The following is a 56,035-nucleotide window of genomic DNA, read 5'->3' as shown; positions in this document are numbered from 1 at the left end:
AGCGGATGTCGAACGCAGCCGGTCGTGCGAGCGAGGGCACCACGTCGGGCATCGATCGAAGCCGGGTCCAGTCCGACGTCAACTCCTCAGGCGACGGTACCTCCGGCATCGAAACCTGATGGCGCAAGCCCGGTTCCGGCATGGCGAAGGAGCAGGCCATCTCCATGATGGCGCGGCCCTGCTGCACCGCGCTGACCCGCCGATGGCTGAAGGATCGACCGTCGCGGGTCATCTCGACGCGGAGCTCGATGGGATGCCCCGGATCGCCGGGCCGCAGGAAGTAAGCGTGCAGCGAGTGGATCGGCCTGTCCGTGGCCACTGTTCGGCACGCCGCGACCGTCGCCTGCGCCGCCACCAGTCCGCCGAAAACGTGGCCGGTCTCGGCGGCACTCGCCGCGTGTCCGGCGATGAACGTGTCGTCGCCGAGCCGATCGATGTCGAGCAGCGCCACCACCTCGTCCAGGATCGAGTCACTCACTCCCTCGGTCCTCCGTGCACGGGCCACAGCCTATAAGTCGGTCCGGCCACGGGCCGCGGGGGCGGTGCCACATCGATGTCGCACCATGGCCTTCGAGCGATTCGGTCGTCTTGCCGGATACGCCGGAGTAGAACGGGAGGGCTCGACGAAAGGAGCGCACGGTGAGTGGACGGTTCATCGGTAAACGGGCGGTTGTGACGGGAGCGGCCGGCGGAGTGGGTCGCGCGACGGTCGAACTGCTCGACGCCGAGGGCGCCTCGGTGATCGGCCTGGACCTGAACCCCGGTGACGGCGACGTGGCCTGCGACGTCGGCGACACAATCTCGGTCGACGCCGCCATGACCACCGCGACGGAGCGCCTCGGCGGGCTCGACATCGTGGTCAACGTCGCCGGAATCGACCAGTTCCGCAAGTTCGGTGACCTCGACGTCGCCACCTGGCAGCGGCACATCGGCGTGAATCTGACCGGTCCCATGTTGATCTGCCGTGCCGCGCTGCCGCACCTGCGCGCCAGCAAGGGCAACATCGTCACCGTCGCCTCCATCGCCGGCCTCCGGGCCCAGCCCTACCAGGCCGCGTACTGCGCTTCGAAGGGCGGTGTCATCCTGCTCATGAAGTCCCTGGCGCTCGAGTTGGCCGCCGACGGCATCCGCGTCAACACCGTCTGCCCCGGCGGTGTCGAGACGGACCTGCCGGTCAAGGCGGCGGCCGAGCATCCGGACACCGACCTCGACTGGGAGTTGCTCATGGAGACCGCCGGTGCCCGATACGGATTCATGCCGCCCAAGGACGTTGCCGACGCCATCGCCTACCTGGCCTCGGACGCGGCGGCGTCAGTCACCGGTGCGGTGCTGTCGGTGGATCGCGGCACCGCCTGCTGACGTCCAGCGGGTTGTCTGCGGGTGTCAGGTGCCGGCACCTCCATCGAGTAGCCAGTGGTGGCGCATGTGCATTGCCCGCTCCATCGCCCCGACTACCGCGCCGATTCCCAATGCGAGGTTGAGCCACAACGGAAGATGCAAGGGCGATTCGAAGGTGCCGAATGTGCTTGCAATGAAGGGAATCTCGGAGATCGGCTCTGCGGCCTGCAGCAGGTTGAGCCCTACGCCGATGAGCAGCAGCAGCACCGAGACCGCACTGATGAATCCACTCGCGAGGGGATGCGCATGTGCGAAACGCATGCGTCGCCCCTCAGCGGACTTCGGATCGGGCACGAGACGCCGCTCGGTGCCGTCGTGGGCAACGAAGTGACAACGTCGTAGTCCTACCTGGCTGGTGCGGACCTCGATATGGCCGTGCGTGACGGGGAATCGAGCGGGCACCTTCGACTGCGCCCTGAGCTGCCCGTCGAGGTAGAGCCCCGCCTTGACGACGCCTGTGTCAACGTCGCCACCGTGCTTCACCTCGATCGTGTGCACGATCTGTCGGCCGTCAACCGGGAGCGCGATCGACATGACCGAACGTCGCGTCAGCTGCCACCAACGGAAGGGCTTCAGCGGGCGCCCGTCACCGGGCTTCACACGCTTGGCGAGCCGACGTTCGTTCCAGCGCGGGCTCACTGCTCGAACCCCGACGCCGGGCAGTCCGCAGGCGTGCGCGCAGGCCCACTCCCGCGAGTCATCCACCACACGGTCGCGGTGATGAGCATCAACGCGGCGCTGGGCACCAGGTTCGCCATCGAGCCGACCGCGTCACCTCGATTCGCCAACTGCGCGCCGATGTCGATGTGCAGGGTCGTGGAGAGCACGAGGAACGCCACGTTGTAGACACCGTGGAGGACGACCGCGACCTCGAGGCCGCCGGTGCGCCAGGTGACGATCGCCATCGACGAGAACAGCACCAGGTACGACGTCAGCAGGAACGGATCGAGCGTGCCGTGTGCGAGCGAGAACAGCACCGTCGTCACGACGATGCCCAGGATCGCACCGGACCGCGCCTCCCGCGTCCAGCTACCGAGTACGCGAAACATGAAGCCGCGGAATCCGTATTCTTCGCCCGCTGCCGCAAGTGGGGTAAGCACCATGCCGATGACGAAGAACGCCACGAGATCCGCAGTCGCCCACGGAACGCTGCCGGTTTCATTTAGAGCAACCAACGCGACCGCGATCAGTACCAGGGGTCCGATCACCAGCAGTGCGATGGCCGCGATGCCACGCAGGATGCCACGACGCGCTTCCGCGTACACGCGGTGATACTCGACGCCGGCCGGGACCGGCGGGGTCGGTGCTGGATCATCGCCCTGCAAGATCCAGCACCGGGTCATGGTGTTCATCGTCTGTTCCTTCGCCAAGATCAGCGCGCGCCGACGGCTCCGTTGATGGCTTCGACGACGTCGTTCGGGTCGTCGACGGTCAGGACCAGTCGGTCGAAGCGTTCGGCGTCATCGAGCGTGATGACGATCGCGCGGTCGTATCCGGAGACGTTCCAGAACTGCTTCCTTCCGGCTGCGTGGAACGTGCCGGCGAGCTTGCCGGGCAATCCGAGGCCGGGACCTCGCCACCCCTTCGGCTCCTCTCGCACGCCGGGGTCGAAGGTTGCTCCTCGCACCCGCTCGAGTGGGAACTGCAGACGCCGTGTCAACGACCAGACCTTGGTGAACCCCGTCGGCTCGACCACGAGGTGGTCTGCGGTCACGGTGACTCGGTTGGCACTCATGCGAAATCTCCTTCGTGCTGCATCCAATACGTTCTAGTACGCTGTACTAGTTCCGAGACTCGAAGGTAGCACAGTGTGCTAGAACGGACGGGGAGGTGGCCAACCGATGAGCGAGCCGACGAAGCACAGCACGCGAGACAAGATCCTGATCGCCGCGGCGACCATGCTCGGCGAGGATCCGACCTCCCGGCTGAGTGTGCGCGCCGTCGCCGCGCGCGCCGGGGTCAGTGCCGGCTCGCTGCGCCACTTCTTCCCGACTCAGCAGGCACTGATCGACACCGTGATCGCCGGACTCTACGACCTCGACATCCCCGACGACCCGATGCAAGACACCTCCAGCGACCCCGGCGACCGTCTCGTGGCCTGCCTGCACTTGCTGCTGTCACAGGTGGGTACGGGCGAGCGGGCACGCGAGCACTGGCGCGCCCTACACGACGCGTACGTCGCATCGCCACCGTCCGCGGATGCCACCCATGCCTTTCTCGCGCTCGAACGCCTTAACGTGGACTACATCGCGCGTTGGCTCGGCACCTTGCGCGACGAGGGAGCGCTCGCGTCCGGCGCTATCGATGTGCAGGCGAGGTTCCTGAACACCGTGGTTAATGGACTCTCATTCGAGCGTGCCCTCCCAGGTGACCGTGAACGGCTTGCCTACGAGGCTCATACGCTCCGCACTGCCGCTGACAGCGTCCTAAAGCGCAGAACGTGAACAGTGGTCATTCCACCACGTGGCCAACGCTTTTCAGAATCCGATACGCAGCATCGACGCGTGCGGCGTTCGGGTAGTTCTTGTTGGCCAGCAGAATCACGGCGAGTCGTTCTCGGGGGAGGTAGGCGACGTAGGAACCGAAACCGTTGGTGGAACCGGTCTTGTCGAACAGCGCCGACGGATCCGACGGGGTCGACTTGCCGAACCTCGTGCACGGGACCGCTGCACCCAGCCGCGACAATCGAGATCATCAGGCACGCGCTCAGCCTGGTTATCAAGGTGCGCAACGTAATCACAACAGCCACTGAGCAAGCGGATGAACGAGGTATCTCAGCGAGAAGGCCTCGTACACCGCTCCCGCGACGAGCAGGACGAGAGCAGACAAGGCGAGCCAGCCGAGTTGTCGCAGTCCTCGAAGGTAGCCCTCCCGTCGATTCCGAGCTCCCATGCTCTGCGGCCATAGCCAGCACCTACCGAGCAGCAACGCACCCAGCAGGAGAAGGATGTAGGCCTGGAACTCGACGATCAGCGTGAGGGAGTGCGGGATCAGAGCCACCCAGCCGATGTCACTCGCAGGGACGAGAGTCAGTCCTGTCGTGAACGCCCAGTATGCGAACAGTGGGATGCCGGCGAAGGGCACGACCATCGACGGCACCACGATCGTCAGTGCGCCCATCTTCACCGTGTTCACCGCGAGAATGGTCAACGCGAAGAGCCAGGGTTCGTTGATCAGCGACTGAACGAGATCAGCCGTGCCGTCCTCGACCAACTGTGTGTGCTGCGTTCGGCTGAGCTGCGGGAACAGCATTCCGACAACGAAACCGGCCAGGAACAGGCCGTAGGCGCCCGCGTTCATCACCACGTAGGCGCGGGCGTTCGCGCGCACCGGGCCTAGTGGCCGCCACGCGGACGGACTCGACGTCGTCTCGGAGGGTGAAGTCACAACTGCTGCGCCTTGTCGTTCGGGGGACTGACGCTAGTACGCTGTACTAGCGAGGAGTCCACACTAGCACGCTGTGATAGAACCGCTCGCGTCTACAGCACTACTCCCACACCACCTCGTCCGGCGACTTATCCGGACGCAGGCCTCGCCAACTCGGCTGCCGCAGTCTGCCGTCGGAGGTGCGTTCGCTGAAGCGCACCTCCCCCACCAGTTCGGGGCGCACGAACGTCACGCCCTTGGCGTCCGGACCGGTCAACCTTGCGGCGAAGGGGGATTCGTCGGTGTGGAGCGGAGCCAGCGTCTTCTTCAGCGCGGCCAGATCCTTCTCGGTGAACCCGGTGCCGACGCGGCCCGCGAAGTCGAGACCGCCGTCCCCTGGCACTCCGACGAGCAGCGCCCCGATCCCGCTGGTGCGCCCGCCCTCCCCAGCGCGCCAGCCGCCGATGACGACTTCCTGTGTGCGCCAGAGCTTGTCCTTGATCCACGAGTGCGAACGCCGGCCGGGCTGATAGGTGGAATCCCACTTCTTGGCGATCACGCCCTCCCACCGCTTCGACTGCGCGTACTCGAGCGCCTCGGGCCCGGTTCCGGGGAGTTGTTCCGGCACGATCGGCACTCCGCCGTCGGACAGCATCTCCAGGATTCGACGTCGGTCCCGATACTTGGCCCGCAGCAGCGAGCGGCCGTCCAGTGCCAGGACGTCGAACGCCCAGAACTCGATGTTGCTGTCGGCGTTGCGGTGCTGGATCGCCTGGAAGCTCGGCACTCCCGAGGAGTCGAGCGCTACCACCTCCCCGTCGAGCACCACGTGGTGATCAGCGAGATCGGCTGCCAGCGATCGCAATTGGGGGAACTCTCGGGTGACGTCACGACCGCTGCGTGACGTCAGCGTCAACTCGCCGTGGTCGGCGTCGACCAGCAGGCGGTAGCCGTCCCACTTGCCCTCGAACGCCCACACCGTCGATGTCAGCTTCTCCACCGAGCCGTGGGTGGCCAGCATCGGCGCCATGTCCTTGGCGTCGAACGTGCGCTGCTCCTTCATCCGGTGCGCCAGCCAGTTCTTGCCGTCGGTCTGGATCAGCGCGTAGCGACCCTCGATCTTCGACCCGTGCAGGGTGACGATCACCTCGCCTTTGCGGCCGTCGATCTTCCTCTCGCCGTCCACCCCTGGATCGCGGAACTTCTCGGTCTCGTATGTGCCCGAATCCCAGACGATCACCTTCCCCCCGCCGTACTCCCCTCGCGGGATGTCGCCCTCGAACGTCGCGTACTCAAGTGGGTGGTCCTCGGTGTGCACGGCGAGGTGGTTCACCGAGGGCGTCTCGGGCAGGTTCTTCGGCACCGCCCACGACACCAGCACACCGTCGCGCTCGAGTCGGAAGTCGTAGTGGAGTCGACGGGCGTGATGCTCCTGGATGACGAACGTGTTGTTGTTGCCCTGCACCGGGGGCGTCGCAGGCACCGGTTCGGGCGTTCTACCGGGGTCCCGCATCCTGCGGTAGGTGGTGAGCTTGTCGGCCACCGGGGCGTCGGTGTCGAGGTCGGCGAGCAGATCCCCTTCGCGCTCAACACGTTCCAGCACCTCGTCGAAGCGCAGGTGGCGCAGTCCCGGATCGGCGATCTCGTCCCAGGTGCGCGGTGCGGCCACCGTCGGCTCGGCACGACCGCGCATCGAGTACGGCGCGATCGTCGTCTTGGCCGCGCTGTTCTGGCTCCAGTCGAGGAACACCTTGCCCGCCCGGAGGCTCTTGGTCATCGTCGCGGTGACCTGCTTCGGCATGGTCTTCTCGAGTTGCTGGGCAATGCGTTTCGCGAGCGTGGACGCTCCGCGCGAGCTGATCGGCGACTCCAGCGGGACGTACAGGTGCAGACCCTTGCTGCCACTGGTCAGCGGGAAGACGGCGAGGCCGATGTCGGTGATGATGTCGCGCACCTCGTTGGCGACCTCGCACAGTTGGCGGAACGTGACGTCGTCGCCGGGATCGAGGTCGAACACGACGCGGGTCGCCGGACCGGGTTCACCTCGATCATCGAAGCGCCACTGCGGCACGTGCACTTCGAGTGCCGCCTGCTGGGCGATCCACGCCAAACCCTCGCGGGTGTCGATGATCGGGTACGTCGTCGATCCGGACTTGTGGTGGACGGTGCCGCGGTGCAGCCAGTCGGGTGCCGATGACGCCAACTGCTTCTCGAAGAACTCCATCTCCCCGATGCCGTTGGGCCACCGCTTCCGCGTCACGGGCCGGCCCGCGATGTGGGGCAGCATCGCCTCGGCGATCGCGACGTAGTACTCGAAGATCTCGGCTTTCGTCGTGCCGGTCGCCGGATAGAGCACTTTGTCGGGATTCGTCAGTCGAACCCTGTCGTAACGCTCCACCCGGCCAGTATCGCGCGCGTATCGTCGGTTCGGTGAGAACCCTGCTGGTCGCGCTGATGACGGGGGCCGCCGTCGCGGTCGCCGCGCCGGCGAGCGCGGACCCGCAGGACCTGGTGCCGTACTGCTCGGGCGATCAGACGCCGATGGACTCCAACTGCAGGACGACTCCGTCGCAGATCGCCACGCACGACGGCATGGGCCTCAGCCCGAACCTCCCGAGCGGCCTGACCCCCGGCGACGAGCCCGCGATCTGACCATCGGCAGGCAACTAAATTGTCGGCCGTGCGATGTAGAATCGCACATATGTTCGATTCTGAGCGCGCACTGATCGCGCGAATGGCCGCGCTCGAGGCGGTGAAATCAGCTGCCGCCGCCGAGCAGGCGGAACTGGCCGTGCAGTTCGAAAAGGAGCGGTGCGAACGCGAGATCGCCGCCGGCATCCCCGCATCCCGGCGCGGCAGGGGAATCGCCGGTGAGATCGCCCTGGCACGTAAGGACTCGCCGAATCGTGGAGGCCGGCACCTCGGCTTCGCCAAAGCCCTCGTGTTCGAAATGCCGCACACCCTGGCCGCTCTCAAGGCCAACGCGCTCTCGGAGTGGCGGGCGACGCTCATCGTGCGCGAGTCCGCCTGTCTGTCCGTCGAGGACCGCGGCGAACTGGACAGGAGGATGTGCGCCGACACCACGGAGTTGGAAGGCCTGGGCGACAAGCGAATCGAAGCCAGGGCCAGGGAAATCGCCTACGAACTCGACCCGCAGGCGTTCGTCGACAGGGCCGTCAAGAAGGAAGCCGAGCGTACCGTCAGCGTCAGGCCGGCACCGGACAACATGGCCTACGTGACCGCGCTGGTGCCCATGCCCAAAGGCGTCGGGATCTTCGCCGCCCTGAAACGACAGGCCGACGTCGCCTGCGACGGTAGGGGCCGCGGGCAGGTCATGGCCGACACGCTCTACGAACGGGTCACCGGCCGCCCTGCCGAAGCGCCGGTCCCGATCGCCGTCGACCTCGTCATCACCGACGAGACGCTGCTCGCAGGAGACACCACGCCCGCGCGGGTTCCCGGCTACGGGCCGATCCCGGCGGCGATCGCGTGCCAACTGACCGGAGACGCGATTCTCGACGAGCGGTCCAAGGCGACGCTGCGGCGGCTGTACCGCCACCCGGCGTCGGGCGCGCTGGTGGCCATGGAATCCCGCGCGCGCCTGTTCCCGAAGGGCCTCGCGCAGCTCATCGCCTTCCGCGACGACACCTGTCGAACGCCCTATTGCGACGCGCCTATTCGGCACACCGATCACGCCCAACCTCACGCCGCCGACGGCCCCACCTCCGAACTCAACGGACTCGGCGCGTGCGAGGCGTGCAACTACACCAAGGAGTCGCCTGGCTGGCGGGTGGTGACCGCACGACAACGCGACGGCACCCACACCGCCGACGTCACCACGCCCACCGGAAATCGCTACCGCTCGAAGGCGCCGCCACTGCCGGGGCGCCGCACGCGCCCCAGCCGCGTCGAGACCGTCTTCGCCGACGATCTCGCCTGGGCCGATGCAGTCATGGACAACGCCGCATAGGCGCCATCGGACCGGCGCGAATTCCGTTAGCGCTTAAAAGCGTCAGTCGTCCTCCGACAGCACGGCGAACGGCTCCGTGGGCACCTCGGCGACCGCCATCTTCGCCGCGGAATCAGTGGGCGCCGCCCCTCGCGTCAGCGCGGCCAGCGCGACGTTGGTCCCGACGTCACGACCGGCCTGCTCGCTGAGCAGCCAACGCACCTCGAGTAGGTCGCAGTAGGCCTGAATCGCGGTGCCCCGGTTGTTCAACGCCGCGTGCGCGACGTGTTCGGTCGGCGTCACCACCTCGATGACCCATAGCCGCGCAGCGGTCTGCTCGTCGACGTCATGGCCCTCCTCCCGGCACAGCTGCGCCTGGTACGCACGCAGGTCGCCGAGCAGGATCCGTGCCTGTCCCTCGCCGACGTCCAGGCCCGTGAGCTCCTGCAGCCGTTGCGCGTGGTAGCGCCGATCCCCCACGGCCACATGCAGTCTCAGCTGACTCGGATCATCCCCGACGGGCTGTAACGACACCTCGTCGACCGCGAACCCGAGGTCGTTCAGCTTGCGCACGGTGCCCTCGACGCGGTATCGGTCGGTGAAGCCGAAGACCGGTTCGGCGTGCAGTGCCTCCCACAGCGTGTCGTAGCGTCGCCGGGCCTGCTCCACCTCCTCGATCAGCACGTCCTCGAGTTCCGATCGGCCGAGCCGTTCGGCGAGATCGACCATGCCCATCGCGACGTTCTCCACCATGATGTCGAGGTCGTGCTCGCGCTGCCCACGGCTCAACACCGGATGCACCTCTGAGGTTTCGGCGTCGACGAGGTACGCCTGCAGCGTCTGTCCGTCGCGGGAGAACAGGGTGTTCGCCAGCGAGCAGTCACCCCAGAACACCCCGTGCCGGTGCAACTCGACCAGCAGTCCGGCCATGCCGTCGAGCAGCCGCGCACGGTGCTTCGGCTGATCGGGCGGTAACCGCATGAACAGCCGCCGGTACTGCCAGGATCCCTCGAGGTAACGCGTCACCAGGATGGCGGTCTCGAACTCCGGTTGCACCACCAGACCTGCGGGACGCACCGCGGGCAGACCCATCTCCTCGAGCCGACGCAGCACGTCGTACTCCTTGGCCGCGACCCGCGGCGGCATGTCCTTCACCGCCCACAGCGCGTCGTCGGCGTCGACGAACTTCACCAGATGCCGACTGGGCCCGACGGCGATGTCGCGCAGTGGAACGTCGGGGACGTTCCACTGCGACAACGGCCTATCCCACGGTAGGGCGAGGAGACCGGGAGTCGGCGCCCGGAGCCTGAACTCAGCCACTCCCCGAGTCGCTTCGCTCCAGCCCGCCGAACGGCGCTTGCACGTCAGTTGAGACGTTCGCCGGTCTTCGGATTGAACAGGTGCACCGCACCCTCGGGGTTCTTGCGCAGCCGCACGGTGTCGGCCAGCTTCGGCGCGGTGCGCGGATTGCACCGCGCCACCAGTTCGACTCCCGAGCCCGCGTGGGTGTACACGTAGGCCTCGCTGCCGAGGTCCTCGACGAGATCTACGACGACCTCGACACCGCCACCGTCGCTTGAGATCTCCAGCTGCTCGGGCCGGATGCCGAACGTGACCTCCGACAGGCCCGCCTCACTGATCTTGGCGACGTCGGCGCGGTCGATCTCCAGCACGGAGTCACCGATCTTCACCCCGTTGTCGGCGACCGGCAGGTCCACCAGGTTCATGGCGGGCGAGCCGATGAAGCCGGCGACGAACGCGTTGGCGGGCCGGTCGTAGAGCTCGTTGGGCGAGGCGAACTGCTGCAGCTTGCCGAACCGCAGTACCGCGACGCGGTCGCCCATCGTCATGGCTTCGACCTGATCGTGCGTGACGTAGACGGTCGTCGTGCCCAATCGCCTTTGCAGAGCGGCGATCTGGGTGCGCGTCTGCACCCGCAGCTTGGCGTCGAGGTTCGACAGCGGCTCGTCCATGCAGAAGACCTGCGGCTCACGGACGATGGCTCGGCCCATGGCCACACGCTGCCGCTGACCACCGGACAGCTTGCCCGGCTTACGATCCAGGAACTCGGTGAGATCCAGGATCTTGGCGGCGTCCTCGACCTTGCGGCGCCGCTCGTCGGCGGGCACGCCGCGCAGTTTCAGCGCGAAGCCCATGTTCTCGGCGACCGTCTTGTTCGGGTAGAGCGCGTAGTTCTGGAACACCATCGCGATGTCGCGGTCCTTCGACGGCACTCCCGTCATGTCCTTGCCGCCGATCTCGATGGCGCCCTCGTCGATGTCCTCGAGGCCGGCCAGCATCCGCAGCGCGGTGCTCTTGCCCGATCCCGACGGGCCGACCAGCACGATGAACTCGCCGTCCTGGATATCGAGGTTGAGTGAGTCGACCGCGAGCTTGTCCGACCCCTCGTAGATGCAGGTCGCGTTCTTGTACGTGATTGCAGCCATTGCTTTCTCCAAATTCTCTGCGTCTGTGTGTGGTGTGGGGGTTACTTGATCGCGCCGAACGAGAGTCCGCGCACCAGCTTGTTCTGAGCGAACCACCCGCAGAGGATCACGGGCAGCGCCGCCATGGTTGCGGCCGCCGACAGCACGGCCCAGTACTGACCCTCACCGGCGATGAAGCCGACCAGGTACACGGGCATGGTCTGAGCGTTGACCGCGGTGAGGTTCACCGCGAGGAAGAACTCGTTCCAGGCGAAGATGACGCAGATCAGTGCGGTCGCCGCGATGCCGGGTGACACCAACGGCAGGATCACCTCGCGCACCGAACGCCAGAGGCTGGCGCCGTCGAGACTTGCCGCCTCGAGCAGTTCGCCCGGCACCTCGAGGAAGAAGGAGCGCATCATCCAGACCGCGATCGGCAGGTTCATCGACGTGTAGAGGACGATCAGAGCCCAGATGTTGTCCAGCAGACCGATGTTGGACACGATGACGTACAGCGGCAGGATCGCCGCGACCACGGGAAGCATCTTGGTGCTCATGAAGAAGAACAGCGCATCCGAGGTCTTGCGGACCGGGCGCAGCGACAGCGCGAACGCCGCGGGTACGCCGAGCAGCAACACCAGGATCGTCGACATGGCGGTGGCGAACACGGAGTTCAACATCGCCGGTCCGATGCCCTGATCGAAGACGGCCGAGTACTGGTCGAGCGTGGGGGTGAAGAACAGCTTCGGCGGATTGGTCGCCGCGTCACCCTCCTGCTTGAACGACGTCAGCACCATCCAGAACACCGGGAAGAAGAAGCCGAGCCCGACGAGCCAGGCCACCACGCCCCAGGGGCTGAACTTCTTCGTCTTCTTCTTACGCACCGGGGCGGAATCGGTTGCCGCCGAGGTTCTTTCGACTGTGGTGGTCATTTCTAGGCCGCCTCTTCCTTGCCGGAGAATGATTTGAAGATCAATCGGAGTGCGAAGCTGGCGATGATCATCGTGAAGATGACGACCACCACGCCCATCGCCGCGGCCTGGCCCATGTCGAAGCCGAGGAAGGCCCGCTGATAGATGTAGAACGGCAGGTTCGCGCTGGCGACGCCGGGGCCGCCCTGCGTCATCATGAAGATCGCGTCGAAGGTGTTGACCAGATAGACCGCGCCGAGCACGACGCCCAACTCGATGAAGCGCCGGAGGTGCGGCAGCGTCAGCTCCCGGAAGAGTTGGATCGCCGTCGCGCCGTCCACCCGGCCCGCCTCGAGTTGGTCACGCGGCATGGACGTCAGGCCCGCGAGGATCAGCAGCATCATGAACGGCGTCCACTGCCAGATCAGTTCGACCATCACCATGGCCAGCGGGAACTGACCGATCCAGTCCACGGGCGGGATGCCGACCAGCGACAGCAGCCAGTTGAGGATGCCGTTGTTGGGGTCGAGGATCGTCGTCTTCCAGATCAGGGCGCCCGCCACGGGAGTGATGAGGAACGGCGTGATCAGCAGGGTCCGGACCACACCTCGGCCCAGGAACGCCCGGTCCAGCAGCAGCGCTATTCCCAGGCCGAGCAGCGCCGAGATCAGCACCACCCCGACGATCAGGATGACGGTGTTACCCGCCACCGACCAGAACTGACTGTCCTGGACGACGGCGATGTAGTTGTTCAACCCGATGAACTGACGCGACCCCGGACGGACCAGGTTCCACGACAGCGTGGAGTAGTACAGCGTGAACAGGAACGGAACCTGTGTCACGGCGATCATGAAGATGAGCGCTGGCAGTAGCGGACCGCGCCGTCGCCACCCCTCGGCGCGGCTCACGCCGACGTCTTGGGACTCCTTGATTCTTCGGACCCGTTCGGCGACGGCCTTCTCCTCGGTGTCGGCCGCAGATCCATCGGTTAGCGAAGTCGTAGTCATCACTTCTCCTGGTAGCTCTTGCCGACGACCTCGGCATACAACTGTGCTTGCTCCAGAGCGGCGTCAACGGACTTCTGCCCGGCGATCGCCGCACTGATCTGCTGGCTCACCCGCGTCCCCAAATCCTGGAACTCGGGAATGCCGACGAACTGCACACCGGTGTACGGAACGGGCTGCACGGTGGGCTGGTCCGGGGTCGCGTTGGTGATCGACTGCAACGTCAGCGGACCATAGGACTTCGAAATCGCCTCGTACTCCGGCAGTTCGGTGTAAGTCGAGGTGCGGCTCCCCGGTGGTACCCGCGCCCAGCCCAGCTTCTCGCCGACCAGCCGCATGTAGTCCTTGCTCGTCATCCAGGAGATGAACTTCCACGCGCCGTCGGGGTTCTTGGCGGCCTTCGGGATGCCGAGCGCCCAGGTGTAGAGCCAGCCCGAGTTGGGCTTCTTGACGATCGGAGCGGGCAGGTACCCGATCTTGCCGACGAGATCCGGGTACGTCTGGGGATCCTCGAGCACCGAGACCGCCGACGTCGCGTCGTACCACATGGCCGTCTGGCCCTGGCCGAACAGGTTGGCGCACTCCTGGAAACCCGTTGAGGAGGCGCCCAACTCACCGGACTCCTTGATCGTGTTCACGTAGAAGTTGACGGCCTCCTTGACCTCGGGGCTGTTCAGCTGCGCGTTCCACTGATCGTCGAACCAGCGGCCGCCGAAGGTGTTGATCACGGTGTCCAGCGGTGCGAGCACCTCACCCCAACCGGGCTTGCCACGCAGGCAGATTCCCGCATCCGAGACCTGCTTGGCCTTGATCGTCCTGGCCCACTCCGCGACTTCCTGCCAGGTGGGTTGGTAGCTCGGGTCCGAGTTGACCGTGATGCCGGCCTGCTCGAACATGTCCTTGCGGTACATCAGGAACGACGACTCGCCGTAGAACGGCACCGAGTACATGTTGCCCTCGTACGACAGGGACTCCCGCAGCGACGGAATGAAGTCGGCCTCGTCGTAACCCGGCGTCTCCTTCGCGTAATCCGAGAGGTTCAGCAGCCAGCCGTCTTTCGCCCACTGCGGCGTCTCGAAGTTGCTGATCATCGCGACGTCGAACTGACTGCCTCCCATGGCCGTCGACATCGTGATCTTGGCGCGAGCCTGGTTCTCCGACAGGGAGATGAACTTCAGCTTGACGCCGGGGTTCTCCTTCTCGAACTCCGACGACAGCTTCTGCGCGTCAGTCATCTGCGAGTTCGACACCAGGGCGATCGTCACCTCGTTGTCGGACGCGCCGAGACTGCCCGCACCGGCGCACCCCGCTGTGAGGGTCAACCCCACCGCGGCGACGCATGCGGATAGCTTCTTGAGCACTCCTTGCCTCACCTTTACCTCCATTATTTGGACTCTAAAAGCCAACGGGCACAGTCGATATCACAGACCAGCATTTTCGCGAGCCGGCCGCGCAGCGCAGCGAGGGTCGCGACGTGCTTGGCCGCGCCGCTGGCGACGAGAATGGTCTTCGCACACGCGCGCACGTCCTCGAGCGGCACCGACACCGAGCGACGGGCCAACTCGGTCACGACCGGCGTGCCGTGTGCGTCGAAGAAGCGACCGCCGATCTCGCCGACGGCGCCGAGGGCGACGAGTTCGTCGAGTATCCGGCCGTCGAGGAAGCTGCCCTCGAAGAGCGTGGTCGAGGTGGAGGCGGCGCCGACGCCGAACAGCATGGTGTCGGCCCGGCGGCCCGCCTCGAGCGTCCGCGAGATCACCGAGTCCGAACTGATCGAGGCGACGGTCGACGGATCCGCGTACAGCGGTGCGGGCAGCCGGATCGCGTTGGCGCGCAGCACGTCGGCGCTGCGGCTCAGGATCAGCTCCATGCCGGTCTGATAGGACGCGGTCGACATGGCGCCGTCCATCTGGACGACGGTCCGGCAGCTCGCGATGCCGGGGGCGAGTGCGGTCGCCACGGCCACCTGCTCGGGACCCCAGGTGAACCCGAGCACGTCGTCGGCGGAGAGCCTGCGCATCAACAGGGCGGCGGCCGCCCTTCCGACGCTCGCGTACACCGCCGGCCTGCCCGGTGCACCGATGTCCATGCCGTGGCCGGCGACGACGACCTCGGTCAGCCCGAACTTCGCCTCGAGCTCGCGCTCCTCGTCGGCGTGCAGGCTGTCCTGAAGCGTCGGCGGGACCACGACCTCGATGCGGACCAGGCCCTTGGCCTTCGCGCGGGCTATCAGCCTGCCGGCCGTCGGGCGGGACACTCCCAGCCGCGCGGCGATCTCCGCCTGCGTCAGTCCGTCGAGGTAGTAGAGGGTCGCCGCGCGCAGCGCGAGCCGGAGATCCTCGGTGCTGCCACCTGCGCCGATCTGCATGCCGTCGGCCACTTGGCCGTTCGACGTCGGTGTCGCCACGTTCCCGCTCCGTCCTTCCTCGCAGGTGAGCAAATGCTCAGGGATGCGAGTAGATGTTCATCACGCTAACATCCAAGTGTGACGTACACAACACCCCCGGTTCCTAAACACCTGCGCTCGCCGGTCTTCAGCGGACCGCCGGGATCGAAACGTGGCGGGGTGGCGGCGAGTAGCGTCGGAGCGGTGGTGAGCGTGCCGTGAAACTCAATGCCGAGACCCTGTCGCGAATCCCGATCGACAAGCCGACCTACGACCGCGGCGCGATCGGCGTTGGCATCGTGCACTTCGGCGTCGGCGGCTTCCACCGCGCGCACCAGGCGATGTACGTCGACCGCCTGCTGAACTCCGGGACCGCGAGTTCGTGGGGAATCTGCGGGGTCGGCGTGCTGCCGTCCGACCGCCGGATGGCCGATGTCATGAACGCGCAGGACGGGCTCTACACCCTGGTCCTGATGAACCCCGACGGCAGCCGCAACGCATCCGTGATCGGCTCGATCGTCGACTACCGGTTCGCGCCCGACGACCGCGAGTCCGTCGTCGAACTGCTCGCCGCGCCGGACACCCGCATCGTGTCGCTGACCATCACCGAGGGCGGCTACCACGTCGACACCGCCGGTCCCGACAGTGTTTTCGGGCTCGTCGCCGATGCGCTGGCCCGCCGCCGCGAGCGCGGCGCGCCGTCGCCGACGATCGTGTCGTGTGACAACATCGAGGGCAACGGCGACGTCGCGCGAGAGGCGTTCACCGCCTACGCCGAACGCGCGCACCCCGGCCTCGCCGACTGGATGGCCGAGCACACCCGCTTCCCCAACTCCATGGTGGATCGCATCACGCCGGTCACCACCCCTGACGTGATCGACGTGCTGGCAAGGGATTTCGGAGTCGACGACCAGTGGCCGGTGGCCGCCGAGCCGTTCACGTCGTGGGTGCTGGAGGACTCGTTCTCCGACGGCAGACCCGCCTTCGAGGACGTCGACGTGTTACTGGTCGAGGACGTCACGCCGTACGAGCTGATGAAGCTCCGACTGCTCAACGCCGGCCATCAAGCGCTCTGCTACTTCGCATATCTAGCCGGCTACCGGCTGGTGGCGGACGCAGCGGGTGACCCGCTGTTCGCGACGTTCCTCCTCGACTACATGGACTCCGAGGCGACACCGACGCTGCAGCCCGTGCCGGGAATCGATCTGCCCGCCTTCAAGCGGACGGCCATCGAGCGCTTCGCCAACCCCGGCGTGCGCGACACGATCGCCCGGCTCTGCTTCGGGTCGTCGGACCGGATTCCCAAGTGGCTGCTGCCCGTCATCCGGGAGAACCTCGAATCGGGTGCGCCCATCGAACTGTCCGCGGCGGTCGTCGCGAGCTGGGCGCGCTACGCGGAGGGCGTCGACGAGCAGGGCGAGCCGATCGACGTGCAGGACCAGCTCGCCGACACCCTCGTGCCGCTGGCGAAGTCGCAACTCGAGCACCCGACCGCGTTCATCGAGAACACCGACGTGTTCGGGGATCTCGCGAACGAGCAGCGCTTCGTCGACGCCTATCTGTGGGCGCTGAACTCGCTGCACGAGCACGGTGCGCGCGCGACGCTCGAGAAGCTGGTCGGGACATGAGCCGCGCTCTGGTCATCGGCGAGGCGCTCATCGACATCGTCGAACGGGGTGGCGTCATCACGGGCGAGCACGTGGGCGGCAGCCCGCTCAACGTCGCGATCGGCCTCGGCCGGTTGGGCCGCGACGTCGACTTCCTCACCCACATCGGCCGCGACGACCGAGGCAAGCGGATCATCGAATACGTCGAAGCCTCAGGCGTGCAACTGGTTTCGGGAAGCACCGACGCGAAGCGCACTCCGACCGCGCTCGCACACCTGGACTCGACCGGTGCGGCGACGTACGAGTTCGACATCGAGTGGTCGCTGTCGGGGACCGCTGAGGTCGGCCCTCCCCTGATCGCGCACACGGGCTCCATCGCCGCGTTCCTCGACCCCGGCTGCCTGGCGACCGCCGCGCTGCTGGACGCCTACCGCCCCTCGGCCACCATCTCCTACGACCCGAATGTCCGGCCCGCCCTCATCGACGATCACGACAACGCCGTGAACCGCATCAGCCGGCTGGTCGAGAAAGCCGACGTGGTGAAGGCCAGCGACGAGGACCTGCGCTGGATCGACCCGGACAGGTCACCGGAACAGGTGGCCGAGACGTGGCTCGCGCTCGGGCCGTCGATCGTCGCGGTGACCAAGGGCGGGCAGGGCTCGTTCGCGGTCTGCGCGGCGGGAACCGTCGTCGTCGAGGCGCAACCGGTCGACGTCGTCGACACCGTCGGCGCCGGCGACTCGTTCATGACGGGACTGATCGACGCACTCTGGTCGCTCGATCTGCTCGGTGCCGAGCGCCGCGGGGCCCTCGCCGCCATCGACGCCGCGACACTCGAGGGCGTGCTCCGCGCCGCGACGCTGGCATCGGCGCTCACGGTCGCCAAGGCGGGCGCCGACCTGCCCGATCGCGCCGCGCTGCAGCGGGGCTTACCGGTTTAAGCCGCAGGCCGTGGGCCATACTGGGTTATGCGTTCCATCTGGAAGGGTTCCGTGTCGTTCGGCCTGGTGAACGTGCCGGTCAAGGTCTACAGCGCGACCGAGGACAACGACATCAAGTTCCACCAGGTGCACGCGAAGGACAACGGGCGCATCCGCTACAAGCGAGTCTGCGAGGTCTGCGGCGAGGTCGTCGAATACCGCGATATCGCGAAGTCGTACGACACCGAGGACGGTCAGACCGTCATCATCACCGACGAGGACATCGCGACGATGCCCGAGGAACGCAGTCGCGAGATCGAGGTGGTGGAGTTCGTCCCCGCCGAGCAGATCGACCCGATGCTCTACGACAAGAGCTACTTCCTGGAACCCGACTCGAAGTCGTCGAAGTCGTACGTGCTGCTGGCGAAGACGCTGTCGGAGACCGACCGCATCGCGATCGTGCACTTCACCCTGCGCAACAAGACGCGGTTGGCGGCGTTGCGCGTCAAGGACTTCAGTAAGCGCGACGTGATGATGATCCACACCCTGCTGTGGCCCGACGAGATCCGCGATCCGGATTTCCCGGTGCTGGACAAGGAAGTCGACATCAAGCCCGCCGAGCTGAAGATGGCCGGCCAGGTGGTCGAGTCGATGACCGACGACTTCAAGCCCGACCAGTTCCACGACACCTATCGCGAGGAGATGCTCGAACTCATCGCCGCGAAGATCGAGGGCGGCGAGGCCTTCCAGGTCGAGGAGCAGGAGCCCGAGGACCTCGACGGCGACACCGACGACGTGTCCGATCTGCTCGCGAAGCTCGAGGCCAGCGTGAAGGGACGCAAGGAGTCGGGGTCATCGGAGTCGAAGCAGGCGACCAAGGCACCCGCCAAGAAGGCCGCCGCGAAGAAGGCCCCTGCGAAGAAGGCCGCAGCCAAGAAGGCTCCCGCGAAGAAGGCCGCGGCCAAGAAGTGACCGACCTGTCGGGGCTCGCCAAGCACCCGGCGACGACCCTCTCACTCGGCGCGGCGGCGACGGCGATCGGCCTCGCGGCGGAGGGGTATCGGGCCTGCGAACGGCTGCCCTTCGTCGGCGATCGACTGCGCGGGGCCCGGTCCGCACTCGAGCGACGCGGCGAGGAGGTGCTCGCGGCCGGACTCGAGCCACTCACGGCGGCCATCACCGCAATCGCGGTGGAACTCGTCGACCGCGTGCTCGATGAACTCGATCTCAACGCGCTGGTCCGCGAGCGCGTCGACCTGATCGGGTTGGCCGACGAGGTCGTCGCGGGAATCAACCTGCCCGCGATCATCCGCGAGTCGACGGGATCGGTCACTTCCGACGTCATGCACGACGTGCGCAGCCAGAGCGAGCGCGCCGACGACGCCGTGGCGGGTATCGTCGATCGGATCCTCCGTCGGGACAAGGGTTTACGTTGACCGACCCCGGTGAGCCGCGGACCGCGGGCATCGTGAGCCGTGGGGTGGCCGCCGTCATCGACCTCGGGGTGGTGCTGGTAGTCATCGGCGTCATCTACGTCGGCCTGATCCTGACGCGCCTCGCGCTGAACCCGTCGGCGTTCCAGTTTCCGAGCCTCAGCGTGCTGTTCTCGACGACCGTGACGTTCGGTGTCGCCGTGGTGTATCTCGCTGGCTGCTGGTCGATTTCGGGCTGCACCGCGGGTGCGGTGGTAATGGGACTACGGGTGACGGGACGCAGAGCCGAACGCCTGTCTGGGCTGCGGGCGCTGGTGCGGGCCGTCGCGTGTGTCGTGTTCCCCATCGGACTCGGCTGGGTGGTGATCGACCGGCAGCGGCGCTCGCTGCAGGACGTGGCCGTCGGTAGCCGGGTGGTATACGTCCGAGGGTGAACCGCGCACCGAATTAGAACGTGTTCCAGAAAGTGGTCACACCGGCGATCCCGCCTTGCTAGCGTGACCCGCGATCAAGGAAATGAGGAACACGTGATTCTCGACAGGTTTCGTCTCGACGATCAGGTAGCGGTGGTCACCGGCGCGGGCCGCGGACTGGGTGCCGCGATGGCGGTGGCATTCGCGGAAGCCGGTGCGGACGTGGTGATCGCCGCGCGCACTCAGTCACAGCTCGAGGAGGTGGCCGAGCAGATTCAGGCGGTCGGACGCCGCGCGCACGTGGTCGTCGCCGACCTCGCCCACTCCGAGGACACCGCGGCCCTCGCCGCCCAGGCAGTCGAGGCGTTCGGCAAACTAGACATCGTCGTCAACAACGTCGGCGGCACCATGCCCAACGCCCTGCTGAACACCTCGACCAAGGATCTGCGCGATGCGTTCGCCTTCAACGTGGCGACCGCGCACGCGCTCACGGTGGCGGCGGTGCCGCTGATGCTCGAGCACTCCGGCGGCGGCAACATCATCAACGTCACGTCGACGATGAGCCGCGTCGCCGGACGCGGGTTCGCCGCCTACGGCACCGCCAAGGCTGCGCTGGCGCACTACACCCGACTGTCCGCACTCGACCTCGCGCCGCGCATCCGGGTGAACGCGATCGCGCCCGGGTCGATCCTCACCTCGGCGCTCGAGATCGTGGCCTCCAACGACGAACTCCGCGACCCGATGGAGAAGGCCACCCCGATGCGCCGACTCGGTGATCCCGTCGACATCGCCGCTGCCGCGGTCTATCTCGCGTCCCCCGCCGCGAGCTACCTGACCGGCAAGACCCTCGAGGTCGACGGCGGCATCACGTTCCCGAACCTCGACCTGCCCATCCCGGATCTGTGAGGACCTCATGACCATCAAAGTCGCCGCCATCGGCACCGGCAACGTCGGCATCCACGCCCTGCGACAGCTCATCACCGACGCGCGATTCGAGTTGACCGCGGTGTGGGTGTCGTCCGATGCGAAGGCGGGCAGGGACGCCGCCGATCTCGCCGGCCTCGATCAGGCCACCGGCGTGCTGGCCACCACCGACCTCGACGCCGTGCTGGCCACCAATCCGGAGTGCGCCGTCTACACCGCGCTCGCGGACAACCGCCTCGTCGAGGCACTCGAGGACTACCGCCGCATCCTCGCCGCGGGCGTCAACGTCGTCGGCAGCAGCGCCGTCTTCCTGCAGTATCCGTGGAACACATTGCCCGAGAACATGATCGCGCCGATCGAGCAGGCGACCGAAGAAGGCGGGTCGAGCCTGTTCGTCGGCGGCATCGACCCCGGTTTCGCGAACGACCTCCTGCCCCTCGCCCTCGCGGGAACCTGTCAGAGCATCGAGCAGATCCGGTGCATGGAGATCATCAACTACGACACCTACGACAGCGCCCCGGTGATGCGCGACGTCATGGGCTTCGGCCGCGACCTCGACGACATCCCGATGCTGTTGCAGCCGGGCGTGCTGAGCCTGGCATGGGGTTCCGTGGTGCGACAGATCGCGGCCGGTATCGGCGTGGAACTCGACGAGGTCACCGAGACCTACCTCCGCGAGCCCGCACCCGAGGACTTCGAGATCGCGTCGGGTCACATCGCCAAGGGCACGGCGGCGGCGCTGCGGTTCGAGGTGCGGGGCGTGAAGGACGGCAAGGTGGCCGTGGTGCTCGAGCACGTCACCCGACTGCGCAACGATCTGCAGCCGGACTGGCCGCAGCCGGCACAGGAGGGCGGGTCGTATCGCATCGAGGTGACCGGCGAACCGTCCTACGCACTGGACCTGTGCCTGTCGAGCCCGAACGGCGACCACAACCACGCCGGCCTCGTTGCCACTGCGGCTCGTGTGGTCAACGCGATCCCTGAGGTCGTGGCCGCGGCGCCGGGGATCCGGACCACGCTCGACTTGCCGTTCATCACTGGGAAAGGGTTGTACGCTGGCTGAGTAATCGGTGGTGTCACGACGATTCCATTAAGGACGTGCTCATGCGGTTGGCTTCTCGCTCACTTCTGCTCATTCCCGCCGCGGTCGGCGCGGCTGTTCTCATGGCACCCGTAGCCGGCGCCGAACCCACGCCCGGACTTCCGCAGTGCGTCGACACCGGTGGCGCGGCGGCCGAAGGCGGCTCGAACACCGAGTGCGCGACCCCCGGCAACGTGGAGATCAACTCCACTCCCGCTGAGGGCGAGTTCACCGGCCCCTGGGGAAACATGTGGGGCGAGCCGGGGTTGTTCTTCCCGTGACGTACATCGTCCGACCCAGGAGGTAGATCATGCGGTCAATGGGCCGTTATCTTGCACCATCCATCGCGGTCCTCGGCTTGTGCGGGATGGCGCTCGCCGCGCCCGCCGCGGCTGAACCGAACTCGACTCTGCCGGACTGCCAGTCGGCGGCCGGCGGTACCTACACCGGCACCGGCATCACGCAGTGCCAGTCGCCCGGCAACGTGCAGATCAACGCGACGGCGCCGGCGCCGGCGTATCCCTACCCCTGGGACGACGAGTTCTACGGGGCACCGCTGATCATCGCTCCCGGCGGCTGGGGTCCGCACGGGGGCGGTGGAGGCGGTGGAGGACATGGCCGCTAGTCGCGGAATACGCGGCGCCGCAGGAGTTCTCGCGGTGGGAGCCGCTCTGCTCTCCGCGCCTCTTGCGTCCGCTGGGCCGCAGTGCACTCAAACCGGCCCGACCACGACGCAGTGCGAGACCAATGGGAGCGCGCAGATCGTCACGTCGCCGCCCAACATCAACAACGGCCCGTACTACCCCTACGGCGGATTCGGTTTCAGCCTCGGAGGGTTCGGCTTCGGCTGGTAGTCGGCCATCAAACCGGCCCCCGTTGCTGGCTGCCCAAGGTTTCGGCTAGCCTAACTTTTCTGTTCGTACGATCGGATAGAAGGGTGGGCGAGTGACCACGGATTCGAAGGCGCCGCAGCGGGCGGGCTTCCTCCTGCTCGGACCGGCGTTCGTCGCCGCGATCGCCTACGTCGACCCCGGCAACGTCGCGGCCAACGTCAGCGCCGGTGCGCAATACGGCTTCCTGCTGGTCTGGGTGATCCTGGTCGCCAACGTCATGGCGGGCCTGGTCCAGTACCTCTCCGCGAAGCTGGGCCTGGTGACCGGCCGTTCGCTGCCGGAGGCGGTGGCGGACCACACCCGAAGGCGCACCCGCCTGGCCTACTGGGTGCAGGCTGAATTGGTCGCCATGGCAACGGATCTCGCCGAGATCGTCGGTGGCGCGATCGCCTTGTATCTGCTTTTCGACCTGCCGCTGCTCCTCGGCGGCGTCATCACCGGGGCCGTCTCGCTGGTGCTGCTGGCGATCCAGAACCGGCGCGGCCAGCAGATGTTCGAGCGGGTCATCACCGGCCTGCTGCTCGTCATCGCCGTCGGCTTCCTCACCAGCCTAGTGGTCGGACCGCCCTCGGCCGCTGACGTGGCCTCGGGCCTGATCCCGCGATTCGACGGCGCCGAGAGCATCCTGCTGGCGACGGCGATGCTCGGTGCGACCGTCATGCCGCACGCCGTCTACCTGCACTCCGGGCTCGCGCGCGATCGGCACGGGCAGCCCGAGGCGGGCGGGCCGCGACGCCGACTGCTGCGCATCACCCGCTACGACGTGGGAATCGCGATGCTGGTGGCCGGCGCGGTGAACCTCGCGATGCTGCTGGTGGCCGCGACCCACCTGCAGGGCATCGAGAACACCGACTCGATCGAGGGCGCCTACACCGCGGTGCAGGGCGCGCTGGGGCACACGGTCGCACTGTTCTTCGCGATCGGACTGCTGGCGTCCGGCCTGGCGTCGACGTCGGTCGGCGCGTACGCGGGGGCGATGATCATGCAGGGTCTGCTCAAGCGGTCCTACCCGCTGCTGCTGCGCAGGCTCGTCACGCTGGTTCCCGCGCTGGTGATCCTCGCGATCGGCGTCGATCCCAGCCGCGCGCTGGTGCTGTCGCAGGTGGTGCTGTCGTTCGGCATCCCGTTCGCACTGATCCCGCTGATCCGGCTGACGGCCGATCGCTCGCTCATGGGCGACGACGTCAACCACCGCGTGACGACGGCGCTGGGGTGGCTGGTGGCGGGCGTGATCAGCGCGCTGAACGTGGTGTTGATCTATCTGACGGTCACCGGCTAGGCGATTTGTGTGGTCGAAACCCGCGCTGGACGCGGGAGACCACACACGAGTCGCTAGATTCGGACGCGATGCACCGGTACTTCGCCTACGGCTCCAACCTCAGCGTGGCGCAGATGGCGCAGCGCTGCCCGGACGCCGTCGACCCGGTCCCCGCCACCCTGGCCGACCACGACTGGCTGATCAACGAGCGCGGCGTCGCGACGGTGGAACCCTTCGTCGGCTCCGAGGTGCACGGCGTGCTGTGGCAGGTCAGCGCCACCGACCTCGCCGCGCTGGACCGCGCCGAGGGCGTCCCGGAGCGCTATCGCCGCGACCGACTCCAGGTGCTCACCAACGACGGGCCCGTCGACGCCTGGGTGTACGTCGATCACCGCGTCGAACCCGGCCACCCGCGGGAGGGCTATCTCGAACGGATCATCGACGGGGCCGGACACCACGGTCTGCCGACGCGCTGGGTCGACTTCCTCAACCGCTGGGACCCCGTCAACTGGCCCCGCCAGCTCGGCGAGCCCGAACCCGATGCACCGCAGACGCTTTCGGAGCTGCTCGCCAGGCCGGACGTGACGGAGTCCAGCACGCTGCGCTCCACGTTCGGCTTCCTCGCGATCCACGGGGGCGGACTGGAGAAGATGACCGACGTCATCGCCGAGCGCGCCGCGACCGAAGCCGGCGCCTCCACCTACGTCGTGCACCATCCGCCGAACTATCCGAACCACCTGTCGTCCAAGGCCTTCCGCGCTGAGGAGTCCGCGATACTCGAGGAGTTCCTCGACCACGTGGACGTCGTCATATCCCTGCACGGCTACGGCCGGATGAACCGCAGCACCCAACTCCTCGCCGGCGGGGCCAATCGCGAACTCGCGGAACACGTGGCCCGCCACGTCGTGATCCCCGGCTACCGCGTCGTCACCGACCTCGGCGAGATCCCGCGTGAACTGCGCGGCATGCACCCGGACAACCCCGTCAACCGAACACGCGGCGGCGGAGCCCAACTCGAACTCTCGCCACGCGTGCGCGGGATCAGCCCCCGCAGCGGCATGGCCGGCGCCGACGGGCTCACTGCCGCCACCTCGGCGCTGGTGCGCGGCCTGGTGACCGCCGCTCGCGAGTGGGCCTGACTACTCCTCCATGTCCAGCACCGGCGTGGGCCGGGAGAAGCCGCGGGTCACCCCGAGCAGCCAGACGAATCCGATTGCCAGCCAGATCAATCCGACCCACAGTGTGAGCGCCGAGAGGTTGAACCAAAGCCACACCGTAAGGCCCAGACCGATGAGCGGCAGGATCACGTTGTTGAGCACGTTCTTGTCACCGACGTCGATGTAGAAGTGCTTGATGACGGTGAGGTTCACCGCCGAGAAGGCCACCAGCGCACCGAAGCTCACGATCGACGCGAGGAAGCCCAGCTCGATCCACAGCGCTGCGAGCGAGATCACCGACACCACGAGGATCGCGAACGTCGGGGTGGCGAAACGCACGGACACGTGACCGAAGATCTTGCGCGGCATGATCCCGTCACGTCCCATCGCGAAGAGGATGCGCGCGACCGAGGCCTGCGAGGTCAGCGCCGACCCGATGCAACCGGCCACGTAGGCCGCGGTGAAGAAGATGTTGAGGAAGTCTCCACCCGCCGCCAGCATCACGTCGGTGGCACCGGCGTCGACGTCCTCGAAGGTGTTGGTCGGGAAGGCCAACTGAGAGACGTAGGACAGCCCGATGAAGATCAAGCCACACACGACGGTGGCGATCATGATCGCCTTCGGCACGGTGCGGGTGGGGTCCTTCGCCTCCTCCGACAGGGTGGACACGGCGTCGAAGCCGAGGAACGACAGGCAGAGGATCGCCGCACCGGCGAAGATCGGGCCGAGTCCGCTCACCGATCCGTCGCCGGTGAACGGCGCAACCAGATCGACGTTGCCGTAGCCGGAGATCGTCACGACGGCCATCACGACGAGCACCAGGATGAACACGATCTGCAGCGCGAGCAACAGGAAGTTGGCGCGCGCCACCGACACGATGCCGACGATGTTGAGCACCGTCACGACGACGATCGCGATCAGGATCCACACCCACGGCGGCACGCTCGGGACGGCCGCGCTCATGTAGATGCCGATGACCAGGTAGTTGAGCATTGGCAGGAACAGGTAATCCAGCAGCAGGGACCACCCGGCCAGGAAGCCGACCGGCGCCCCGAACGACTTCTGCGTGTACGCGTACGCGGATCCGGCGACGGGCATCGCCGCCGACATCCGCGCGTACGACCGCGCGGTGAACACCATGGCGGCAAGCGTCACCAGATACGCGACCGGCAACCGGCCACCGGTCATCTGGGTGACGATCCCGTAGGTGGTGAACACCGTCAGCGGAACCATGTAGACCATGCCGAACAGCACGAGTGACGGCACGCCCAGAGCGCGTTTGAGGTGACCCTCCTGCTGCGCGAGAGCCCCGTCCTTACCCAGGTTGATGGGGGTGTCTGCCGTCATTGGCGTTCCCTTCTAATGCTGTTCGCTGAATCCGAGCGCGCCCCGCACATACGTGGCCCGCACCGTGATCGCGGGCAACTCGAGTGCGGGAGTGCTGCGCGGGTCGCGGTCCAGCCACAGCAGGTCCGCGCTCGCGCCGGGGACCAGCCGGCCCCAGGTCCCCTCGGCGAACGCCTGTTTCGCGACGCCTTCGGTGTACGCGCCGAGGGCGCGCTCGATGGGGAGGATCTCGTCGGGTGTCCAGCCACCCGCGGGTTCGCCCTCTGCGGTCTGCCGCGACACGCCGATCGCGATGCCGTCGAGCGGCGCCCCCGACGACACCGGCCAGTCCGAGCCCAGCGCCAGGGGCGCTCCCGAATCGGCCAGCGACCGCATACGGTACTGCTTGTCGGCGCGCTTGCGGCCGAGGCGGGGCACCGTCAGCACGTTCATCAACGCGTCCTCCTGCGCCCACAGCGGCTGCATGCAGGGGATCACGCCGAGCGCCGCGAAGCGCTCCAGGTCGTCGTCGTCGACCAACTGCACGTGGGCGATCACCGGGCGGCGGTCACGCTCGCCATTGGTGTCCACGACATACTCGATGGCGTCCAGCGCCTGGCGCACCGCGGCGTCGCCGATGGCGTGGATGTGGATCTGCAGGCCGAGGTCGTCGACCTGACGCGCCGCCTCGGCGAGCGCGTCGCCCTCCCACACCGTCATGCCGTGCGAGTGCAGCCCGCTGCAGTACGGCGCCAGCAGCGCTCCCGTTTCGTTCTCCACCACCCCGTCGGCGAAGAACTTCACCGTCTGCGCGGTGAGGAACGGCGAACCGAGTTGCTCGACGCGACGTTTGGCCTGCGAGAATCCGGCGATCTGCGCCTCGAAGTGCCGGGGATCGGCGTAGAGCGCGAGGTTGAACCGGATCCGGAGCGCATCGCGCCGCGCGGCCTCCAGATAGGTGTCGACGTCGCCCGGCTCGACCCAGGCGTCCTGCACCCAGGTAACGCCCTTGTTCAGGTAATAGTCGGCGGCCGTGCCCAGCGCGGCGATCCGCACCTCCTCGTCACGGGCCGGCATGACCGCGGTGACCAGGTCGACGGCGCCCCACTCGCGCAGCGTGCCCAGCACCGATCCGTCCTCGCGGTGCGGGATCTCCCCGAGCACGGGGTCGGGCGTATCGGCCGTGATGCCCGCGGCGTCCAGGGCCGCGGTGTTGCACCACACCGTGTGGTAATCCCACGCCCGCAGCACCACCGGCCGGTCGGACACCGCCTTGTCGAGCCACCGGGCGTCGAACAGCCCGCCCTCGGCGAGGCTGCCGTCGTAGGAGGCGCCGACGATCCACTCCTCGTCGGGATTGTCCTCGGCGAAGCGACGCACCGCGTCGACGATCTCGTCGACCGTCGTGCACGGCCGCACCGCGGGGCCGACGTACTCCAGCCCGCCCAGCAGCGGATGGGCGTGTCCGTCGCCGAACGACGCCATCAGGAAGCCGTCCTCGAGATCGACCTCGGTGGCGTCGGCCGCCGCGGCGAGGGCGTCGTCGCCGAGGGCGGCGATCACACCGTCGGAGACCAGCAGGGCACCGATCGCAGGCTCACCCGCCCCGGTCCACACGGTTCCGTTGCGGAAGAGGGTCGAAGCCACGGTTTGGGACCTTACGCCGGGTTAAGCGCCACGCAATCCGAATGATGCCCATCCGTCGCACTCGCGGGTCCGAATAGTGATCGTGCAACGAGAAACCCCTCCCGGCCGCTCGATCGCGGTCATCGGCAGCGGCGTCGCGGGGCTGACGGCCTCGTACGTCCTGTCCGGGCGCGCCCGCGTGACGCTGTTCGAGGCGGACACCCGGCTCGGAGGCCACGCGCACACCCACTTCCTCGACCGCGGTGACGGTGACGTGATCGGTGTCGACTCGGCGTTCCTCGTGCACAACGACCGCACTTATCCGACACTGTGCCGGCTCTTCGACGAACTCGGCATCGAGACCAGGGACACCGACATGTCGATGTCGGTCCGCGACGATGACATCGGTCTCGAGTACGCAGGTGCCCGCGGCATCGGCGGCCTGTTCCCGGCGGCGACCAACGTCGTTCGCCCGAAGTACCTGCGGATGTTGATGGAGGTCAAGCGCTTCCACCGCGCCGCCACCGAGTTGCTCGACGCCGAGACCGACGGGACCGAGCTCGAAACCGTCGGCGCGTTCGTCGAACGGCACCGCTTCTCGCCGTATTTCGTCGAGCACTTCATGACGCCGCTGGTGGCCGCGGTCTGGTCGTGCGCGCCCGACGACGCGATGCGCTACCCCGCCCGATACCTCTTCATGTTCCTGCAGCACCACGGCATGCTCTCGGTATTCGGATCCCCGACGTGGCGCACCGTCGTCGGCGGATCGGCAACCTACGTCAACGCCATCGCCGCGACAGTGCACGAGATCTGCGCCGGTACTCCCGTCGATTCCGTCCAGCGGGTCACCGACGGTGTGCTGGTCAGCGCGGGCGGCGCCGCCCCGCGGCTGTTCGACGCCGCCGTCATCGCCACCCATCCCGATCAGGCGCTGCGGATGCTCGCTCGTCCGACCGCCGAACAGCGCAGCGTGCTCGGGGCCATCCCCTACTCGACCAACCACGCGCAGCTGCACAGCGACGAGTCGGTGCTGCCGCGCCGCTCGCGGGCCCGAGCGTCGTGGAACTACCTCGTCACGCCGGGGACCGACAACGTCCTGGTGAGCTACGACATCACCCGGCTCATGCGACTCGACGCACCGCAGCGCTACATCGTCACGCTGGGCGGCGAGGATCGCGTCGACCCGGCGTCGGTGATCGCCGAGATGACGTATGCGCACCCGCTGTACACCCCGGAATCCGTTGCTGCACAGCGCCTCCTACCCACCATCGACGACGATCACCTGGTCTTCGCCGGCGCGTACCACGGCTGGGGCTTCCACGAGGACGGCGCGGCATCCGGTCTGCGCGCAGCCCAGCGTCTCGGCGCCGACTGGCCCGCCGCCGTCGAATCCGAGGCGGTGTCGGTGTGAGCACCTCGGCCCTGTACCGCACGCAGATCACCCACCTGCGCCGCGCACCCGTGCACCACTACTTCGAGCAGCGCGGCTACTGCTGGTACGTCGATCTCGACGACATGCCCCGCCTGCCGAAGTGGTTGCGCCCGTTCGCCAACTTCGAAGCGCGCGACCACTTCACCGGCCCGGTCCAACCGGGCCAGACGCTGCGCGATCGCGTCGACGAGTTCCTCGCCGACCGCGGCATCAGCCTGCCGGGCGGCAGGGTCACCGCCCTGATGCAGGCGCGCGTGCTCGGATACGTCTTCAACCCGCTGAGCATCTTCTGGTGCCACGATGCCGACGGCGTCGTGCGCCACGTCATCGCCGAGGTGCACAACACCTACGGCGGCAGGCACGCCTACCTGCTGCCGCCGACCGGTGATCAACCGGTCGCCGTGAAGAAGCAGCTCTACGTGTCGCCGTTCAACGAGGTGGAGGGTTACTACCTGGTGCGCGCGCCGCAACCCGGCGAGGAGTTGGACGTCTCGATCTCCCTGCACCGCGACAACGCCCCCGCGTTCGTCGCCACCCTGCAGGGCTCCCGGCGTCGGGCGACCGCCCGGCAACTCGTCAAACTTCAGTTGGTCGCACCGGTGGCACCGCTGATGGGCGCGTTCTGGATCAGAGTCCAGGGCATCACACTGTGGGCTCGAAAGGTGCCCGTGGTTCCTCGGGTGGCCGTCGCCCATCGCGAGAGGGTGGGCCAACTGTGACCGTGCAGACCACCGGAAGCGTCGCCACCGCCATCGATTCCGCGCGCTGGCCGGCGGTGGCCAGGGCACCGCGCGGCCCCTCCAGCATGATGACCGGGCGCATCGCCGACAGCCTGCTGCGCCGGGCCGTCGCGAAGCTGCCGATCCGCCTGGAGTACCCCGACGGGACCGTCATCGGCGCCGCCGACCAGACGCTGCCGACGATGATGATTCACGACGCCAAGGCGCTGTCCCGGCGCGTCGGTCGCTTCGGGCTGATCGGGTTCGGTGAGTCCTACATGGCGGGCGAGTGGACGTCGAACGATCTGGCGGGCGTCATGACCGCCTTCGCCAACTCGGTCGCAGAGCTGATTCCGACTGCCCTGCAATGGCTTCGGCCGCTGGCCGTGGTACGCCACCCGCGCTCCATGTACAACAGCCTCACCCAGGCGCGCAGCAACATCGCCGAGCACTACGACCTCAGCAACGACCTGTTCGCCGAGTTCCTCGACGAGACGATGACGTACTCGAGTGCACTGTTCGACACGTCTCGCCCGGGCTGGGCCGACCTCGCCGACGCCCAGCACCGCAAGATCGACAGCCTGCTCGACTCGGCCCGCGTCGGCCCCGGCAGCCGGCTGCTCGAAATCGGCACCGGCTGGGGCGAACTCGCGATCCGAGCCGCGGCACGGGGTGCGCACGTGCACTCCATCACGCTGTCCGCTGAACAACAGCGGATGGCGCAGCAGCGCGTCGCGGACGCCGGCCTCTCCGACCGCGTGGTGATCGAACTCAAGGACTACCGGGAGGTCGACGGTCTGTACGACGCCGTGGTGTCCGTCGAGATGATCGAGGCCGTCGGATACCGCTTCTGGCCCACTTACTTCCACACCCTGGACCGGCTCGTCTCGCCGGGCGGCCGGGTCGCGATCCAGGCGATCACCATGCCGCACGATCGAATGCTGGCTTCCCGCAACACGTATACCTGGATCCAGAAGTACATCTTCCCCGGCGGCATGATTCCGTCGGTCGAGGCCATCGTGGGCATCACCGAACGCGAAACCCGGCTACGCACCGTCGGTGTGACGTCGCTGCGCGCCGACTACGCCGAGACGCTGCGGCTGTGGCGGGAGCGGTTCCTGGCCCGCCGGGAGGCGGTGTCCGCGTTGGGCTTCGACGACGTCTTCCACCGGATGTGGGAGCTGTACCTCGCCTATTCCGAGGCCGGGTTCCGGTGCGGCTACCTCGACGTCTACCAGTGGACGTTCGCCCCCACGGGGAGCGACCTGTGAACTTCGTCGTCGTCACCCTCGCCGCACTCGCCGCCCTCGTGGTGTTGTTCGGCGCTACGTTCCTGATCGGCCGTCGCCTCGGGCGCTACAACGTCGTCGACACCGCCTGGGGACTCGCCTTCGTGGCGGTCGCCGCGACGTCGGCGGTGTTCGGCAGCGGCGACCTGTTCCGCAGGCTGCTGGTGCTCGCGCTGGTGTCGATCTGGGGTCTGCGGCTCGCCTGGCACATGCTGGGCAAATCCTCGGGCAAGGGCGAGGATCCTCGCTACGAGAAGGTGTTGAAGGGCGACACGTCCACCCTGAACGTACTGCGCAGGATCTTCGGCCTGCAGGCTGTCACCGCCTGGTTCATCTCGTTGCCGGTGCAGTTGTCCGCGACGCTGGGGCCGACCCCCCGCGCGTTGTTGCCGCTCCTCGGACTCGGTGTCGTGCTGTGGCTGGTCGGCGTCCTGTTCGAGGCCGTCGGAGACCATCAGCTCAAGGAGTTCAAGGCCGACCCCGCCAACAGGGGCGTGATCATGGATCGCGGACTGTGGTCCTGGACGCGTCACCCGAACTATTTCGGTGACGCATCGGTGTGGTGGGGTATCTGGCTAATCACGATCGCCGGCTGGGTGTCCTTGGCAACGGTGCTGTCACCGGCGCTGATGACGTTCTTCCTGGTCTATGCCACCGGCGCCCGGCTCACGGAGCGAATCATGGCGGATCGGCCCGGCTTCGACGAATACTGCGCTCGTACATCGTTTTTCATTCCCAGACCCCCCAAATCGCGAGTATCATGATCGCGGCGACTATCCCCTTTAGTAGGCTCTGGCTTGTGACAGCCGACCTCGACGCCCTGCTGCGCCGAGTCGCGCAACGCGATGTCGAGGCGTTCACCGCGTTCTACGACGAAACCCGCGCCCGTGTTTTCGGACTGATCACCAGGGTGCTGCGCGATCCCGGCTACAGCGAAGAGACCACGCAGGACGTCTACCTGCAGGTCTGGAACAACGCGGGTAATTACAACCCGCAGGCCGGCACTCCCCTCGCGTGGCTGATGACCTTGGCCCACCGCCGCGCGGTCGATCGGGTGCGCTCCGAACAATCCGCTAGCCAGCGGGAATCCCGGTACGGGGCCGCCACCGTCGAACTGCCCGCCGACCGCGTCGCCGAAGCCGTCATCCAGCTCGACGAGCAGCGTCAGGTGTCGGATTGCCTGGGTTCGCTCAGTGATGCGCAGCGCGAGAGCATCCAGCTCGCCTATTACGAGGGCATGACGTATTCGCAAGTGTCGGAACGTTTGTCAACGAATCTTGCGACAATAAAGTCACGGATGCGTGATGCGATCCGCGTGCTGCGCAATTGCCTGGGGGTGACATGATCACACCAGCGGACCCCGCTTTCATGGAACTGGCGACTCCCTACGCCCTGCATGCGATGCCGCAGGCCGAGTCGGACGAGATCGACCGGATGCTGGCTGAGGCCCCCGAACTCATCGCACGTGCGTTCGCCGACGAGGTGCGCGCGGTCCGGGAGGTCGCCGCGCGGTTGTCCGCGTCGACTGCCGTCGAGCCACCCGAGCAGGTACGCGTCCGACTGCTCGCGGCGATCGGCAAGGAGACGACGGCTCCACTACCCGCCGTCGTCACCGAACTGCCGCGCCGCAACTGGCGCAGCACCATCCTGTCCGCAGCGGCCGCGCTGATCGTGGGCCTCGTCGTCGTCGGTGTCGGCTGGGCGATCCGGCCGGATCCGAAGCCGACCACCGCAGAGCAGATCTTCGCGGCGAAGGACGTCAGGACCGTGTCCGGCGAGATCCCGACCGGCGGCACCGCCACCGTCGTGTTCTCACGTGAGCGCAACGCAGCCGTCCTGGTGATGAACAACGTGGCGCCGCCGGAGTCCGGCACGGTGTATCAGATGTGGCTCGTCGGCGCCGACGGCGCCCACTCGGCGGGCACCATGGACGCGGGAGCGGTCTCGCCGTCGACGACCGCGGTGCTGCCCGATATCGCCAACTCGCGGGCGCTGGCGTTCACCGTTGAACCCGGCAGTGGATCGTCGCGACCCACCACTCCGGTCTTCGCGGAGCTCCCGCTCGTCTAGTCTTTCGAGCGTGGCTAAGGAATTCCGCTTCGGGGTGGGCCTGCAGGCGGCGCGGCGCCCCAAATCCGTGCAGGACTGGGCGCAGCGGATGGAGGGTGCCGGCTTCGACGTCGCGCACATGGCCGACCACCTGTACACGACGGCACCGTTTCCGATGCTCACTGCGCTGGCGCTGGCCACCGAGCGGTTGCGCGTCGGCACGTTCGTGCTGAACGCCGGCTTCTACCGACCCGCGCTGCTGACCCGCGAGGTCACGTCGCTGCGCGACCTGTCCGGCGGCCGGTTCGACGTCGGCCTCGGGGCGGGGTACGTCAAGGAGGAGTTCGAGCAGGCCGAACTGCCGTTCCCCACCGCGGGTCAGCGCGTCTCCTGGCTCGGCCACGTCATCGAGCATCTCAACGAGCACGCTGCCGACGTGCCGATCCTCGTCGCGGGTAACGGCGACAAGCTGCTGACGATCGCCGCGCAGCGTGCCGACATCATCGGGCTCACCGGCGGCGGGCCGATCACAGCCGAATCCGACCCGCTGGCCGACCGGATCGCGTTCGTGAAGGCCGCGGCGGGTGACCGCTTCGACCAGTTGGAGCTGAACCTGTCGATCATCGCGATGCCGAGCGACGACTCCGGCGTGCCGGACCTGTCTATCGCGCGGCGGTTCCTGCCCGGCCTGTCGGATGAGGAGATGCTCCTCACGCCGACGGTGCTGTCGGGGTCGACGGCGGACATCGTCGACCGGGTGCGCGAGTTGCGCGACACGTACGGCGTCACCTACATCACGGTGCAGCAGCAGCACGCCGAGGCGTTCGCGAAAGTCATCGCGGCACTTCGGTAGACTCCTGCCGGTCCCCGCCCCCGTAGCTCAGGGGATAGAGCACGGCTCTCCTAAAGCCGGTGTCGCATGTTCGAATCATGCCGGGGGCACTTTGCTGGATATCGCCGACTGCACGGTTGTTGTACACATCGGCCGAGTGACGCCGGAGAAAAGCGTCAACTCGATGCCCCATGACGGGCAGCCGCACGGTCGCCGCGCACCGAGCAGCAGGTGAAACGGCTTCGAGAATGTCGAAACCGGGCACACTTCCACGAGTGGCCACGCGATGGTGACGCGACGCAGTGGACAGACGAGCCGAGCAAGCCTTCAGGAGTTGTGCCCATGACCGAGTTCGACGTCACCGCCGAGCAGATCGCGTCCGACGAGGACGATCTGCGCGACGGCCTGACCGGCCTGGCGGGCCTGGCGGGCCTGGTTGCGAACGCCCTGAGTGTCCGCGAAATGCTCACCGCCGTTGCAGGTTTCGCGGAGCAGGCGATACCCGGTGTCGACGGGCTGGGCGTTACCGTGCTCCACGTCACCGACGGGATGCTGCGCATTCGGGCGTGGGAGGTGACGGACCCCTTCGTTCGCGAAATCGACATTCTGCAGTACGAGACGCTCAACGACGGGCCCTGCATCACGGCCATGCAGACCCGCCAAGCGGTGGTGAGTGGGGCTCTGGGCACCGACTCCCGGTGGCTCCGTTTCGGCGGCCGAGTCGCCGCGCTGGGAGTCGAGTCGGCGTTGTCCCTGCCGTTGCTCATCGGTGATCAGGTCGTTGGCTCGATCAACTGCTACGCCCGTGCGCGCGACTCCTTCGGGGAGCACGCCCTGCGATTGGGCTCGCAGTTCGCCGCTCCGGCGGCGGTGTCGGTGTTCAACACCCAGCTTCTGATCGAGGCGCGCGAACGCGCGGAGCAACTGCAGCGCGCCCTGCGGAGCAGAACGGTGATCGATCAGGCGATAGGCATCCTCCGCGGGCGAGCTGGCGGATCCGCAGACGAGGCGTTCGAGCGTCTGAGGCAGATCAGTCAGCACGAGAACGTGAAGTTGGCGGTCATCGCCGAACGGATCGTCGGCGATGCGGTACGACGGGCCGAGGCTCGACAGCGGCTCTCCTGAACCACCGAGCGCCGAGCGGCGACGTGGCGGTGCTCAGTTCGGTCCGGACGCCACATGACTCATCGCATCCAGAATCGCCTGACGGGACTCGGGTTCGGAGAGCAGGCGTCTGGCGACGATCGTCATGTGCACGTCGTGGGCCCGTGCGTAGCGGCGCAGGAGAACGAAGGCGTCCTCGACGGACACGTCGAGACGTTCGCGCAGGAATCCCTTCGCCTGTTCGACCACGAGTCGATCGCTGAGCGCCGCGTGCAAGCGCAGTTGCAGGGTTTCGGGGATCGGGTCGTGACTGCGCAGGATCGCGACACACGCGATGTGGGCGAGGGTTTGGGCGAGCAACTGGTCGGCGACGTCCAGATCGCCCGATTGCATTCCGAAGAGATTGAGCGCGCCGAGGACGTTGCCCGCGGCCCGCATCGGCACGGCGTGTACCGAGACGAACCCGGCCTCGGTAGCGGCGGCGGCGAACCGCGGCCAACGCGCGGCCTCCGTCTGGACGTCGGCCACCGAGACGGGCTGGCCGGTGGAGTAGCAGTCCAGGCAGGGACCTTGATCGGACTGCAGTTGGAACAGCTCCAGATCGCGGGTGGCCTCGGAGGTTGCGGCCATCAGATGCAGCTGGCTGCGGGAATCGGCCAGCAGTAGGCCCGCGGTCGCGACGTCGAGCAGATGGACGCAGTGCTCGGTGAGTTCGGTGAGCAGTTCGACGACGTCGAAGTCGGCCAGCAGGGTGTCGACGAGTGAGACCACTGCTTCGAGTACGAGGGTTTCCCGTGCGGTGTCGGCCATCAGTTGGGCTCCAGGCGTAGTCGGCGGTCGAGGATGTCGCGGGCGACGTCGGTGGCGCTACGCCCCGTGGCGTACGCGTGGGCCCGAAGCCGGACGAGGGCCACGGCGGGATCGACGTTGAGTTGTGCGACGAGCATTCCGGTGGCCTGGCTGACCTCCGCGCGCGACAGCGCGTTCAGCTCAGCCCAGGCGTCGCTCTCGGGATCGGTCATCGCGTCCTGCATCTCATCGCCCAGCAGATCGAGGAACGCGATCTCGGCGTACTCGGCGGCGACCAGTGCGCCGGAGAGTTCCGCACCGCCGAGTTGGCCGGGTGCCGCCCGGAAGAGATCCAGGGCACCCAGGTACTCCCCGGCAACCAGGACCGGCAGCGCGAAGACTCCGCGTATGTCCATGGCCAGCAGCGCAGAGCTGTAAGCAGGCCAGAGGGTGTGGTCGGTTCCCGCAAGGTCGACCACCAGGATCGGGCTGTGATGTGCCACGGAATCCAGACACGGACCCTCACCCAAGGTGAACTGCAACTCGTCCATGGCGCGAGCCGCGGATCCGCTGGCGCCCAGAGTGCCGGTGTTGGTGCCGTCGAATACCACCGAGATCGCTGCACCGTCGACGCCACACAGGGTCACACAGGCCTCGCACAGCCGGTCGGCGGCACTGGCGCCCCGTTCGCCGCCGACGGCCGCCTGCAGGTCTTCCAGCGCGGTCACCGCAACGACGCCGAACTACTGCCGGACTGCGATGAAGGCGTCATGGCTCCACCATGCCCTATTGGAGGCCGTGGCAGTACCTGCATGCTGATCGGTCCTCAGCCCTGCTCGGCGGGCCAGCCGTGGGCCATCGATGATGATCACACTCTTCCGGTCCGCACGGATCCATCGGCGGCGGGAGAAGTCCACCAGTATCTTGTTGACCGTCTCACGGGTGGATCCGACCAGCTGCGCGATCTCCTCCTGCGTCAAATGGTGTGTGACATGGATTGTTTCGCCGTCACGAACGCCGAATCGGTGCGCCATTTCGAGCAGTTGCCGAGCCACCCTCCCCGCGGCGTCGGGAAGCGCCAGATCGGCCAGTTCGTCGTCGCCACGCCGCGCGCGCCGGGCGAGCGCCTGCAGCAACCGCTCGGCGACCTCGGGACGTTCCGCCATCCATCCCCGGAATGCGGCACGATCCAGCGCGACCGCGGTCACGGCGGTCAACGCCGTCGCCGTTGACATCCGCGGACCGGGATCGAAGACGGAGAGCTCACCGAACATGTCCGACGGACCCAGCACCGCGAGCAGGTGGTCGCGGCCCTCGGACGTGAGACAGCACATCTTGACCATGCCGGAGGCGATCACGTAGAGCCGATCACCCGAATCCCCTTCTGCGAACACGGTTTGACGACTGGCGAAGGTAACCGACTCCAGCTGATTCGGAAGGACAGCCACCGCTTGAGGATTCGTGGATTTGAAGATCTCCGCCGACGCCACCACTCGGGTGAGCGGCGTAGGCAGTAGCGGCACTCGGGGATACCCGGCAGCACGGGAGGTTTCGATACCGCGGTGGCGAATCCGCGTCTGCATCACCATCCCCGGCACACGACGATCGCCTCATCGAGCGTGCAGCAGTTGACCTGGTACAGAACCCGGCGCACTCCGGCCGAGGAGAAGCTCGCCGAACGAGTGTCGACGAGTATCAGCGTGTCGGGCGGCGCTCCGAACTCGGCACCGCGTCGCAGAAACCAGATCGACGCGGCCATGTCGTCGAAAGGCTCCGAGCAATGCGGTTCCACGCACTCGTGGCCTAGCCAGCGCAGGGCCGAACCCAGGGTGAAAATCGACGATCGGCGCGCCACGGAGAGTTGCGCGGGAGGGGCGTTCATGGTGATCCACGGAGGTGCGGGCGTCACCGGTGTCCGGCACGAGCGTCTGCTCAACGAGAATGCCGCTGCATGCGGCCGACCTCGTTTCCGGATTGGCTGAAGGTCTCAACGATGCTGACGATACCCGCTGCGCCGCTGATCCGCTGGACTTCACCTGCGAGAAGCCGCCAACGCGTCAGGTGCGTCTGAGGTCCGACTCGAGAATGCGCAGAATTTCACGAAAAAATCGGCCACACAGACGTATTCGTCCCTCAACGGCTATCCGATCAACACCTGACCGCGCCGTTGGTAGCACCGAAACGAATCGCCACATCCTTCGGATCCTGTTTGCCGCGGGCGGTCAGCAGATGGTGCCACCTCCGCCGCGCGACGATGCTATCCGGAGATTCCACGCCGTCATCGGCGAGCGACTCCACGAGGGCCTGACCGATGCCGTGCGGCCCCAATCCCGTCTCGCGCCCGGCTTGAGTGAGTTCGGCGAGCGCCTCGTGCTCCGCGCATCCGCGCAGGCCCATCAACGCTCCGACCGCCATGTCGACGATCCGGTGGGAGGCTAGTGACTCAGCGAGCTGGCTGAGATCCGGAACCGTCGAGGACTGCCGGCACGGCGCTGTGCCGTCGTCACGGGACGCGGTCAGCAGGTCCGCCCAGCCCGCTTCCGAGTACTGAAACGGTGCCGTCTCCGCAAGGAAATCGTCCATCGCGCACAGCAGTTGACCCGGAGCGGATTCATGGGGGTAGTGGCCCGCACCGGCGATCTCGACCATCACCGCATGCGGCACTCGCTCGGCGAAGCTCTGGTGATGACTCGGTGGGATGGTGGTGTCGCGTGTCCCCCAGGCGACCAGGACAGGGACGTCGCGCAGCAGACCGAGTTGGCGATCGGCCGATACGGTCTGCCCGCGCCAGTCGATGACGGTCTGCGCGGTGCGGACGAACGCTCGCCGCTGCTGCGAGCCGGCCAAGCCGCGCAGCACCCCGGACAGGGCGTCGGCGTCCGGCGACGCCGCCAACGGCGGCACCATCGCCAGCACGCGCCGCGTCACAGCGGTGGGAATCCTCGAGAGCCCGGCGACCACGGTTTCGGCACCGGGCAGCGTCGCGGCGCGCAGCATCGGGGCAACCTCGCTGCCCAAACCACCGCTGCTGATGAGCATCAACCGCTCGGTGCGGTCGGGGAACTGGTACGCGGTCTGCAGCGCGACGCCCCCACCGAGGCTGTGACCGACGATCGTCGCGCTGCGATGCCCCAGCGAGACCAGAAGATCCCGAATGGCGCAGGCGTGCGCTCCCAGCGAATAGTCCCCGGCCGGTGGGTCGGACTCGCCGTGGCCGGGAAGATCCGGGGCGATGACGGTGTGCGCGTGCGCCAGCGTGGGGATGAGGTGCTGCCACGTCCGACGGGTGCCGCCCAATCCGTGGATCAGCACCACGACCGGTCCCGTTCCGGCCGAGGTGTAGGCGATGCCACCGCCCGAGAGTTGCGCACGTCCCTCGATCACGGCGGGGCGGCCGAGCGAACAATCGAATGCGGGTTCAGTCCGCAGGCCGTCAGCGTGAAGCGTGGCGGTCATGAGGAAACTCCTGGTGCAGGGCGACGAAGAGGCGCCCGCACCGCGGTACCTGTGTGTCCGGACTCAAATGGTTGAGATTCCCTCACGGTCCGAAGTAGAAGTCCTGATGGTGGTTCCCCGTGCGCTCGCGAATCAAACCGCGGGGGTGGGTACTAACCGGGCGGCGGCGGCAACGGCGGCAGCTTCTCGAGTTCCTCCAGCGCCGACTCTTCGGGTGTGTTCGGGTCCGCACGCATCGGCATGACGATCGTCGGCCGGTAATCGGGCGGCGGGTTGTCCACCTGCTTGACACAACCGAGCCCGTATTTGGTCGGCACGGTCAGGCCACCGTGGTTGACGCAGCATCCGGTCACCACGACGTCGAGGTTCTGATCGGGTCCGGGCACCGTCGTCGCAGTGCAGGTGGAGTAGCCGAACTCGTCGAACACGGGCGCGGCATCCGCCGACGGCATCCACACCGCACCCGCCGCGATCACCGCTGCGGAGATGGCGATCAACCTCATGACAGCCGACCCTAGTACCTCCGCACTCCGCGCAGAGGCGCCACCGCGAACCGCGCGGAAAAACTACAACCCGGCCACCGTGGCGCTCGCGGCCTCCTCCACCACGTCGGACACGTCGTGACGACGCTGCCACGCCGCCCGCTGGCGGACGGCGCCGTTGCCGTCGGCGAGCACCCTGTCGACACCGCCCCGCACCAGCTCGTAGTCGTCTGTCGCGGTCAACGCGGGACGCACCCGCTCGACCAGCCCGTCGAGCAACCGAGGCATCCTCTCGCCGGTCACCCCCTCGCGGGCGGCGACCCAGCACGCGGCGCGCAGTGCGTGCGTGCTCGGCCGATCGCCCGGCCGCCCCGTCCGCTCGTCATCGAGAGCGGTCATCACGAGCGCCCGCACCAGGGCCGCGTACACGACGGTCTCGTCGACGGTGGCGGGCACGTCGGAGACCCGCACCTCGACGGTGGGATAGTCGGCCGACGGACGGACGTCCCAGTAGACCTGCCCCTCGTCGAGCATCGCGCCGACGTCCTGCATCATCGCGACCATCGCGTCGTAGTCGTCCTCGGACTCGAAGTGCGGTGGAGGCCCGGCGCTGGGCCAGCGCGCCCAGAGCACACCGCGCCAGCTGGCGTGGCCGGTGTCGGCGCTGCGATAGATCGCGGAATTCGCAGTGAGCGCAAGCAGAATCGGCAGCGCCGGCCGCAACCGGTTGCTCACCCGGATGCCGGTCGCGCGGTCCGGAACCGCCACGTGCACGTGACACCCGCTGATGCCCTGCTCGTGCGCGATGAACCCGAACCGCTCGGCGATCCGGTGGTAGCGCGGGGTATCGGTGATGGGGAACTCGTGCGGCACGACCGGCGGGAGTCCGACCGCGAGCAGGCGGGCACCGATCCCGTCGGCCGCATCGGCGGTCACCCGACGCAGCCGTGCGAGCTCGGTGCGGAGTTCCTCGGTCGACGACTGCACGCTCGTCGTCGTCTCGACCTGGCAACTGGTGAGCTCGAGATCCAACTCCACGCCGGCACGGCCCGCGCGATCGGCCACCTCGCGATTACGCGGTACGGGCGCTCCGCTGCCGTGCTCGACGAGTAGGAGTTCCTCTTCGACGCCGAACGTCGGGTGATCGGACACGGCCGGAAACTAGATTCGGCCCGCCGGATGTATCACGACGGGCCGAATCGGGAAACGAAGTTCGGGCGGCGGGCACTGCCCGCGGCGGGAGGTTGATTCCCGAACCGTGCCCTCGATAAACAGCTCGGACGAACAATCTTCGAACCTGCAGGACATCGGCATCACGCTCATCCGGTTGGCATGCCCGCGCAGGACCGCGGGAAACCGTCGCTACTGGTCGCCGCGAGTGTCGATGACGCGCTGGGCGACCTCGATGAGCTTCGTGTTGGTGTCCTGCGACAGCTGACGAAGCATCCCGAAGGCACGCACGTCGTCGATCTTGAATCGCTCCATGATGATGCCCTTCGCCTGGCCGATCCGGTCGCGCGTCGACAGCGCCGACTGCAGCTGCTCGCCCTCGCGGCTGGCCAGTATCGCCGCAGCGGCGTGTGCGGCGAGCACCATGCCGATGGTCTCCGCTTCGGAATCCCACAGGTTCGGCTGGAACCCGAACAGGTTCAGAGCGCCCGCCGTGCGATCGGCGGTGTAGAGCTTGAAGGACAGCGCGCTCAGCACGCCCAACTTGACGACCTCCGGCGCGTAGTTGGGAAAGCGCGGTTCGTCACGGAAGTCGTCCGTGCGGATGACGACCTCGTCGAGCGCCGCCTCGAGGCACGGCCCCTCGTGATACTTCATCTGCAGCTCATCGAGTTGATTCATCAAGGAGGAGGTGGGTCCGAGCGTCTCGTGGGTGTTGTTCCTGCCGACCAGCAGGATCCCCGCCTCGTCGACCCCCGGAATCAGCTCCTTCGCCGTTTTGCTGACGTCGTGCAGCACCGCGTCGACGCCGATCGGCGGAGCGATCGAACGCGCGAGTTCCGCCATGCGGAGCGCGAGGTCGTGCTTTGGCGATGACATGTCCCCCATCTTCCCCTGAAGCCCGTTGGGCGCAAGCGTTTGCGAGCGGCACATCGCGGGCACTGCGGGCACAGACGGTCTGGGTGGTCGACCACTCGTGTCGTCTAGGCCCCGCCGGTTCAGTCACACGTGCCGGCGGGGTCGCCCCGAACCACCCGAGTCACTCTGTTAGTTGTAGTACGGTGCGACCATGAGCCACGTGTGGATCCTCGGCGGCTATCAGAGCGACTTCGCACGCAATCTGCATCGCGAAGGTGTCGATTTCGCCGGGCTCACCGGGGAGGTGGTGACCGGCACGCTCGAGGCCTCGCTCGTCGACGCAGCCGATGTCGGCGTCGTGCACGTCGCGAACGCGTTCGGCGAACTCTTCGCGAATCAGGGGCATCTCGGGGCCATGCCGGCCACCGTTGTCGACGGCCTGTGGGGCACTCCCGCCACCCGGCACGAGGCCGCCTGCGCGTCGGGCAGCGTCGCGATGCTGGCCGCGATCGCCGATCTGCGCTCCGAGGCCTACCACTGCGCCCTCGTCGTCGGCGTCGAGCTGGAGAAGACCGTGCCCGGCGATATCGCGGCACAGCACCTCGGGACCGCCGCGTGGACCGGACACGAGGGCGCAGACGCCCGGTTCATGTGGCCGCACATGTTCTCGGCGATCGCCGACGAGTACGACAAGCGCTACGGGCTGGACGGGATGCACCTCAGCGCCATCGCAGCGCTGAACTTCGCCAACGCCCGCAGGAACCCGAACGCGCAGACGCGGGACTGGCAGGTGCCCGATCTGATGACGGGGGACGCGGCGGCCAACCCGATCGTCGAGGGCCGCATCCGACGCTTCGACTGCAGCCAGATGACGGACGGCGGCGCCGGCGTCGTACTGGTCAGCGACGGCTACCTGCGCGCGCATCCCGACGCACGACCCATCGGGCGCATCGACGGCTGGGGACACCGCACCGTCGGCCTCGGCCTGCAGCAGAAACTCGACCGCTCATCCGACGATCCATACGTGCTGCCGCATGTCCGCCGGGCCGTCCAGGACGCGTTCACCCGCGCCCGGATCTCGCTCGACGACCTCGACGGCATCGAGGTACACGACTGCTTCACCCCCAGCGAGTACGTCGCGATCGATCACATCGGCCTGACCGAACCCGGTGAATCGTGGAAGGCCGTCGAGAACGGCGATATCGAGATGGGTGGCCGGCTGCCGATCAACCCCAGCGGCGGGCTCATCGGCGGCGGCCATCCCGTCGGCGCCACCGGGGTGCGGATGGTGCTCGACGCCGCGCGGCAGGTCAGCGGGACGGCGGGTGACTACCAGGTCGACGGGGCCACCACCTTCGGCACGCTCAACATCGGCGGAAGCACCGCCACCACAGTCAGTTTCGTCATAACCGGTGGACCAGAGGAGTAACCCGTGCATACAGAAGTCATCGGCAAGTACCTGTCGACGCTGCCCGAGGACGACGAGCACCCGTATCGCACCGGGCCGTGGCAGCCGCAGACCACCGAGTGGGACGCCGACGACCTGACCATCGTCGACGGCGAACTGCCCGCCGACCTCGACGGCGTGTACCTGCGCAACACCGAGAACCCCTTGCACCCCGCGCTGAAGGTGTACCACCCGTTCGACGGCGACGGCATGATGCACATCGTCGGCTTCCGTGATGGAAAGGCGTTCTACCGCAACAGGTTCGTCCGCACCGATGGATTCCTCGAGGAGCTCGACGCCAACGGCCCGCTGTGGCCGGGCATCGCCGAACCCGTCGAGATGGCCAAGCGCGACTACGGCTGGGGCGCGAGGACGCTGATGAAGGACGCCTCGTCCACCGACGTCATCGTGCATCGAGGCACCGCGCTGTCGAGCCACTACCAGTGCGGCGACCTGTACCGCATCGACCCCTATTCGGGCGACACGCTCGGCAAGGAGGACTGGCACGGCGGATTCCCCAGCGCCTGGGGGGTTTCCGCGCATCCGAAGGTCGACGACAGCACCGGCGAACTGCTGTTCTTCAACTACAGCAAGCAGGCCCCCTACATGCACTTCGGCGTCGTCGACGCGAACAACGACCTGGTGCGCATGGTGGACGTGCCGCTGCCCGGCCCGCGACTGCCCCACGACATGGCGTTCACCGAGAACTACGCCATTCTCAACGACTTCCCGCTGTTCTGGGACCCGGAACTGCTGAAGCACAACGTGCATCTGCCGCGCCTACACCGTGACATGCCGTCGCGCTTCGCGGTGGTTCCGCGGCGCGGCGACGGTCCGATCCGCTGGTTCGACGCTGACTCGACGTACGTACTGCACTTCACCAACGCCTACGAGGAGGGCGACGAGATCGTGCTCGACGGGTTCTTCCAGGGTGACCCGGAACCCGCCGACAACGGCGAAGGCTCCAAGTGGCAGCGCGTCTTCCGGTTCCTCGCGATGGACCGCATGCAGACCCGACTGCACCGCTGGCGGTTCAATCTCAGGACCGGCGCGACGCGCGAGGAGCGGCTGTCGGACAGCATCACCGAATTCGGGATGATCAACTCCGGCTACGCCGGTCGCGACTACCGCTACACCTACGCCGCCACCGCCAAGCCGGGCTGGTTCATGTTCAACGGCCTGGTGAAGCACGACCTGCACTCCGGCGCCGAGGAGCGGTTCGGATTCGCCGACGGCGTCTACGGCAGCGAGACGGCGATGGCCCCGAGGGTGGGCAGTACGGGCGAGGACGACGGTTACCTCGTCACGATCACCACCGACATGAACGCCGACGCCTCCTACTGCCTGGTGTTCGATGCGGCCAGGCTCGGCGACGGTCCGGTGTGCACGATCGCACTGCCGGAACGGGTGTCCAGCGGTACGCACGCGACGTGGGCGCCGGGAGCGGAGTTGCGCCGCTGGCGCGAGACCGACGACGCAGCCACCGCGATCGGGCTCTAGTGCCCTCCGTCGGCGGCACCAACGCCGTCGGCCGGATGCTCGGCACCCTGGGCGACGAGTGGACGCTGCTGATCCTGCAGCAGGCGACGCTCGGCGCGACCCGGTACGGGGATTTCGCTGCGCGGCTTCCGATCTCGCACGCGGTGCTGACGAGGCGGTTGGCGTCGATGACCGATTCGGGCCTGTTGGAGAAGCGGATCTACCAGGAGAACCCGCCGCGCGCCGAGTACGTGCTGACGCCCCGGGGGCGAGGGTTGTGGCCGGTGCTGATGTCGATCTGGGAGTGGGAGCGGCACTGGGTGCCCGCCCACGCGGAGGGGCTGCCCGCCATGCACCACGCGACCTGCGGCTGCGCGTTCGCCCCCGTGCTCAGCTGCCGCGGCTGCGGCGCCGCGGCGACCGAGAAGGACGTCGCCGCACAGTGGGGCCCGAGCGGATCCTGGGCCCGGTCGATCCCCGCGCAGTCGACGCGACGGCGCTCCGCCTCCGGGCGAGGCGCGGCGGGCGCGGGGCTCTTCCCCGAGACCATGAGCATCCTCGGAAACCGCTGGGCCTTCGCGCTACTGGTGTCGGCGTTCGTCGGCACCAGTCGCTTCGGCGACTTCGCCGATCAGCTCGGCGCACCGCCCGGCTCTCTCGCCGACCGATTGCAGATCTTCACGGGGATCGGCGTGCTGGCGGCCGCCGACGGCCGCTACCGGCTGACCGAGAAGGGCCGCGCGACCTTCCCCATCCTCATCACCGCCCTGCAGTGGGCGCAGCACACTTTCCGGTCCCCCGACGGCCTCGCGGTGGACCTGCAGCACACGGCGTGCGGGGCGACGTTCGAGGCCGAGCTCACCTGCGACCAGTGCACGGGCGTATTGAGAGGCACCGAGGTCGACGTGCGTTAGCCCTCGGGTCACGCACTGCCACAGCGCATTCCGGAATTAATGTGATGTAGATCACACTGATTTCCTGCTGGCACTCGGCGGTCGAGAGTGCTAAAAACGGAAGTGCACAGTGATTGGTTGCCCGCCAGGGCGGCGGGCTTCTGATGGTGAAGGAGGTGGATTGCTGTGCTTCGTTTCGACCCGTTCAGTGACCTCGATGTGGTGACCCGCGGCCTGTTGTCCAGCCAGGCCGGATCGACTCGCACTCCGCGGTTCATGCCCATGGACCTGTGCAAGATCGACGACCACTACGTCCTCACCGCAGACCTGCCCGGCGTCGACCCCGGCTCAGTGGACGTCGACGTTGACAACGGAACGCTCACCATTTCGGCCCACCGCACCGCCCGTTCCGAGGACTCCGTGCAATGGCTCTCCAACGAGCGGTTCTTCGGCACCTACCGCCGACAGCTCTCCCTCGGGGAAGGCGTTGACACCGCCGCGATCTCGGCGACCTACGAGAACGGTGTCCTGACCGTCATCATCCCCGTGGCGGAGCGGGCGAAACCGCGCAAGATCGACATAGCGCACGGTGGCGAGCAGAAGTCGATCCAGCCGACGACCGTCGACTCCGCCTGAGGCCCGGTGATTCGCGTGTCGTCTCCCGCGATCAGCGCGGGAGACGACACGTAAATCGCTTAACGGTCGAGGCGGAAGCGCAGGTTGTTGCGCACTGCGGGCCACTCGATGTCGAGGATGGAGTACACGACGGTGTCCCGGCGCGAGCCGTCGGACAGCACCTGATGGCTGCGCAGAATGCCGTCGAGCTTGGCACCGAGCCGTTCGATGGCCGCCCGGCTGGTCGAGTTGAAGAAGTGAGTGCGGAATTCGACTGCTACGCAACCCAATTCATCGAAAGCGTGGCCGAGTAGAAGCAGCTTGCTCTCGGTGTTGACGCCGGTGCGACGGACGGACTGGGTGTACCAGGTGTAGCCGATCTCCAGCCGCCGGTTCGCCGGGTCGACGTGGCAGTAACTCGACGAGCCGACCAGCTCGCCGTTCTTGTCCCGCACCACGAAGGTCAGCCCGGTCGCCGGCTGCTGCGCCGCGAGTCGGCCGTCGATCCACGCCTCCGCGGTCTCCGGTGTCGGCGCCGAGGTGAACCACAGTTCGCGTACGTCGCGCGACGCGGCGGCGATCTCCGGCGCGTGCTCGCGGGCCAGCGGCTCCAGCGTCACCCAGTCCGGACCGATCAGGACCACGGGGTCGACTCTCATTGCGACCGGCTCCAGGCGGCCACCATGGCCAGCACGGACAGCGCCGCCGCCACCAGCGTCGCGACGACTGCGATATAGAACCCGTAACCGGCGCTGATCGGCGGCGTCACGTACAGCCGGTAGTACCACACCGACAGCACCGCGACCAGAACCGAGATGCCCAGGGCCGCAGTCGAAGTGACGCGAGGCGACAGTCCACGAGCCGACATCGCCGCCGCCACGATCAGCGTCGAGCTGAGCAACACGATGAACTGACCGATACCGAATCCGTCCGGCGGGAAGTCGATCTGGCCGTGCTTGCCGCCGATCGCGAACGCGCGACCACCGCCGTCGGCGGCCGTGACGAGCCACGGCAGGAACGCGCTGACCAGGACGACCAGCGCGCACAGCGCGACAAGCCAGCCGGGGCGCAGACGAGCCATGCGATGAGAGTATCGGGTGGGACGCCCTCGCCCGTGCAGGCTCGTCAGTAGGCTGGTCGCATGACGGAGCTACCCGGCTGGGCGCGCAGTCTCGACCTCGGCCCTCATCCGGAAGGCGGCTGGTTCCGCGAGACCTGGCGCAGTGAGCTCTCGATCGCCGAATCCGGCCTTCCGCCCGGCTATCGCGGCCCGCGCAGCGCCGGAACCGCGATCCTGTTCCTCCTGATGCCCGGCCAGCAGTCGGCGTGGCACACCGTCCGCAGCGCGGAGCTGTGGCTGTTCCACCGAGGCAGCCCGCTGGAGCTCGAAATCGGCGTCGAACAGCACAGCGCGACAACGCATCTGCTAGGCAGCGACATCGACGACGGCCAGCAGCCTCAGATCCTGGTCCCACCGGGACACTGGCAGCGTGCCAGGCCGAGCGGCGACGAGCCGACCCTGGTCAGCTGCATAGTGGTACCCGGTTTCGACTTCGCCGACTTCGGGCTCGCAGCTCCTGAGCATCCCTCGCTCACCGACTGAGCAGCGCGACCGCCGCCGCCACCAGGGCGGCGTTGTCGGGGGCCGGCGAACCGTCCGGCAGCGTCAACACGTCCTCCATGCCGATCCGGGTCTGCAATCCCCGCGCACCGGCGTGTTGCAGCAGCGGCCAACAGCTTTCGTCCAAACCGTGCAGCAGCACCGGTGCGGGCGAGCCGGCGGCCGCCGCCCTGGCAAGCAGGTCGTCGGCGACCGCGGCGTCCTCGTCGGCCTGCAGTTCGATCATCACCCGCAGGCAGTGCTCGGCGAAGTCCGACGCCGCCCACGACTCCGCGGCCTCGGCGTGGAAGATCCCGACCTCGACACCGAGGCCCTTACTCAGCAGCAGCTTGCCCAGCTCCGGCGAGCCCGGCTCGTGCCAGTTCAGCGACGCGAAGTCGGGCAACACGGTCCACCCGTCCACCGCGCGGTGCCTGGCCTCGGCGTCGGGCAGCGCCCAGAAGCCGGTCGTCACACCCACCGGTAGCCCCGGCAGCGCCCGCCGCACCGCGGCGACCGCGGCGTCGACGACGTCGGGCTCGAGCGAGTCCTTCCCGTCGGCGCCCTTCGGGTGCATGTGCACGACCTGTGCACCTGCGGCGTGCGCGGCGACGGCGGCCGCCGCCAACTCGTCGGGAGTCACCGGAAGGCCGGCGTGCTGATCCGGGGTGCGTGCGCCGTTGATACACGCCTCGACGAAGGTCATGGCCCCATCTTTCCCTGAATCCAGCCGAAGAGCGGGCCGAGCTTTCCACACGCGTGACGTGCGGCGGGGCTACCGCGACGACAGGTTGAAGCCCGCCCCGGTGGGATCCGCGACGGCCGCGAGCCGCCCGTACGGGGTGTCCTCGGGAAGGAAGTTGGTCGCGTCAGTCGTGGCGCCCGTGGCCTCGGCATCCGCCGTGTGCAGGTAGGTGGTCCAACCGTCGGGTGCGTTCCACTGCCCGTCCGAACACGGCGCCGTAGAACTCACGGGCGCGAGCGAGGTCGGACGTCGCGAGGTCGATCCAGATTGGGGCGCCGAGCGGTGCGATCTTCGTGGGGGCGGTCACATCGGTCTCCTGTGGTCGGGGTCGGGTATCCGTGTCGACCACCGCGCCGGCGAAAACTCATCGCCCGTGAGATCAGCCGAGGCCGAGCACTCTCAGCGCGTTCTCCTTGAAGATCAGCGGCGCGACGTCGGTGTCGAGATCCAGCACCGCGAAGTCCTTCCTCCAGCGATCGAGCTGAACGTAAGGGTAGTCGGTGCCGAACAGCGCCTTCGTGCGCAGTTGTCGGCCCAGCGCTCGAACGAGTTGCGGTGGAAAGTATTTCGGCGAGTACCCGGACAGATCCAAGTACACGTTGGCCTTGTGCGCGACGATCGCGATCTGCGCGTCCACCCACGGCACCGCGGGATGGGCCATCACGATCGTCAGGTTCGGAAAATCGGCGGCGACGTCGTCGAGCAGCACCGGATCGCTGTAGCGCATCTTGATGCCGTGCCCGCCGGGCAGCCCCGAGCCCAGCCCGGTCTGCCCGGTGTGGAACAGCGCGGGCACACCTGCGGCGGCGATGGCCTCGTAGATCGGGTAGTAGCGGCGGTCGTTGGGCTCGAACGCCTGCACACTCGGATGGAACTTGAAGCCGCGCACGCCGAGTGCGACCTGTTCCTCGACGCGGGCCGCCGCCCGGTCGCCGAGCGGGTCGACGGTGCCGAACGGGATCAGCACGTCGTGGTGCCGCACGCACCCGGCGATGAGGTCCTCGACCGAGTTCGGCGGGTGTCCCGTCGCCGTTTCGGCGTCGATCGTGAACACCACCGCGGCGGCGTTGCGCTGACGGTAGTGCTCGGCCAGGTCGTCGACGGTGGCCGCACCGGCGTCGCCCATCCGGAAGTACGTCCGGGTCGCGGCAACCAGTTCGTCGTCGTAGGCGTTGTGACCGTGGCAGTCGACCTCGACGTGGGTGTGGATGTCGATGGCGTCAATCGCGTCGAAATCGATTCCGTACTCGTATTTTTCGGCGGCCATCGGCTGCAGTGTAGCCAGCGGACTCGCAACACGAGGTAGTTTCACGGACCATGGGTGGCGTGATCGGCGAACTGTTTCCGCTAGCTGTCGCGCTGGCGACGGGACCCTTACCGATCATCGCCCTCATGCTCATCCTGGCCTCCGACGGGGCCACGGCCAAGGGGTTCGGGTTCGTGGGCGGCCGACTGACCGGGCTCGCGGTGCTGATCGGCGCCGCGCTGGTGATCGCATCGGCCGTCGATGACCCCGGTCTCGGGCATCGCGCGCATCCCTCACCCGTTGTGTCGATCATCAGGATCGTGGTGGGCGTCGCCCTGCTGGCGCTCGCCGCTCGGATGTTTCTGCGCCGCGGCACGACTCCCAGTGGGGAGCCGAGCCGATTGGCCCGTCACGTCGACGGCGTCTCGGCACGTGGTTCGTTCGGGCTGGGCCTGGCCGTCACCGCGATCGATCCGGCGAGCCTCTCCATCGGCGTGCTGGTCGGGGTGGACATCGCCGCGGCCAGAATGAGCGCGCCGGGCGACGTCGCGTTCGTCGTGGTGTTCGTGGTGGCGGCGACGGTGAACGTGACCGTGCCCCTGCTCGCCTACCTGGTCGGCGGTGAGGCTGCCCGAACCAAGCTCACCGCGCTCCGGGAGTGGCTGCAGGCCAATGAGAAGACCGTGATGATGGTCCTGTTCGTCATGATCGGCGCGATCCTCATCGGACGCGGCATCCGCGCCCTGTCCGGCTGACCCCTCAGGGTTTGCGCGCGAGCAGTTGGTCCACGCCCATCCGGCCCTGTTCGAACGCCAGACCGCCGCCGACGAGGTACAGGCGCCAGACTCTGGCCACCTCCTCGCCCTGCAGCGCGACGAACCGGTCGTAGTTCGCGTCGAACGTCTCGAGCCAGTGCTCGACGGTGCGTACGTACTGCTCGCGCATCGCTTCGACGTCGCGGATCTCGAAGCCGCCGTCCTGAAGATGCCGCACCGTCTGCCACAGCGGTCGCATGTGCATGTCCGGCGCGATGTACGACTCGATGAACGGCCCGCCGCCGGGCGCGGCGTCGGCGTTGCGCGACATCTGCTGCAGCAGCAGATGCCCGCCCGGTGTGAGCGCGCGGTACATCACGTCGACGTAGCCGGGGTAGTGCCGCTCGCCGACGTGCTCACCCATCTCGATCGAGCTGACCGCATCGAAAGTGCCGGGCGGATCGTCGAATTCGCGGTAGTGCTGCAACCGCACGTCGACGAGGTCACCGAGCCCCTCCGCGGCCACCCGCGCGACGATGAAGTCCCGCTGCTCGGCGGACAGCGTGATCCCGGTGGCGTGCACCCCGTGCGTCCGCGCGGCGTGCAGGATCATCGAACCCCACCCGCAGCCGACGTCGAGCAGCCGCTGCCCCTTCGTCAAACCCAGTTTCTGACAGACCAATTCGAGCTTCGTGGTCTGCGCGTCGTGCAGCGTCTGGCCGTCGTGGGTGTAGTAAGCCGACGAGTAGGCCATGTGCTCGTCGAGCAGCAGTTCGTAGAACTCGTTGGAGAGGTCGTAGTGGTGTGCGATCGCCGCACGATCGCGCAGGCGCGTGTGAAGACGTCCGGTCAGCTTGGCCTCCGACACCGGCGGTTTGGGCGGCGGCCCAACGGCACCGAGTCGGACCGCCCCCGCGGCCGCGACGGCACGCGAGCGCCAGCCGGTCGGCGCGGGCGAGCGGGTCGCCGCCATCGCCCACGCCTGCCGGAATCCGTCGGCGAGATCACCGTCGACGTCGATGTCACCCGTCACATACGCACGTGCCAAACCCATTTCGCCCGGCGCCCACAGCAGTCGGCGCAGCGCGCGGCGGCGTTTGATGACGAGGACGGGGCCGCCGACCGGACCCGCCTCGCTGCCGTCCCAGGCGCGCACCCGAACGGGGAGTTCGATACCCGCTGCGTCGCGCACAACGTCGGCGAGGCGGTCCGCCGCGGTCACGCGAACACGGCCTTGAACTTCTCCAGCGACTCGCGGATGTCGCTCTTCAGCGCGCCGGCCACCACCATGCCGATCGGCCCGAACAGCGCAGGCCCGCCGAGGTGCACGTCGAAGGTGACGGTCGCGCCGTCCGTGGCGGGCTTGATCTTCCCGATCAGCTTCACCTTCACACCACCCTTGCCCTCGCCGTTGAGCGTCATCGACTCGGGCGCCTTCCAGTTGACGATCGTCCAGTCGATCCGGTTGGGCATGCCCTTCACCTCGATGATGGAGGCGATCTCGGTGCCCTTTCCGAGCGTTTCGGGGAGCACGCTGCGCCACACCCGGTGGATGGTCAGCCATTCCTTGTAGCGGGAGAGATCGGACGCCGCGGCCCACGCCTGCTCGGGCGGCAGCGGGACGTCGACCGACACCGACAGCTTCGCCATTTACGAGATCGGAGGTGCCGTCGGAGGATCGTTGGCAGGTGGCGTCTGGCCGGACTGCTGGGTGGGGGGCACCTGCTTGTCGACGGCCTTCTTCGCCGCATCCTGCGCCTTGTCGACGACGCTCTTGTACTTATTGCCGGTCTTCTTGTCGACGGCGTCGCCGACCTTGTCGATGGCCGTGTCCACCTTGTCGGCGTTCTTCGAGACCAGGTTCTTCACCGTATCGAGAAATCCCATGGCGTCAGCCTAACCTCCGCCCTAATCCGCCGTTCTCCACAACCGGCGGCGCTCGCCCAGGATGCGGCCCTGAATCCACCAGATCACCTCGATGAGCAGGGCACCCATCAGGCCGATCAGCAGAGCCGTCACCGTGAGCTGAACATTGGACGGATCCAGTATGAACGTCTTCCGCGCCAGCGGGATCGAGAAGATGACGACGTAGGCCAGGGCGGACACCGACACCAGTGCCACCCGCCACCACTCGTAGGGCCGAGCGACGACCGCCAGCACCCAGAGGGCGCTCACCAACAGTGTGATCAAGGCCGCGGTCGACGCCTGCGTCTGCTCGACCTCCGTGGACGTCCTGCCCTGATACGCCAGCAGGTACGACGTGAACGTCGCGACACCGACGACGAGTCCCGACGGCAACGCCGACATCATCACGCGTCGCACGAAACCGGTGTGTGCGCGTTCGTTGTTCGGCGCAAGCGACAACACGAACGCCGGAATGCCGATGGTGAACCACGCCGCGATCGTGACGTGGATCGGCTGGAAGGGGAACAGCAGCGGATCGGTGCCGAACAGCTTCGAACCCACCCCCGCCAACCCGACCAGCATGGCGAGCAGCACCGAGTACACGGTCTTGGTCAGGAACAGATTCGAGACGCGCTCGATGTTGCCGATGACGCGCCTGCCCTCACCGACCACGTACGGCAGGGTCGCGAACTTGTTGTCCAGCAACACGATCTGCGCGACCGCCCGCGACGCGGAGCTGCCGGATCCCATGGCCACCCCGATATCGGCGTCCTTGAGCGCCAGCACGTCGTTGACGCCGTCCCCCGTCATCGCGACGGTGTGGCCGCGCGACTGTAGCGCGTGCACCATCGCGCGCTTCTGATCGGGCCGCACTCGGCCGAAGGTCGTGTACTCCTGCAGCGTGTCCGCCAGCGCCTCCGGTGCCTCGGGCAGCTTGCGGGCGTCCATCGTCTCGCCCTCGAGGCCGAGTGACCCGGCCACCGCCCCCACCGACACCGCGTTGTCACCGGAGATGACCTTCACCGAGACCTTCTGGGAGGCGAAGTAATCCAGCGTCTCCCTGGCATCGGGGCGGACCCGCTGCTCGAGCACCACCAGCGCGACGGGGGTGACGGTACCGGGGGCGTCGGGCGCGTCGACGGCGCGGTCCGACGAGCCCAGCAGCAGCACCCGCAACCCCTTGGCGCCGATCCGCTCGGCCTCCTCCGCATCGGGCGAGGCCGGATCCAGCAGCACGTCCGGCGCGCCGATGACCCAGTTGCCGTGATCTTCGTACGACGTGCCACTCCACTTGGTCGCCGACTTGAAGGGTGCGCTGGCGGTCGCCGTCCAGCCGGGCGCCGCTCCGTATGCCTCGCCGATGGCCGCCATGCTCGCGTTCGGCCGGGCGTCGTCGGAAGCCAACTGCGCCAACACGTTCTCGACGTGATCGGCAGTGAAGGACTTGAGGTCGCTGACCCGCATGCCGTTCTCAGTCAGTGTCCCCGTCTTGTCGGCGCACACGACGTCCACGCGCGCCAGCCCCTCGATGGCGGGCAGTTCCTGCACCAGACACTGCCGCTGGCCCAGCCGGATCACCCCGACGGCGAACGCGATCGACGTCATGAGCACCAGGCCCTCCGGCACCATCGGCACCAGCGCGCCGACCATGCGCAGCACCGATTCCCGCCAGCCCGCATCCGTCGTGAACAGCTGGGTGTAGATGATGAGCGCGCCCGCCGGGATCAGCAGGTACGTGATGAACTGCAGGATCTTGTTGATACCACTGCGCAGTTCGGATTTGACCAGGGTGAACTTGCTGGCCTCCTCCGCCAGCTGGGCGGCGTAGGCCTCGCGACCGACCTTCGTCGCCCGGTAGGCGCCGCTGCCTGCGACCACGAAACTGCCCGACATCACCTTGTCGCCGGCGTCCTTCGCGATCGGATCGGCCTCGCCGGTCAGCAGCGACTCATCGACTTCGAGGTTGGCCTCCTCGATGACGTCCCCGTCGACGACGATCTGGTCGCCGGGACCGAGTTCGATGACGTCGTCGAGCACCACCTCGTTGGGGTTCAGCGGTGCCGTGCCGGATTGCCTGCGCACCAACGGTTTCGCCTGCCCGACGATCGCCAGCTTGTCGAGCGTCTTCTTCGCGCGCAGTTCCTGGATGATGCCGATGCCGCTGTTGGCGACGATGAGCAGGCCGAACAGGCCGTTGATCACCGACCCCGTCGACAGCACGATGATCAGCAGCACGCCGAGGATCGCGTTGATCCGGGTGAAGACGTTGGCACGCCAGATCTCCGAGACGCTGCGGGCGGCGCGATTCGGCACGTCGTTGGTCTTGCCCTCGGCGACGCGCTGCGCCACCTCCGCATCGGTCAGGCCGACGGCCACCGTGTTCGTCACTTGGTGAACGTCCCTCTTCCGAATTCGTCCCAGTACTCCAGCGTCAGCGTGTTCCCGTCGAACGTCGCCTTCGAGACGCTGCCGGGGTTCGAGTTCTCGGTGACGAAGCTGACGCTGAACACGTTTCCGTCCCAGTGCTTCAGCGGCACAGTCAGTTTAGGCCCGAGCGCGAGCTGCAGGCCTCCGTCCTTCTCGGTGATCCTGGCGGGTCCCCAGAACGGGTTGGCGTAGTCGCCGACGTAGCTCGCCAGCGGGGCGGGCGGAGCGGGACTGGCCGGCGCGGTCTGCCCCACCAGTGAGCCGGTCGGCTCCTCCATCTGCTGGAAGGCGTTGTGGTACGGCGTCCACCAGTCCTCGCGCACCTCGCCGTACTGCACCAGATCGGCGAACTCGGCGGTCAACGTCTCCGGTGCGCCCGACGGGGTGCCGTTGGTCAGCACGACGATCCCGACGTCGGCCGACGGCAGCAGCAGGACGTTGGTCGCCGCGCCGAGTTCGAAGGCACCCGAATGGCTGATCTGCTGTCTCCCGGTCGACGTCGTGCTGATGTTGAAACCGTAACCGTAGGAACCCGATCGCATCGCGGGCTCGCTACCGCGATCGGAGGTGATCTGGGGAGTCAGCGCGGGGAGCAGTGCCGCGGGGTCGATGATCTGCCTGCCCTCGTAGGTGCCGTTGCCGAGGACCATCGCCAGCCAGTGGGT

The 56,035-nt window shown here is 67.5% G+C and carries 61 protein-coding genes, 1 tRNA gene and 2 pseudogenes (2 of these 64 only partly in view); 31 read left to right on the top strand and 33 right to left on the bottom strand.

The window, feature by feature from the left end:
* On the bottom strand, nt 1-478 hold the 5' portion of the coding sequence (locus tag NM203_RS05870) for an acyl-CoA thioesterase (protein WP_255058766.1). The gene continues 389 nt to the left of window position 1, outside the view; only the first 478 of its 867 coding nucleotides appear in the window; its start codon is at nt 476-478; the stop codon falls past the left edge of the window.
* A gap of 161 nt (nt 479-639) precedes the next feature.
* Between NM203_RS05870 and NM203_RS05865 the strand changes: the two genes are divergently transcribed.
* Nucleotides 640-1,359: an SDR family NAD(P)-dependent oxidoreductase gene (locus NM203_RS05865; RefSeq protein ID WP_255058764.1), complete on the top strand. Its 720-nt coding sequence runs from the start codon at nt 640-642 to the stop codon at nt 1,357-1,359.
* A gap of 24 nt (nt 1,360-1,383) precedes the next feature.
* Here the strand turns inward: NM203_RS05865 and NM203_RS05860 are convergent, their stop codons facing one another.
* The 3 genes from NM203_RS05860 to NM203_RS05850 are packed head-to-tail and all read right to left on the bottom strand — an operon-like array spanning nt 1,384 to nt 3,133.
* Entirely contained in the window at nt 1,384-2,037 is a 654-nt protein-coding gene (locus NM203_RS05860) for a hypothetical protein (protein WP_255058763.1), read from the bottom strand.
* Complete coding sequence (locus NM203_RS05855) at nt 2,034-2,750, bottom strand: CPBP family intramembrane glutamic endopeptidase (protein ID WP_255058762.1); 717 nt, start codon at nt 2,748-2,750, stop codon at nt 2,034-2,036. The genes NM203_RS05860 and NM203_RS05855 overlap by 4 nt, the downstream gene beginning before the upstream one ends.
* 20 nt (nt 2,751-2,770) lie before the next feature.
* The gene (locus NM203_RS05850; protein WP_255058760.1) at nt 2,771-3,133 is read right to left on the bottom strand and encodes a hypothetical protein; all 363 of its coding nucleotides are present in this window, start codon (nt 3,131-3,133) and stop codon (nt 2,771-2,773) included.
* A 106-nt stretch (nt 3,134-3,239) separates the two neighbouring features.
* Here NM203_RS05850 and NM203_RS05845 point away from each other — a divergent pair, with 106 nt between their 5' ends.
* Nucleotides 3,240-3,842, top strand: coding sequence for a TetR/AcrR family transcriptional regulator (locus NM203_RS05845; RefSeq protein ID WP_255058759.1), 603 nt, complete (start codon nt 3,240-3,242; stop codon nt 3,840-3,842).
* Between the two features lie 7 nt (nt 3,843-3,849).
* Here the strand turns inward: NM203_RS05845 and NM203_RS05840 are convergent.
* The 3 genes and pseudogenes from NM203_RS05840 to NM203_RS05830 form a co-directional block, all read right to left on the bottom strand.
* Nucleotides 3,850-4,014, bottom strand: a pseudogene (locus NM203_RS05840) (serine hydrolase); the annotation flags it as partial.
* A gap of 120 nt (nt 4,015-4,134) precedes the next feature.
* Nucleotides 4,135-4,785, bottom strand: coding sequence for a stage II sporulation protein M (locus NM203_RS05835; RefSeq protein ID WP_255058757.1), 651 nt, complete (start codon nt 4,783-4,785; stop codon nt 4,135-4,137).
* Between the two features lie 100 nt (nt 4,786-4,885).
* Nucleotides 4,886-7,162 (bottom strand): ATP-dependent DNA ligase, encoded by a 2,277-nt coding sequence (locus tag NM203_RS05830; RefSeq protein ID WP_255058756.1) that lies wholly within the window; start codon nt 7,160-7,162, stop codon nt 4,886-4,888.
* A gap of 32 nt (nt 7,163-7,194) precedes the next feature.
* On the opposite strand from NM203_RS05830, the gene NM203_RS05825 reads away from it, so the two are divergent.
* Nucleotides 7,195-7,416 (top strand): hypothetical protein, encoded by a 222-nt coding sequence (locus NM203_RS05825; RefSeq protein ID WP_255058755.1) that lies wholly within the window; start codon nt 7,195-7,197, stop codon nt 7,414-7,416.
* Between the two features lie 49 nt (nt 7,417-7,465).
* The gene (locus NM203_RS05820; protein ID WP_255058753.1) at nt 7,466-8,734 is read left to right on the top strand and encodes an HNH endonuclease; all 1,269 of its coding nucleotides are present in this window, start codon (nt 7,466-7,468) and stop codon (nt 8,732-8,734) included.
* A gap of 42 nt (nt 8,735-8,776) precedes the next feature.
* Here NM203_RS05820 and NM203_RS05815 read toward each other — a convergent pair whose 3' ends face one another.
* Genes NM203_RS05815 through NM203_RS05790 form a run of 6 tightly spaced genes read right to left on the bottom strand, consistent with a single transcriptional unit; the run spans nt 8,777 to nt 15,422 of the window.
* Nucleotides 8,777-10,033 (bottom strand): DUF4032 domain-containing protein, encoded by a 1,257-nt coding sequence (locus NM203_RS05815; RefSeq protein WP_255058752.1) that lies wholly within the window; start codon nt 10,031-10,033, stop codon nt 8,777-8,779.
* Between the two features lie 44 nt (nt 10,034-10,077).
* Complete coding sequence (locus NM203_RS05810) at nt 10,078-11,160, bottom strand: ABC transporter ATP-binding protein (protein ID WP_255058751.1); 1,083 nt, start codon at nt 11,158-11,160, stop codon at nt 10,078-10,080.
* Between the two features lie 41 nt (nt 11,161-11,201).
* Nucleotides 11,202-12,071 (bottom strand): carbohydrate ABC transporter permease, encoded by an 870-nt coding sequence (locus tag NM203_RS05805; RefSeq protein ID WP_255058750.1) that lies wholly within the window; start codon nt 12,069-12,071, stop codon nt 11,202-11,204.
* A 2-nt stretch (nt 12,072-12,073) separates the two neighbouring features.
* Nucleotides 12,074-13,057, bottom strand: coding sequence for a carbohydrate ABC transporter permease (locus NM203_RS05800; protein ID WP_255058749.1), 984 nt, complete (start codon nt 13,055-13,057; stop codon nt 12,074-12,076).
* Complete coding sequence (locus tag NM203_RS05795) at nt 13,057-14,415, bottom strand: ABC transporter substrate-binding protein (RefSeq protein WP_408633299.1); 1,359 nt, start codon at nt 14,413-14,415, stop codon at nt 13,057-13,059. The genes NM203_RS05800 and NM203_RS05795 overlap by 1 nt, the downstream gene beginning before the upstream one ends.
* A gap of 23 nt (nt 14,416-14,438) precedes the next feature.
* Nucleotides 14,439-15,422: a sugar-binding transcriptional regulator gene (locus NM203_RS05790; protein ID WP_255059127.1), complete on the bottom strand. Its 984-nt coding sequence runs from the start codon at nt 15,420-15,422 to the stop codon at nt 14,439-14,441.
* A 236-nt stretch (nt 15,423-15,658) separates the two neighbouring features.
* On the opposite strand from NM203_RS05790, the gene NM203_RS05785 reads away from it, so the two are divergent.
* From NM203_RS05785 to NM203_RS05730, 12 genes are all read left to right on the top strand, one after another.
* On the top strand, nt 15,659-17,068 hold the full coding sequence (locus tag NM203_RS05785) for a mannitol dehydrogenase family protein (RefSeq protein ID WP_255058746.1): 1,410 nt from the start codon (nt 15,659-15,661) through the stop codon (nt 17,066-17,068).
* Nucleotides 17,065-17,988 carry a carbohydrate kinase family protein gene (locus NM203_RS05780; protein WP_255058745.1) on the top strand — a complete coding sequence of 308 codons (924 nt, stop codon included), beginning with the start codon at nt 17,065-17,067 and terminating at the stop codon, nt 17,986-17,988. The genes NM203_RS05785 and NM203_RS05780 overlap by 4 nt, the downstream gene beginning before the upstream one ends.
* A 27-nt stretch (nt 17,989-18,015) precedes the next feature.
* The gene (gene ku / locus NM203_RS05775) at nt 18,016-18,939 is read left to right on the top strand and encodes a non-homologous end joining protein Ku (RefSeq protein ID WP_255058744.1); all 924 of its coding nucleotides are present in this window, start codon (nt 18,016-18,018) and stop codon (nt 18,937-18,939) included.
* A complete protein-coding gene (locus NM203_RS05770; protein WP_255058743.1) occupies nt 18,936-19,403 on the top strand; it encodes a hypothetical protein in 468 nt (155 codons plus the stop codon). Before ku ends, NM203_RS05770 begins: the two co-directional genes overlap by 4 nt.
* Nucleotides 19,400-19,834, top strand: coding sequence for an RDD family protein (locus NM203_RS05765; protein WP_255058742.1), 435 nt, complete (start codon nt 19,400-19,402; stop codon nt 19,832-19,834). Before NM203_RS05770 ends, NM203_RS05765 begins: the two co-directional genes overlap by 4 nt.
* Before the next feature lie 93 nt (nt 19,835-19,927).
* Nucleotides 19,928-20,719 (top strand): SDR family oxidoreductase, encoded by a 792-nt coding sequence (locus tag NM203_RS05760; protein ID WP_255058741.1) that lies wholly within the window; start codon nt 19,928-19,930, stop codon nt 20,717-20,719.
* Between the two features lie 7 nt (nt 20,720-20,726).
* Nucleotides 20,727-21,800 (top strand): NAD(P)H-dependent amine dehydrogenase family protein, encoded by a 1,074-nt coding sequence (locus NM203_RS05755; protein WP_255058740.1) that lies wholly within the window; start codon nt 20,727-20,729, stop codon nt 21,798-21,800.
* Between the two features lie 41 nt (nt 21,801-21,841).
* On the top strand, nt 21,842-22,099 hold the full coding sequence (locus tag NM203_RS05750; protein WP_255058739.1) for a hypothetical protein: 258 nt from the start codon (nt 21,842-21,844) through the stop codon (nt 22,097-22,099).
* Nucleotides 22,100-22,137: 38 nt separating this feature from the next.
* Nucleotides 22,138-22,443: a hypothetical protein gene (locus NM203_RS05745; protein ID WP_255058738.1), complete on the top strand. Its 306-nt coding sequence runs from the start codon at nt 22,138-22,140 to the stop codon at nt 22,441-22,443.
* Entirely contained in the window at nt 22,433-22,672 is a 240-nt protein-coding gene (locus NM203_RS05740; protein WP_255058737.1) for a hypothetical protein, read from the top strand. Before NM203_RS05745 ends, NM203_RS05740 begins: the two co-directional genes overlap by 11 nt.
* 91 nt (nt 22,673-22,763) lie before the next feature.
* Nucleotides 22,764-23,990, top strand: a complete 1,227-nt coding sequence (locus tag NM203_RS05735; RefSeq protein ID WP_255058736.1) for an Nramp family divalent metal transporter — start codon at nt 22,764-22,766, stop codon at nt 23,988-23,990.
* A 68-nt stretch (nt 23,991-24,058) separates the two neighbouring features.
* Nucleotides 24,059-25,108, top strand: coding sequence for a poly-gamma-glutamate hydrolase family protein (locus NM203_RS05730; RefSeq protein ID WP_255058735.1), 1,050 nt, complete (start codon nt 24,059-24,061; stop codon nt 25,106-25,108).
* Here NM203_RS05730 and NM203_RS05725 read toward each other — a convergent pair whose 3' ends face one another.
* Both NM203_RS05725 and NM203_RS05720 read right to left on the bottom strand, forming a co-directional pair.
* Nucleotides 25,109-26,473: an APC family permease gene (locus NM203_RS05725; protein ID WP_255058734.1), complete on the bottom strand. Its 1,365-nt coding sequence runs from the start codon at nt 26,471-26,473 to the stop codon at nt 25,109-25,111.
* A 12-nt stretch (nt 26,474-26,485) separates the two neighbouring features.
* On the bottom strand, nt 26,486-28,099 hold the full coding sequence (locus NM203_RS05720; protein ID WP_255058732.1) for an amidohydrolase: 1,614 nt from the start codon (nt 28,097-28,099) through the stop codon (nt 26,486-26,488).
* Between the two features lie 82 nt (nt 28,100-28,181).
* Here NM203_RS05720 and NM203_RS05715 point away from each other — a divergent pair, with 82 nt between their 5' ends.
* From NM203_RS05715 to NM203_RS05675, 9 genes are all read left to right on the top strand, one after another.
* Nucleotides 28,182-29,489: an NAD(P)/FAD-dependent oxidoreductase gene (locus tag NM203_RS05715; protein ID WP_255058731.1), complete on the top strand. Its 1,308-nt coding sequence runs from the start codon at nt 28,182-28,184 to the stop codon at nt 29,487-29,489.
* Complete coding sequence (locus tag NM203_RS05710) at nt 29,486-30,229, top strand: DUF1365 domain-containing protein (protein WP_255058730.1); 744 nt, start codon at nt 29,486-29,488, stop codon at nt 30,227-30,229. The genes NM203_RS05715 and NM203_RS05710 overlap by 4 nt, the downstream gene beginning before the upstream one ends.
* Entirely contained in the window at nt 30,226-31,500 is a 1,275-nt protein-coding gene (locus tag NM203_RS05705) for a class I SAM-dependent methyltransferase (protein ID WP_255058729.1), read from the top strand. The genes NM203_RS05710 and NM203_RS05705 overlap by 4 nt, the downstream gene beginning before the upstream one ends.
* Nucleotides 31,497-32,282 (top strand): DUF1295 domain-containing protein, encoded by a 786-nt coding sequence (locus NM203_RS05700; protein ID WP_255058728.1) that lies wholly within the window; start codon nt 31,497-31,499, stop codon nt 32,280-32,282. Before NM203_RS05705 ends, NM203_RS05700 begins: the two co-directional genes overlap by 4 nt.
* Nucleotides 32,279-32,863: a sigma-70 family RNA polymerase sigma factor gene (locus NM203_RS05695; RefSeq protein ID WP_255058726.1), complete on the top strand. Its 585-nt coding sequence runs from the start codon at nt 32,279-32,281 to the stop codon at nt 32,861-32,863. Before NM203_RS05700 ends, NM203_RS05695 begins: the two co-directional genes overlap by 4 nt.
* Nucleotides 32,860-33,588: an anti-sigma factor gene (locus NM203_RS05690; protein WP_255058725.1), complete on the top strand. Its 729-nt coding sequence runs from the start codon at nt 32,860-32,862 to the stop codon at nt 33,586-33,588. Before NM203_RS05695 ends, NM203_RS05690 begins: the two co-directional genes overlap by 4 nt.
* A 10-nt stretch (nt 33,589-33,598) precedes the next feature.
* Nucleotides 33,599-34,420, top strand: coding sequence for a TIGR03621 family F420-dependent LLM class oxidoreductase (locus NM203_RS05685; RefSeq protein WP_255058724.1), 822 nt, complete (start codon nt 33,599-33,601; stop codon nt 34,418-34,420).
* Between the two features lie 16 nt (nt 34,421-34,436).
* Nucleotides 34,437-34,509 (top strand) — tRNA-Arg (locus tag NM203_RS05680).
* Nucleotides 34,510-34,741: 232 nt separating this feature from the next.
* The gene (locus NM203_RS05675) at nt 34,742-35,524 is read left to right on the top strand and encodes a GAF and ANTAR domain-containing protein (protein WP_255058723.1); all 783 of its coding nucleotides are present in this window, start codon (nt 34,742-34,744) and stop codon (nt 35,522-35,524) included.
* Between the two features lie 33 nt (nt 35,525-35,557).
* On the opposite strand, the gene NM203_RS05670 is transcribed toward NM203_RS05675, so the two are convergent.
* From NM203_RS05670 to NM203_RS05635, 8 genes and pseudogenes are all read right to left on the bottom strand, one after another.
* On the bottom strand, nt 35,558-36,313 hold the full coding sequence (locus NM203_RS05670) for a GAF and ANTAR domain-containing protein (protein ID WP_255058721.1): 756 nt from the start codon (nt 36,311-36,313) through the stop codon (nt 35,558-35,560).
* Nucleotides 36,313-37,020 carry a GAF and ANTAR domain-containing protein gene (locus NM203_RS05665; RefSeq protein ID WP_255058720.1) on the bottom strand — a complete coding sequence of 236 codons (708 nt, stop codon included), beginning with the start codon at nt 37,018-37,020 and terminating at the stop codon, nt 36,313-36,315. Before NM203_RS05665 ends, NM203_RS05670 begins: the two co-directional genes overlap by 1 nt.
* 105 nt (nt 37,021-37,125) lie before the next feature.
* A pseudogene (locus tag NM203_RS05660) lies at nt 37,126-37,806 on the bottom strand (Crp/Fnr family transcriptional regulator); the annotation flags it as partial.
* A gap of 68 nt (nt 37,807-37,874) precedes the next feature.
* Nucleotides 37,875-38,174 carry a hypothetical protein gene (locus NM203_RS05655; RefSeq protein WP_255058719.1) on the bottom strand — a complete coding sequence of 100 codons (300 nt, stop codon included), beginning with the start codon at nt 38,172-38,174 and terminating at the stop codon, nt 37,875-37,877.
* Nucleotides 38,175-38,440: 266 nt separating this feature from the next.
* The gene (locus tag NM203_RS05650) at nt 38,441-39,748 is read right to left on the bottom strand and encodes an alpha/beta fold hydrolase (protein ID WP_255058717.1); all 1,308 of its coding nucleotides are present in this window, start codon (nt 39,746-39,748) and stop codon (nt 38,441-38,443) included.
* A gap of 152 nt (nt 39,749-39,900) precedes the next feature.
* A complete protein-coding gene (locus tag NM203_RS05645; RefSeq protein WP_255058716.1) occupies nt 39,901-40,251 on the bottom strand; it encodes a hypothetical protein in 351 nt (116 codons plus the stop codon).
* A gap of 63 nt (nt 40,252-40,314) precedes the next feature.
* A complete protein-coding gene (locus NM203_RS05640) occupies nt 40,315-41,382 on the bottom strand; it encodes a glutamate--cysteine ligase 2 (RefSeq protein WP_255058714.1) in 1,068 nt (355 codons plus the stop codon).
* Nucleotides 41,383-41,592: 210 nt separating this feature from the next.
* Complete coding sequence (locus NM203_RS05635; RefSeq protein ID WP_408633298.1) at nt 41,593-42,279, bottom strand: ANTAR domain-containing protein; 687 nt, start codon at nt 42,277-42,279, stop codon at nt 41,593-41,595.
* Nucleotides 42,280-42,469: 190 nt separating this feature from the next.
* Here NM203_RS05635 and NM203_RS05630 point away from each other — a divergent pair, with 190 nt between their 5' ends.
* From NM203_RS05630 to NM203_RS05615, 4 genes are all read left to right on the top strand, one after another.
* Nucleotides 42,470-43,687 carry an acetyl-CoA acetyltransferase gene (locus tag NM203_RS05630; protein WP_255058712.1) on the top strand — a complete coding sequence of 406 codons (1,218 nt, stop codon included), beginning with the start codon at nt 42,470-42,472 and terminating at the stop codon, nt 43,685-43,687.
* 3 nt (nt 43,688-43,690) lie between these two features.
* Entirely contained in the window at nt 43,691-45,205 is a 1,515-nt protein-coding gene (locus tag NM203_RS05625; RefSeq protein ID WP_255058711.1) for a carotenoid oxygenase family protein, read from the top strand.
* A gap of 35 nt (nt 45,206-45,240) precedes the next feature.
* Nucleotides 45,241-46,098: a winged helix-turn-helix transcriptional regulator gene (locus NM203_RS05620; RefSeq protein ID WP_255059126.1), complete on the top strand. Its 858-nt coding sequence runs from the start codon at nt 45,241-45,243 to the stop codon at nt 46,096-46,098.
* 165 nt (nt 46,099-46,263) lie between these two features.
* Nucleotides 46,264-46,713 (top strand): Hsp20/alpha crystallin family protein, encoded by a 450-nt coding sequence (locus NM203_RS05615; RefSeq protein ID WP_255058710.1) that lies wholly within the window; start codon nt 46,264-46,266, stop codon nt 46,711-46,713.
* Between the two features lie 59 nt (nt 46,714-46,772).
* On the opposite strand, the gene NM203_RS05610 is transcribed toward NM203_RS05615, so the two are convergent.
* Nucleotides 46,773-47,351, bottom strand: a complete 579-nt coding sequence (locus tag NM203_RS05610) for a GNAT family N-acetyltransferase (RefSeq protein WP_255058709.1) — start codon at nt 47,349-47,351, stop codon at nt 46,773-46,775.
* The gene (locus NM203_RS05605) at nt 47,348-47,773 is read right to left on the bottom strand and encodes a hypothetical protein (RefSeq protein ID WP_255058708.1); all 426 of its coding nucleotides are present in this window, start codon (nt 47,771-47,773) and stop codon (nt 47,348-47,350) included. Before NM203_RS05605 ends, NM203_RS05610 begins: the two co-directional genes overlap by 4 nt.
* A gap of 60 nt (nt 47,774-47,833) precedes the next feature.
* Between NM203_RS05605 and NM203_RS05600 the strand changes: the two genes are divergently transcribed.
* Nucleotides 47,834-48,295 carry a cupin domain-containing protein gene (locus NM203_RS05600; protein WP_255058707.1) on the top strand — a complete coding sequence of 154 codons (462 nt, stop codon included), beginning with the start codon at nt 47,834-47,836 and terminating at the stop codon, nt 48,293-48,295.
* Here NM203_RS05600 and NM203_RS05595 read toward each other — a convergent pair.
* The 3 genes from NM203_RS05595 to NM203_RS05585 all read right to left on the bottom strand — a co-directional run bounded on the left by NM203_RS05595 (nt 48,285) and on the right by NM203_RS05585 (nt 50,304).
* Nucleotides 48,285-48,998 carry a 3-keto-5-aminohexanoate cleavage protein gene (locus NM203_RS05595; protein ID WP_255058706.1) on the bottom strand — a complete coding sequence of 238 codons (714 nt, stop codon included), beginning with the start codon at nt 48,996-48,998 and terminating at the stop codon, nt 48,285-48,287. The two genes, NM203_RS05600 and NM203_RS05595, sit on opposite strands and share 11 nt — an antisense overlap.
* Before the next feature lie 69 nt (nt 48,999-49,067).
* Entirely contained in the window at nt 49,068-49,265 is a 198-nt protein-coding gene (locus NM203_RS33475) for a VOC family protein (RefSeq protein WP_408633297.1), read from the bottom strand.
* A 151-nt stretch (nt 49,266-49,416) separates the two neighbouring features.
* Nucleotides 49,417-50,304, bottom strand: a complete 888-nt coding sequence (locus NM203_RS05585; protein WP_255058705.1) for an amidohydrolase family protein — start codon at nt 50,302-50,304, stop codon at nt 49,417-49,419.
* Nucleotides 50,305-50,354: 50 nt separating this feature from the next.
* Between NM203_RS05585 and NM203_RS05580 the strand changes: the two genes are divergently transcribed.
* Nucleotides 50,355-51,038, top strand: a complete 684-nt coding sequence (locus NM203_RS05580) for a GAP family protein (protein WP_255058703.1) — start codon at nt 50,355-50,357, stop codon at nt 51,036-51,038.
* Between the two features lie 4 nt (nt 51,039-51,042).
* On the opposite strand, the gene NM203_RS05575 is transcribed toward NM203_RS05580, so the two are convergent.
* The 5 genes in view from NM203_RS05575 to NM203_RS05555 are tightly spaced (at most 21 nt apart) and all read right to left on the bottom strand, a layout consistent with a single transcriptional unit that may run on beyond the window.
* The gene (locus tag NM203_RS05575) at nt 51,043-52,260 is read right to left on the bottom strand and encodes an SAM-dependent methyltransferase (protein WP_255058702.1); all 1,218 of its coding nucleotides are present in this window, start codon (nt 52,258-52,260) and stop codon (nt 51,043-51,045) included.
* Nucleotides 52,257-52,688: a type II toxin-antitoxin system Rv0910 family toxin gene (locus NM203_RS05570; protein ID WP_255058701.1), complete on the bottom strand. Its 432-nt coding sequence runs from the start codon at nt 52,686-52,688 to the stop codon at nt 52,257-52,259. Before NM203_RS05570 ends, NM203_RS05575 begins: the two co-directional genes overlap by 4 nt.
* On the bottom strand, nt 52,689-52,925 hold the full coding sequence (locus tag NM203_RS05565) for an antitoxin (RefSeq protein ID WP_255058700.1): 237 nt from the start codon (nt 52,923-52,925) through the stop codon (nt 52,689-52,691).
* 21 nt (nt 52,926-52,946) lie between these two features.
* Entirely contained in the window at nt 52,947-55,331 is a 2,385-nt protein-coding gene (locus NM203_RS05560; protein ID WP_255058699.1) for an HAD-IC family P-type ATPase, read from the bottom strand.
* Nucleotides 55,328-56,035 carry the end of a serine hydrolase gene (locus NM203_RS05555; RefSeq protein WP_255058698.1) on the bottom strand. 903 nt of this gene lie beyond the right edge of the window, so the window shows 708 of its 1,611 coding nt (coding positions 904-1,611); the start codon falls outside the window, past its right edge; it ends in the stop codon at nt 55,328-55,330. Before NM203_RS05555 ends, NM203_RS05560 begins: the two co-directional genes overlap by 4 nt.

Origin of the sequence: Mycolicibacterium arenosum, assembly GCF_024320865.1 — a bacterium.
Classification (GTDB): domain Bacteria; phylum Actinomycetota; class Actinomycetes; order Mycobacteriales; family Mycobacteriaceae; genus Mycobacterium; species Mycobacterium arenosum.
This window is presented reverse-complemented; position numbering and strand designations above follow the sequence as displayed.

Coding starts and splice junctions, on each gene's coding strand:
- NM203_RS05800 (WP_255058749.1), bottom strand. CDS start 13,057: ATGACTACGACTTCGCTAACCGATGGATCTGCGGCCGACACCGAGGAG.
- NM203_RS05645 (WP_255058716.1), bottom strand. CDS start 40,251: ATGAGGTTGATCGCCATCTCCGCAGCGGTGATCGCGGCGGGTGCGGTG.
- NM203_RS05755 (WP_255058740.1), top strand. CDS start 20,727: ATGACCATCAAAGTCGCCGCCATCGGCACCGGCAACGTCGGCATCCAC.
- NM203_RS05565 (WP_255058700.1), bottom strand. CDS start 52,925: ATGGGATTTCTCGATACGGTGAAGAACCTGGTCTCGAAGAACGCCGAC.
- NM203_RS05820 (WP_255058753.1), top strand. CDS start 7,466: ATGTTCGATTCTGAGCGCGCACTGATCGCGCGAATGGCCGCGCTCGAG.
- NM203_RS05605 (WP_255058708.1), bottom strand. CDS start 47,773: ATGGCTCGTCTGCGCCCCGGCTGGCTTGTCGCGCTGTGCGCGCTGGTC.
- NM203_RS05810 (WP_255058751.1), bottom strand. CDS start 11,160: ATGGCTGCAATCACGTACAAGAACGCGACCTGCATCTACGAGGGGTCG.
- NM203_RS05695 (WP_255058726.1), top strand. CDS start 32,279: ATGATCGCGGCGACTATCCCCTTTAGTAGGCTCTGGCTTGTGACAGCC.
- NM203_RS05580 (WP_255058703.1), top strand. CDS start 50,355: ATGGGTGGCGTGATCGGCGAACTGTTTCCGCTAGCTGTCGCGCTGGCG.
- NM203_RS05855 (WP_255058762.1), bottom strand. CDS start 2,750: ATGAACACCATGACCCGGTGCTGGATCTTGCAGGGCGATGATCCAGCA.
- NM203_RS05690 (WP_255058725.1), top strand. CDS start 32,860: ATGATCACACCAGCGGACCCCGCTTTCATGGAACTGGCGACTCCCTAC.
- NM203_RS05620 (WP_255059126.1), top strand. CDS start 45,241: ATGCTCGGCACCCTGGGCGACGAGTGGACGCTGCTGATCCTGCAGCAG.
- NM203_RS05595 (WP_255058706.1), bottom strand. CDS start 48,998: ATGACCTTCGTCGAGGCGTGTATCAACGGCGCACGCACCCCGGATCAG.
- NM203_RS05780 (WP_255058745.1), top strand. CDS start 17,065: ATGAGCCGCGCTCTGGTCATCGGCGAGGCGCTCATCGACATCGTCGAA.
- NM203_RS05845 (WP_255058759.1), top strand. CDS start 3,240: ATGAGCGAGCCGACGAAGCACAGCACGCGAGACAAGATCCTGATCGCC.
- NM203_RS05610 (WP_255058709.1), bottom strand. CDS start 47,351: ATGAGAGTCGACCCCGTGGTCCTGATCGGTCCGGACTGGGTGACGCTG.
- NM203_RS05570 (WP_255058701.1), bottom strand. CDS start 52,688: ATGGCGAAGCTGTCGGTGTCGGTCGACGTCCCGCTGCCGCCCGAGCAG.
- NM203_RS05585 (WP_255058705.1), bottom strand. CDS start 50,304: ATGGCCGCCGAAAAATACGAGTACGGAATCGATTTCGACGCGATTGAC.
- NM203_RS05790 (WP_255059127.1), bottom strand. CDS start 15,422: ATGCAGATCGGCGCAGGTGGCAGCACCGAGGATCTCCGGCTCGCGCTG.
- NM203_RS05650 (WP_255058717.1), bottom strand. CDS start 39,748: ATGACCGCCACGCTTCACGCTGACGGCCTGCGGACTGAACCCGCATTC.
- NM203_RS05635 (WP_408633298.1), bottom strand. CDS start 42,279: ATGTCATCGCCAAAGCACGACCTCGCGCTCCGCATGGCGGAACTCGCG.
- NM203_RS05730 (WP_255058735.1), top strand. CDS start 24,059: ATGCACCGGTACTTCGCCTACGGCTCCAACCTCAGCGTGGCGCAGATG.
- NM203_RS05740 (WP_255058737.1), top strand. CDS start 22,433: ATGGCCGCTAGTCGCGGAATACGCGGCGCCGCAGGAGTTCTCGCGGTG.
- NM203_RS05600 (WP_255058707.1), top strand. CDS start 47,834: ATGACGGAGCTACCCGGCTGGGCGCGCAGTCTCGACCTCGGCCCTCAT.
- NM203_RS05805 (WP_255058750.1), bottom strand. CDS start 12,071: ATGACCACCACAGTCGAAAGAACCTCGGCGGCAACCGATTCCGCCCCG.
- NM203_RS05675 (WP_255058723.1), top strand. CDS start 34,742: ATGACCGAGTTCGACGTCACCGCCGAGCAGATCGCGTCCGACGAGGAC.
- NM203_RS05655 (WP_255058719.1), bottom strand. CDS start 38,174: ATGAACGCCCCTCCCGCGCAACTCTCCGTGGCGCGCCGATCGTCGATT.
- NM203_RS05630 (WP_255058712.1), top strand. CDS start 42,470: ATGAGCCACGTGTGGATCCTCGGCGGCTATCAGAGCGACTTCGCACGC.
- NM203_RS05725 (WP_255058734.1), bottom strand. CDS start 26,473: ATGACGGCAGACACCCCCATCAACCTGGGTAAGGACGGGGCTCTCGCG.
- NM203_RS05750 (WP_255058739.1), top strand. CDS start 21,842: ATGCGGTTGGCTTCTCGCTCACTTCTGCTCATTCCCGCCGCGGTCGGC.
- NM203_RS05670 (WP_255058721.1), bottom strand. CDS start 36,313: ATGGCCGACACCGCACGGGAAACCCTCGTACTCGAAGCAGTGGTCTCA.
- ku (WP_255058744.1), top strand. CDS start 18,016: ATGCGTTCCATCTGGAAGGGTTCCGTGTCGTTCGGCCTGGTGAACGTG.
- NM203_RS05745 (WP_255058738.1), top strand. CDS start 22,138: ATGGGCCGTTATCTTGCACCATCCATCGCGGTCCTCGGCTTGTGCGGG.
- NM203_RS05850 (WP_255058760.1), bottom strand. CDS start 3,133: ATGAGTGCCAACCGAGTCACCGTGACCGCAGACCACCTCGTGGTCGAG.